Source organism: Bradyrhizobium sp. cir1 (assembly GCF_014198245.1).
Classification (GTDB): domain Bacteria; phylum Pseudomonadota; class Alphaproteobacteria; order Rhizobiales; family Xanthobacteraceae; genus Bradyrhizobium.
In genome coordinates, this window is the sequence record NZ_JACIHE010000029.1 from 1 (window position 1) to 56,085 (window position 56,085).

Sequence of the window (56,085 nt, forward strand, 5' to 3'; positions counted from 1 at the left end):
GGCGCTGCGCTAGCGCAGCGCCGCAGCGGACCGAACCATGAACGACTGTCACCTATCGATCCGGTCTATTGTGTTACCCATCCATCCGCTGGACATCACTGCGTCTTGGCCACCCGTGGCGGCTGGGGGGAGGTGATGAAGCTGGTGGCTTCCAGCATCGCGGGGCCGAGCGGCGTCGGCACTTTCAGCCAGAACGGAACCAGGATGCGCGTGCCGGCGACCGGGGCGAAGGCGATCTCGATGTTGCGCTGGGCGGCGAGGTATTTGATCACGGGGCGATCGGGGATGTAGCCGGCGACAGGCACGAAATAGAGCGCGCAGACCACGACCGGGCCACGATAGCCCTTCTCTGCCTTCACGGTCTCCATGCGCTTGAAATCGAGCTTGAGGTCGTAGCGCATGCGGCCGTCGAACACGGGGGCGGCGTTGTGGCAGGCCTCCGGCGTCACGGGATCGCCGGTGCCGGGCACGCGCAAGAGCGAAGCCGTCATCGGATCCCAGACGCCGCGGCGATGCGCATCGGTGACGACGATGCGGTCAGGATCGACCGGCGGCTCCGGCACGATGCCGAACTCCTTCACATTGCCCTTGTCGAGCGTGATGTGGATGTTTTCCGTCTTCTTCTGGGTGGTGGTGGAGGCTTGGTAGCCGGTCGCAACCAGCGCGCCGTTGACGACGCGCCCCTGGCTGGCGCCCGTGCCGGACCCGCCCGTGAACGACTTCAACAGCCCCGTGGTGCCGCCGGAGGCCGCAGCCGCGAACACGTCGTCCTGGATGTCGATGTTCCAGGCGCCCTTGCCGACGGGAATGCCCGACAGCGTCGCCTCATATTGCGCCTCGAGCTTGCCCTGCGCGGCCACGGGCTCCGCCCCCCACGCCAGGACGAGCCCGCAAAGGGCCGCGAAGGCCAGCCGGCCGGCCGCGCGCAGCCGGGGCAGGGAAAGGGTCAGGGTATTCACGAAGCCATCCAATGGGGGCCGTCAGGCCATGTTAGTTAAGCCAAAAATCGCTGCAAACAATCCGTTCGGGTGCAAAACACCGGGAACTCCACCGGATATCTCGGTCGCGAATACGCCGTTTATGTGATGGTAAGGCGTTTCAATCATTGCCGTTTTAGTGATCGGGGTGTGACGCGGCGGCGCACCTTACTCCGCTGCCTCTCCCTCCTCCGCTGTCATACCCCGCGAAGGCGGGGTATCCAGTACGCTGCGGCGCCTCTGTTCCAGCCGCGCCGCCGGTGGAATACTGGATCGCCCGCCTGCGCGGGCGATGACACCTGTTGTGGGGCATGCCGCGGGCCACGAAACCCCGCCCAAAACCTTGACGCCAGCCACCTTCCCCCCTATACGTCCGCCCGCTCCCTGCAAGGACGAAAGAATTTGCCCCTGTGGCGCCCCGAATGGCGGCCGCAACTCGTTTGGGGCTCGAACTTAAGGATTTGTGACATGTCTCGCCGCTGCGAACTGACGGCCAAGGGCCCCCTCGTCGGCCACAAGGTCAGCCACTCCAACATCAAGACCAAGCGCCGCTTCCTGCCGAACCTCGTCAACGTGACGTTCATCTCGGAAGCCCTGGAGCGCAACGTGCGCCTGCGCGTCTCCACCAACGCGGTCAAGAGCGTCGACCACAATGGCGGCCTCGATGCCTTCCTGCTCAAGGCCAACGCCGACGCCCTGTCGCCGCGCGCCCTCGAGCTGAAGCGCGCCATCCAGAAGAAGGTCGGCGACGCGCCGGCGAAGAAGGCCAGCTAAAAAGATTCCCTGTTAGGGCGGGGGCTAGGTCGCGTGGCGTAGGCTTAGCCAGTAGAGTTTTGCGTTGACGGCCGGATCGAAAGATCCGGCCGTTTTTGTTTTTAAGACCCGCTTCGACGAAAGAACAATCGTGCGGGAACTTGCAAGCGGGCAACCTGAGAAAATAACTATAGGTTGTGCAGAGGTGGGAGGCGTGAAGTCTTAGGCGATTGCTATCCAACAGGTTTTCAAGGTTGTTTTGAACTGATTGTCTGGACTTCTGATCGACCGTGATGCGCTACACGATCCTCAGAAAAGCGCGACCTCTGGAAGCCGGAAGCGATGAGACATCCGTCTGTCAGGCCTCCGGAGAATCTGCACGCGCGGCTTTGGCCGTTATCTCTCTGGGGAGAAATTTCAATGGCTGGAGCGTTTAGCTGTGTCAGATGATAGCAAGGGTGAAGACCGTCCGTCGGCACTTGTACAAGTGAAGGACCTTCTGGGTCTCTCAGGCGCTGCCAAGATTATAGCTGAAGGAGTTGTGCACGGCGTCGGCGCGTGGCTTAAGCCGACGTTGACCAAAAGGCAGGCCAAAGCCGACGTCGAAGCAATGAAGCTTTGGTCGAACGCATTGAAGGAAGATGGACTGTCCATCTCCGCTGCCGAACTCTCTCTCGGTGATCGCGCTTCCATTCGCGCATTGGCGGACGAGCAAAGGCATCAGTTAAACCGCGAGGCTATTGCCCTCTGCGCAGTCGAAGAGTTTCGGGCCAGCGCAGAGGAGTTGCGCTTGTCAAAGGGGCATCCCTTTGATCCGGATTGGCTGGATCGCTTCTGGTCATTTGCGGAGAATGTAAGCAACGACGATTTTAGATCAATTTGGGCGCGCATCCTCGTGCGACAGGGCGCGGGAAAAAGCTCGTATAGTTTCCGGACGCTTTACACATTGAGCATGTTGGCGCGTGACGAGGCGGAGGCGCTTTCAAGGCTGGCGCCCTTTGCAACTACGAGCCTTCTATCCGGTGGTGAGACAACAGCTATGTGGCTCACAGCGGCAGATCATCTTGATCGATTCGTCCAACAGAATATGACAGAGTCAACTGGCACGACCCTTTCTCAGATCAACCGTCAAGTACAGACGCTTGTAAAACCTGTTCGGCAAGAGGTCTTTGGCCCTGCTGGAATAATGGTTGATTCTGGTTGGGCGTATGAAGCGCGCGCCACCGTCACGGCAGGAACGGCCCATATAAAGATAGCAGGAGTACCCTACTCGATATCAGGATTCCCGTCGCCGTTACCGATCCTTTCGGACGACGGCGAGTGTGCGTTGCTGGGCTCTGGAATTAGCTTCAGTTCAGTCGGAGCTGAAATAATCGAATTGATTGCGGCTCAGCCGGACAGCCGATACGTTGAGTTGCTCACCAGTGCTTTTCGTCTCCACGGACTTAATCTCGCCAGAAGTCATTGAACGGTTGCAGCGCAGTTCCAGGGCACGGCGACAATGAGAGACAGCATCAACAGCTTCTCATCGCCATGCGCGATCGAATGAGCGCGGGGCCTCAGTCCCGCGCTCCAAAAGAAGAAGTCACTATGGGTGAAACGGTTCAGAACCGCCGATGCAAGCCCATCACCGCAAGCAGCTCAGGACTTTAGTCCTTGGGCCGAAAGTGAGCGCGCACATGCTCGGGCCGCCGATGGCGAACGCGAACGTAGGAACGCACCCAGTGCTTCTGGCGTTTACGCATCCGTAAACCTCCACACAGGTTTGTTTTGGAGGTCCGATTGAAAAGCTCGTACGAACATGCGAGTTTTAATTGCGCCCCGCGTCGTGCCGAGTCTGCAACCGGACCGGTTTTCGCGGTCGAGGCCTGCATCACGTGCAAGGTGATGCAGGCCTTTACGCTATCGGGGGCCGACCGCACACCCCTGACGCGGCTAACGTCATCCCATCAACAGTCTCCATCACCGTCCGTGCGCGCTGAATTGCGACGCACGTTAGAGCTGAAACCCATTTAAGTTACCGGATCGTTCCTCAAGGCCGTTTCGAATCAGCGTGAGCACATGAGGATCATTGAACATCCGGGGGGCGACTCGACGCAACGCACATCGTAGGCAACCGCCAACTTACAAACAGGGCGCCCCCTGTTAATTTTGGCGAATCTTCCTTGAAATTAGCAAAAACCGCCCACTGAGGCCCCGCTGTAACATCCGGGCGTTACCGGGTGTCGCCCAATGGGCAGCGCAGCATAGCCGTCCAAGGAAGCGCGTCAGTCCAGTAGCGCCTCGATCTCGGCGTGCGCTACGAAGAATTCAGGCAGCACCATTTTCAGATCAGCGACTGCGTTTGCATCGCTCAGGTCGATGTCGTCCGGGTCCGGCAACAGCGCGCCGACACGAACGGCGCGCTCCAGCAGCGCGAAGAACTCGGCGCGATGATCACTGGTCATGATCCAAATTCTCCCACGAGATGCCGAGCCCGTGTCCGTTGGCGTTCGGCTTCGGTGGCGCGGCATCGAGCTTGAGCTGTGCACCATCGTCTCCTCTCCGTCGCGTAATTCCGCTATACTCGCCGGGGTAGCATTTGCCGGAGGGGCCTAGGGAGCACGTACACAACACCGAGCCGAAAAACCTCGTCATCTGTTGTGACGGGACCGGCAACGAGATCTTGGAGAACATCTCCAACGTCCTGAAGCTCTATCGCTGCCTGCGCAAGTCGGACACAACGCAGCCGCGGTAGCCCGCCTCCCCCTATCCCCGAAAATCAATGCTCCGCAGCACGATGCCCGGCGGGGTGCCTTCGAACTCGCAGGCGCGGTATTTGCTGGCGGCGCAGGCTTCGATGCGGTCGCGCAGGCGGGTGAACTGGGCTTCGCGGTGCTCGGGGGCGACCTTCGGGCCGCGTTCGAGATCGTCCATCGCCGAAGTCGAGATCGCGCAACCGATCTCCCGCGAGCCGTCCTGCATGGAGAACAGCACGATCATCCGGTCGTATTCGAGGCCGATGTAGCGGCCGCTGGTGAGGGTCATGGGGGCGTCCTGTACACGGGTTGCTTCGTGACGCGATGAGTTCATCGTCGTCTTGGCGAACGCCAGGACCCATTACCCCGGTCAGTGTTGTCGAAGCACGCTGTGGCACAATGTTTCGCAACAACGCGCTTCGGTGGTTATGGGTCCTGGCCTTCGCCAGGACGACACGTATTTTCTACGCGGACACCGTCCTTTCCCATGCCCGCATCCTGCCGCACGCAGCCCGGGGCCGCCTTCAGCTCTCCCCGTTGAGCCGCGCGAAATCGTCGAACAACGCGGTCACCAGCGCGCGGTGGCGGGTATCCTCGACGGGCAGGCTCGCGGCATAGAGGTTGAGCAGATAGCGCGCCTTCACCGCGGCCTCGGGCCACGAGGCGGCGGGCACCGTCATCAGGCGATTTTCGAGATCGGCCTCGCGCTCGCGCAGCTGCCTGACATTGCTCTCGACCTCCGCCAGCGCGCGGCGCAGATCGGTCGCCTTCTGCGCGGCCATGCCGCGATGCTTGTCGAGATCGACGGTATGGTCAGTCATTGGCGACCCTCGCGTCGGAGGCGATCGCATCCGCAAGGTCGATCGCGCGGATCGACAGCATCTCGACCGAGCCGAGCACGCCTTCCACCGGCACGATGATCGACGTGCCGACGCGGCGCCAGGCCGAGAAGGTCTCAGCTTCGATCGTCTCCTCGTCGGCGATCACCTGATAGGCGCCCGCCGGCAGCACGCGCTCGATGCCGTGGATGCGGAACGGATGCTTGAACGTGACGGTTTCCCGCCGCGAACGGATGGTCATGCGCGCCTGCCTTGCTGCGAGAGCGGGCCCCAAACCGACGCCGGCGATGGCGACCATGCGCTTGTCGCGCCGCGATAGCCAGCATTATCGTCACCAGAGCCATTTCCGTTCCGATCAAATCGGAACGGGCTCTGGTTTTTGTTTTGACGCGTTTTCTTGACGCGAACTGGTACCCACTTCGCTCGAAAACGCTCTGGCTCGCGCGGCGTTTTAGTCCTCGCTATTGCCGTGCGGCAGGCGTAGGCTTGCTTGCATCACCGCGCCGGGAAATCAGTCGTCAGGGCACGAGTTCGTCGTGCCGCGCAGGAGCTTGCGATGCCGCGTTTTCGCGCCTCTGAGTGGATCGTTCCGCCTGACATCGTTCCGCTGTTCCTTCTGCTTCTCGTCTGCGCGGCGGCCGTGCTCAATGGGTAGAACCACGCGCGTGCCCTATCTCGTCAGCGGAACGAACGAATATGGCAGCGCCAATCTCGGCCGCGGCAGCGCCACCGTCGCGTTGCGGCTGGCCCGCAAGCTGCTGCGCGACGGCTACATGGACGTGCGCATCTGCACGCCGCGCGGGCGCGTGCTGCAAGCCGACGAACTCAGCGAGCTCGAACCACAGGAGAGCGACATGGCCAAGGGACAGCAACGCAGCAACCGCGAAGCCAAGAAACCGAAGAAGGACAAGGCCAAGGTGATCGCCGCGGCGCCAAGCCGCAAGGAGGCCGCCTGGCAGCCGGATTTCGGGCCGGGGAAGAAGAAGTAGGGGGCGGCTTACCTCGCCCCGCTTGCGGGGAGAGGTCGGAATTTGCGTAGCAAATTCCGGGTGAGGGGGAGCTTCCGCGAATCCATCTCTCGCTGTTTTCCCGGAGAAAGCCCCTCACCCCAACCCTCTCCCCGCGAAGAGCGGGGCGAGGGAGCGCACCTTCGCTGCGGCTTATGTTCTCGTCTCCGTCTCCTCTCCGTCGCGCTTTTCCGCTATACTCGCCCGGGTAGCATTTCCCGGAGGGGCATATTGTGGAGCACGCACACAACATTGAACCGAAAAACCTCGTCATTTGCTGTGACGGGACCGGCAACGAGATCTCGGAGAACATCTCCAACGTCCTGAAGCTGTATCGCTGCCTGCGCAAGACGGACAAGACGCAGCCGCGGCAGATGGTGTTCTACGATCCCGGGGTCGGCACGGTGACGGAGCCGACGACGTGGCACCGCTGGAAGGCCAACATCAATCTGGTGCTGGGGCTCGCCACCGGCTACGGGCTCGATGACAACGTGCTCTCGGCCTATTGCTTCCTGGTCGAGCATTATGCGCCGGGCGACAAGATCTACCTGTTCGGTTTTTCGCGCGGGGCTTACACGGTTCGGGTGCTGGCGGGGCTGATCCACAAGATCGGGCTGATCTCGCCGGAGCAGGCGAACCTCGCAGGTTCGGGCCTCGTCGCCTACAAGCAATATTCCGGCACCGGGCGCGGCAACGACATCGAGGACCTCAAGGACATCGCGATCGACGAGAGCGGGCCGCTGCCGAAGGACACGTTCGACCTCGCCGCGCAGTTCGCGCGCATCACCTCGACGCGCTGGCCGACCATCCACTTCATCGGCGTGTGGGACACGGTGGCGAGCGTGATCGTGCCGCGGCGCGATAATTTCTTTTTCGTGTTCAGCCTGGAGGAGCTCGCCTTCACGCGGCGCAATCCGAGCGTCAACATCTTCCGGCAGGCGATCGCGATCGACGAGCGGCGGCGCATGTTTCGCCTCAACAAATACTGGGAGCCGCAGGACTATTGGAGCAACCGCTACGTGCCGGACGAGAAGAAGGTGCCGCAGGACATTCTGCAGGTGTGGTTCGCCGGCGTGCATTGCGACGTCGGCGGCGGCTTTCCGGAGGCGGAAAGCGGGGAATCGAAATATCCGCTGATCTGGATGATCGCGGAGGCCGAGAAGGCCGGGCTGAAGTTCAACCCGCGCACCGTGAACCAGCTCGCCTGGGGCGTCCAGCGCAAGAACTCGCCGTTCAAATACGTCGAGCCGGCCTATACGGGGAAGACGGGCGAATTGCACGATTCGATGAATGCCGCCTGGCGGGTGCTGGAGTATCTGCCGAAGCGCGCGAAGTATAGGGAATGGCCGGAGCGGAAGGTCACTTTCGGCTTCTACATCCCCGATTGCGAGCCGCGCGTCATCCCCGAAGGCGCGCATGTGCATGAGAGCGTGCTGAAGCGGATGGCGGTGGAGCCGGGCTATCGGCCGGTGAACATGCCGAAGGATTACGTGACCGTGCCGATGCCGGTGCCGCCGGGGGTGGATGCGGCGGCGGGGGCCGGGGTGGAGGAGGGCGTGACGGGGTGAGGTGGCGGGGTGCTTACCCTCCCCTGGAGGGGGAGGGTCGGCGCACGTTGAGCGCAGCGAAATGTGCGACGGGGTGGGGTGATCTCTCCCCACGGGGACCGTTCGAGTGGAGAGATCACCCCACCCCGCTCGCGCTGCGCGCGACCGACCACGGGCGAGCTACGCTCGTCCCGGACCCCTCCAGGGGAGGGTGGGCACCCCGCTACCGCCGCTTTCTCCGGTCGCCGCCACTTTTCATTAAAATTCTCCCGCCGACCTTAGCCGGATCGCATCAACTCCTCTGCATCATCCTGCACAGAGCCCGCCGCGAGCCTTTTTTGGTTCGGCATGATCTTTTCGGAAAACCGCTTCACACTTTTCGAAGATCATGCCGACTGCGGAGTTGGAGGAGACGTGCCACAGCATCCGCGAAAATTTGCCCGCGTCAAACCGGCCGGGCTGGTGTCCCGCCAGGCCAAGATCATCACCGACCCGCGCGCGCCGGTGATCAACTGCACGCTGATCGACTATTCGCCGGGCGGCGCCTGCGTCGATCTCGGCGGCCAGGTGCAGATCCCCGACCGGTTCGAGCTGCTGCATGTGAACACGAAGAAGCGCTGCCGCATCGCGTGGAAGCGCGGCACGCGGGTGGGCGTGGTGTTTTAGGGCGTCGCTGCCTGCTTACCCTCCCCTGGAGGGGGAGGGTCGGCTCGCATCGCGTAGCGAGGCGAGACGGGGTGGGGTGACAGTCTCTCCACATCCAACACTGCCCGAGTGGAGAGATCACCCCACCCCGCTCGCGCTGCGCGCGATCGACCACGGGCGAGCTACGCTCGTCCCGGACCCCTCCAGGGGAGGGTAAGAAGAGCTACTTCCGCATCCGCGACTTTGCGCCGGCGACGATCTGCATGGCGACGCCGGCGGTCCAGCCGAACAGGACGAGCCAGGTCCAGGCCATGTGCGGATCGAGGCGGAGCACGATGACGGCGACGGAGGCGAGCGCGGTGAGCGTGGCGCAGAGCGTGCCGGCCGAGCTCAGCAATTCGGCGGCGTCGATCTCGCTGTGCGCCTCGTCGAAAGGCATCTGCGGCGTGTCGATGCCGAGATAGAAGCCGACGGCACCGAGCAGCATCATCAGCAGCAGGAAGCCCTGCGTGGTCAACGGCGCGATCGCCGATCCGACATAGGCGCCGACGAACAGCCCGCACGCGGCCCCCGCCATCGCGAGGCCCACGCGCTCGAACACATGGGCAGTATTACGAACACGAAACCGCATGGCCGGCCTCCACGAGGCGTTGAACGTGGAGAGGTTAGGCCAGTTTTGGGGGGCGTGGAAGGTGAGGAGGTTTACGGATACGTGAGGGGTAACTCCCTCTCCCCGTTCTTACGGGGAGAGGGTTGGGGTGAGGGGCTTCTCTCCGCGCATGAGATTTTCGCCGCACCTGTACCCCCTCACCCGGATTGCGCTTGCGCGCAATCCGACCTCTCCCCGCAAGCGGGGAGAGGTGAAGAGAGTCACCGCGCCCCGAACGTGGTCCTGCCGAACAGCGCCTTCTGCGTCGAGGGCTGCGAGCGCCAGTATTGCGGCGGGGCTTCGACTTCGCCGCCGAGCTCGGCGGCGGCGTGCCAGGCCCAGCGGGGGTCGTAGAGCATGCCGCGGGCGAGCGCGACCATGTCGGCCTTGCCGGATGCCACGATCTCCTCCGCGTGTTTTGCGTCGGTGATCAGGCCGACGGCGATGGTGGGCACTCCCGTCTCGCGGCGGATGGCTTCCGCAAACTGCACCTGATAGCCGGGGCCGAGCGGAATCTTCTGCAGCGGCGAGACGCCGCCCGAGGAGGCATCGATCCAGTCGATGCCGCGCGCCTTCAACGCTCTGGCGAATTCGATGGTCTGCGCCAGATCCCAGCCGCCCTCGACCCAGTCGGTCGACGACACCCGCATGCCGATCGGCTTGTCGTGCGGGAAGACGGCGCGCACGGCGTCGTAGATTTCCAGCGGGAAGCGCATGCGGTTCTCGAGCGAGCCGCCATACTCGTCCGTGCGCCGGTTCGAGATCGGCGACAGGAACTGATGCATGAGATAGCCGTGCGCGCCGTGCAGCTCGATGGCGTCGATACCGAGCCGGTCGGCGCGCTTCGCGCAGTCGACGAAGGCGTCGCGGATGCGCTTCAGGCCGCTCGCGTCCAGCGCGAGCGGGGCGGCCTCGCCCTCCTTGTGCGGCAGCGCGCTTGGGGCCACCGTCTGCCAGCCGCCCGCGCTGATCGGGATCAGCTGGCCGCCGTCCCAGGGCCGCGCGCTGCTGGCTTTGCGGCCGGCATGGGCGAGCTGCATGCCGATCGCGGTGGAGGAATGCTTGCGCACCGAGGCGAGGATCTGCTTCAGCGCGGCCTCGCAGGCGTCGCTGTAGAGCCCGAGGCAGCCCGGCGTGATGCGGCCGATCGCCTCGACATGGGTCGCCTCGATGCAGAACATCGACGCGCCCGACAGGCTGAGATTGTTGATGTGGGTGAAGTGCCAGTCGGTGGCGACGCCGTCGTCGGCCGAATACTGGCACATCGGCGACACCACGACGCGGTTCTTCAACGTCAGGCCGCGCAGCTTGATCGGGGAAAACAGGGCGCTCATGCGGGGAGTTCCGGGAGGATGGGAGGATCGTGGAGAGAGTTTAGTGGCCGGGCGGCGGATTGCCAGTTGCGCGCGGGAATGGCGGGTAGTGGCGGCACGCATTGCGACCGCGGCTTGGCGCGAGAGCGCGCCACACATTCTGCCGTCGTCCCGGACAAGCGTCAGCGCAGATCCGGGACGACAGTGGAGATCGGGGCGCGCTCCGGGACGACGGCGGCGAACTACTCCACCAGCGTGAATTGCAGCAGCAGGGTGCGCTGGAGCATGGAAAAATTGTCGTCGGAGACGAGGGTCAGCACGGTCTCGCCCTCGGCCGTGACGTGGGAGTCGATGCCTTCCATGTTGTCGATCTCCTGGCCGAGATCGGCCTTGAACAGCGCGGGGCCGTCGACCACCGCGCCAGGCGCGATGGATTTGAGGGGGATCGAACGGATGCGGATGTCGACGCCGGTGAACCAGGAGAATTTGCGTTCGAGGATCAGGAGCTCGCCGGAGGGCAACAGCACCGCGTCGCTGATGTCGAATTTCTCGGTGCGGCGGACGCTGAACTGGCCGGGCGTCGGACCGCCGATCAGGAACGCGACCAGATTGCCGTCGGCATCGAGCCCGCGCTCGGAGAACGCGATCAGGCCGCCGGCGAGCGGCTGGCCCTTCGGGACGAAGACCAGCGCTTCCAGCCCCTTGTTGTGCGGCAGCTTGCGCAAGGCTGGCGGCACCGGGATCGGCTCGCCGCGGGCGCGGATGCCGCCTTTGGCGAAATCATAGCGCAGGATCTGGTTGACGCGCTCGAGCCCGACATAAACCACATTGCCGTCGCGCGTCAGCGATTCCGAATCCCACCACATGCGCTTTTCGGTGATCGGCCGCCCCTCGGCGCCCAGCAGCGGCGCGGCCTCGACATCGTCGAGCCCGGTCATCTTGCCGCCGGAATAACGGATGCGGCCGGTGAACCAGCCCCCTTGATCCGAGATCGCGAGGAAGCGCTCGCCCTTGGCATCGAGCCGGATGCCGGACAGGCCGCCGAAGCCGCGAAAGGGCGAGGTCAGCACCAGGCCGCTGCGATATTCCAGCGAGCCGAAGCGCGTGCGCGAGCGGTCACGCGGCTCGAAATTCGGAATGGTGCGCGCATTGACTTCGAGGCTGACGGGCTCGGCGACGGCGTGCTCGACCTGGAGCGGGCGCGGGGGCGGCTCGGTCGTGACCTGAGCGTGCGCCAGCCGGGACAATGCGAGAGTGGAAAATCCCGCCGCCGCGTGGCCAAGAAAGCTGCGGCGGGATGATTGCGTGCTCACGAATGCAATTTGCGTCGCGGGCGACCGGCCGGCTGGGTTGGCGCTGTGTTGGTCTCGCTGAACAGCTCGGCGAGCTTTTCGGTGATGGCGCCGCCGAGTTCTTCCGCGTCGACGATCGTCACGGCGCGGCGATAATAGCGGGTGACGTCATGGCCGATGCCGATCGCGATCAGCTCGACCGGCGAGCGGGTCTCGATCTCCTCGATGATGTGGCGCAGGTGCCGCTCGAGATAGTTGCCGGGATTGACCGACAGCGTGGAATCGTCGACCGGCGCGCCGTCCGAGATCATCATCAGGATCTTGCGCTGCTCGGCCCTCGCCAGCAGGCGCTTGTGCGCCCAGTCCAGCGCCTCGCCGTCAATGTTCTCCTTCAGCAGACCCTCGCGCATCATCAGGCCGAGATTTTTTCGCGCACGGCGCCAGGGGGCGTCGGCGGATTTGTAGATGATGTGGCGGAGATCGTTGAGACGGCCGGGATTGGCCGGCTTGCCGGCGGCAAGCCACGCCTCGCGCGATTGCCCGCCCTTCCAGGCGCGCGTGGTGAAGCCCAAAATCTCGACCTTGACGCCGCAACGCTCCAGCGTGCGCGCCAAAATGTCGGCGCAGGTCGCCGCGACCGTGATCGGGCGTCCGCGCATCGAGCCGGAATTGTCGAGCAGCAGCGTCACCACGGTGTCGCGGAACGTCGCCTCCTTCTCGTGCATGAAGGACAGCGGGTGATAGGGATCGGTGACGACGCGCGACAGGCGCGCGGGGTCCAGGATGCCCTCTTCGAGGTCGAACTCCCAGGCGCGGTTCTGCTGCGCCATCAGGCGGCGCTGCAGCCGGTTGGCGAGGCGGGCGACGATGCCCTGAAGATGCGCGAGCTGCTTGTCGAGATAGGCGCGCAGGCGCTCCAGCTCGTCATGGTCGCAGAGGTCCTCGGCGGCGATCACCTCGTCGAACTTGGGCGCGAAGGCGTGATATTCCGGCCCTCGCGGCTCGTTCCTGCCGTGCGCGTTCGGACGCGTCGCCTCGCCCGGCGTCTCGTCGTCGCCGAGCTCGCCGTCGTCGAAGGTGTCGGAGGTCGAGGCCTGCGCGCTTTCCATCGCGCTCTCGCTCATCTCCTCCGACGTCGCCTGCGCCTGGTCGGCGCTCATCTCCTGCGCGGCATCGGAATCGGGTGAGCCTTCCGCGCCGGACTGGTCGTTGTCGCCGTCCTGGTTCTCGTCGTTGTCCTCATCGTCCTCGCTGTCGGCGTTGCGCTCGTCGCCGAGCTCGAGCGCCGACAACAGATCATGCACGGCGTCGCCGAATCTGGCCTGGTCCTCGACCACGCCGTCGAGCCGGTCGAGCCGCCTGCCGATCTTGTCTTCGAGGATCGGGCGCCAGAGATCGACCATCTTCTTCGCCGCCGTCGGCGGCGCCATGCCGGTCAGGCGCTCGCGCACCAGCATCGCCAGCGCGTCCGCCAGTGGCGCATCGGCGCGGTCGGTGATCTCGTCGAACTTGCCGCGGTGAAAATGGTCGTCGAGCATCGCGGTGAGATTCTTGGCAACGCCCGCCATGCGGCGCGCGCCGATCGCCTCGACCCTCGCCTGCTCCACCGCCTCGAACACGCCGCGCGCCTGCGGATTGCCGGGCATCAGCTTGCGATGAACTTTCGGGTCGTGACAGGCGATCTTGAGCGCGATGGAATCGGCGTGGCCGCGCACGATGGCGGCGTCACGCTTGGTCATTTTCCGCGCCGGCTCGGGCAGCCGCGCCTTGCCCGGCGCAAGACCCGGGCGCTCGGCGGCGAAGGAGACGTCGAGCTCGGGCGATTTCGCGATCGCCTTGAGGCAGGAGGCGACCGAGCGCTTGAACGGCTCGGTCGGCGCTTCCTTGCTGGTACGGAATTTGGAGTTGGAGGTGGTCATCTCGCCCTATCCGTCGCCGCGGCCTAGTGCGCAATTGCGCACGGGGGCCGGGGCCCATAACCACCGGCCGTCGTCAGAAAAAACTATCAGCGTCGCTTCACCGAAACATCACGCGGTATGGGCCCCGGCTTTCGCCGGGACGACACACCGAGAGAGATCAGCTGAGCGCCACGTTGACTGCCGATTCCGGCAGCTCCGCGTTGAAGCAGCGCTGGTAGAACTCGGCGACCAGGGGACGCTCGAGTTCGTCGCACTTGTTGAGGAAGGTGACACGGAAGGCGAAGCCGATATCGCCGAAAATGTCGGAATTTTCCGCCCAGGTGATCACCGTGCGCGGGCTCATCACCGTCGACAGGTCGCCATTGGCGAAGGCGTTGCGGGTGAGATCGGCAAGGCGCACCATCTTGTTGACGATGTCGCGGCCTTCCTGGGTGCGATAGTGCTTGGCCTTGGCCAGCACGATCTCCACTTCCTCGTCGTGGCTGAGATAGTTCAGCGTGGTGACGATCGACCAGCGGTCCATCTGGCCCTGGTTGATCTGCTGGGTGCCGTGATAGAGGCCCGAGGTGTCGCCGAGGCCAACCGTATTCGCCGTGGCAAAAAGCCGGAAGGCCGGATGCGGCTTGATCACCTTGTTCTGGTCGAGCAGGGTCAGGCGTCCCGAGACTTCGAGCACGCGCTGGATCACGAACATCACGTCGGGGCGGCCGGCGTCGTATTCGTCGAACACCAGCGCGACGTTGTTCTGCAGCGCCCAGGGCAGGATGCCGTCGCGGAATTCAGTGACCTGCTTGCCGTCGCGGACCACGATGGAGTCCTTGCCGACGAGATCGATACGGCTGATGTGGCTGTCGAGGTTGACGCGCACGCAGGGCCAGTTCAGGCGGGCCGCGACCTGCTCGATATGGGTGGATTTGCCGGTGCCGTGATAGCCGGTCACCATCACGCGGCGGTTGCGGGCGAAGCCGGCGAGGATGGCGAGCGTGGTGGCGCGGTCGAAGCGGTAATCGGAATCGACTTCGGGCACGTGAGGATCGACTTCGGAATAGGCCGGCACTTCGAGATCGCTGTCGATCCCGAACACCTGGCGGACCGACACCTTCATGTCGGGCAGACCGGAAACTTCCTCAACTTTTGACATGGCGGCGGTCGTCATCAATCCTCCGAGGCCCCGGGCGATCCTGAGACCAGTTATTGCACGTTGGCTGCGGCTGGGTGCATCTGCGAACCTATCAGAGACAAGGGACCGGCAGAAGCCCGCGCCTCAATCAAAGTTCCGTTGTCTTTTCATTTAGATAGGTCAGGAACGCAGTTTTGGGAGGGCTGCCTTGCGAATCACGCTCGAATTTCGAGCGGGGGTAACGGGCTGCCCACGCAAATGGCACTTTCGCCGCCTCCCCTTACTTATGTAGGGTCTGAACTTGAAAGCCCCAGCCCGCCACAGAGACGACGTGACTTCCTTCCTTGATCCCCTCATCGCGTTCGCTTCGGCCCATGCGTGGCTGGCCTATCTGACCCTGTTCCTGGCGGCGCTGCTGGAAGCCGTGCCGGTGGTGGGATCGGTCATCCCCGGCTCGACCATTATCCTGGCGCTGAGCGCCCTGGTTCCGGGCGGCGAGCTGCAACTGCCATGGGTGCTGGTGGCGGCGGCGCTCGGCGCCGTGCTCGGTGACGGCTCGGCCTACTGGATCGGCCACCGGCGGCAGCGCGGGATCCTCAACACCTGGCCGCTGACCAACTATCCGCGCGTGGTCGAGGAGAGCGAGAGCTTCTTCCACCGCTTCGGCACCTGGGCTGTCTTCTTCGCCCGCTTCGTGCCGCCGATCCGCGCCTTCGTGCCCGTGACCGCCGGCGCACTCGGGATGGCGCCCGCAAGATTCTATGCGGTGAACATCCCGGCGATCCTGGTCTGGGCCCCCGCCCATGTGCTGCCGGGCGTGCTGGCGGTGACGGCGCTGCACGAATATGCCGGGCTGCACCACCATGAGCATGTCGGCAAGCATATCTGGATTTTGACGGTGGTTGGAGTTGCGATCGTGGGGGGCATAGCGGTGTGGATCTATCGCCGGCGGAATGGCGGCGCTGTCGCGGAAGTAAAGCCGCGGGCGTAGAGGCGGCGACGCTATTTGCTCTTCTGCGCATTGAGTAGCACCCATAGCCTCGCGATCTTACCGCCTTCAATTTCGGCCACGTCCGCCCCCGTCACCGCGACCGGCCCGTCCTCGGGCCCTGCGCGCCAAGCCAGATGCGCCAGGCCATGATGCCCGACGGCGACGCCGTCGGGGATAAAACGGAACGTCGGCCCGAACTGCTTCAAAAGGTTTGCGGCAACGCGCGAAATTTCTGCCCGCCCCTGAACGATATCCGTCGGCTCGTACATGACGGGCTCCTCAACGAACAGTTCGGCGATGGCGGTTCGACGTTTGTCGTCGTCCCGCTCGTTGAAGACGCGCTCCAGATTTGAGCGCAGCAGATGGTCGAAATCGATGTTGTCGGTCGTCATCTTGCGGCCTTTCATAATCTCATCTTGTTGGGGGCGGCGTCGCGGAAACAAAGCCGCGGACACAGGGGCAATCAGACCAGACGCGCACCGCCATCGACATGCAGCGTCTCGCCGTTCATGAATTCGTTGCTCATCAAGAAGACCACGGCATTCCCGGCTTCCTGCGCAGTGCCAACACGGTGCAGCGGAAGCTTTTCTTTCAGCGCCGCCACGTAGGCATCACGGCCCTCGCCAAGCGTACGTGCGAGGAGCGGGGTGTCGATCGTCCCAGGCGACAAGGTATTCACGCGGCGTGGTGCCAGCTCCAGGGCAAGGCCGCGGGCGAAGGCCTCCATCGCAGCGGAGGCGGCCGCGAGCACGGACGTGCCATATGCGTTGGGTCGATCGGCCAAGGCTCCGGAAATGAACGTGACGGACCCGTCGGCAGCGAGCCGGTGCCCAAGGCTTCGCAACACATGCACGGCCGCCCAAATTCGCTCATCGAAGGCGCGGCGCAGGTAGGCGACATCTGCCTCCAACACTTTGCCTGCGACGAAGCTGCCCGCAAGCAGAACGAGATGGTCGACTTGCGGGATGTCGGCAAGGGCTGCGGCAATGGTCTCGGGCTTGGTCACGTCCGCAGCCCGCCAGCCGGCGAATCTGTTCTCCGCGGCAACTCGCTCGGCTCCGACGGGGTCGAAACCAATAACGATAACCTTGGCGCCCGCCGCTTTGGCCTGCTGCGCGGCAGCCAGGCCGATGCCGGATGTGCCGCCGAAGATGACGACGTTGCGATCTTTGAGGGTCTGGGGAGCAGGGTCGATCACGGGAGTCGGTCCTTTCAAGAGCGGGCGCGCAGCGCGCCGCCGATGAATGGAAACCTAGGCCAATGAGTTTTACTTGAAAATTGAGCCAATCTTCGGTTTTGTTATTCCATCATGGCACAAATCGCCCTCGATCGACTGACCGGTCTCATCGCGTTTGCCCGCTCCGGCTCCCTTGGCAGCTATTCAGCCGCCGCGCGTGCACTTGGTGTCTCGCCATCTGCGATCAGCAAGAGCGTGCAACGGCTGGAGCAGCACCTCGGCCTGCGCCTGTTCAGCCGTACGACGCGCTCGCTCACTCTGACGCCAGAGGGGCGGGACCTGCACGAGCGGACGCTGCGGCTTTTGCGCGAGGCGGACGCGATCGAGCAAGCGGCGGTGGCGGCGCGTTCCGAACCTGCGGGCACGCTGAGGATCGCCGCGCCGCTACCTATCGGCGTGAATATTCTCTCGCCGGCCCTGCCACGCTTTCGACAGCGCTATCCAAAGCTCATGATCGAGTTGCGGATCGGCGACCGCTACGTTGATCTGATCGAAGAGGGCATCGATGTCGCGATCCGCGTCGGCGATCTCGCGGACTCCCGGCTGATCTCGCGTCAGCTCGCGCCGCACCGCATCTGCGCTTTCGCTTCCCCCGACTATCTGGCCCGGCGCGGCACGCCGATCCATCCCGACGAACTGGCCAACCATGACTGTGTGAACTTTCGCTTCCAGAGTTCGGGCCAGACATTTCGCTGGCCCTTCCTCATCGGCGATCGCCTGGTCGAGATCATGCCCGACGCGGCCATCATCACCGATGTTAGCGAGGCTGTGGCCACCGTCATTGCGTCGGGCGGTGGCATCGGTGTTACCCCCACGTTCGTCGCAGCTCCTTATGTCAGACGCAACGAACTCGTACCCGTCCTGCAAGATTTCGTCGTCCCTAGAACCAACATCACCGCGTTATGGCCGGAAAGCCGTCGAGGCAATCCAAACGTGAAGGCCTTCGTCGCGTTCCTGGGTGAGGTTTTTCCGCCGGATCCGCCGTGGGACGACGTATTTGCCAAGGCCCCAAGATCGGGGGCCCCGAGACGGACGAAGCCTTGAGGTTCGCGACGGCATGAGCTCACGAATCGACTGTGCGTTCTTGCCATGAGGAGGCCTTGCCGGAGGCCGGCGCGGACCTCCGCTTCGAAGCGGCACAACAAACATCACAAGTGGGGTCTCGCGGACTTATGGGTGCCCCCCTTAGCCCTTCAGCGGCGTAGCGCCCGCCCTCCGCCCCGGCGCAGGTCCCACATAGCGCGCCCGCGGACGGATCAGCTTGCCGTGCTGTAGCTGCTCGCTGGCATGCGCGATCCAGCCGACGCTGCGGGCCATTGCGAACAGCGCAAGCTCGCTGCCTCCAGGCAGGCGTAGCGCGTGCACGAGCACCGCAAGCGCGTAGTCGATGTTGACGAGCTCGCCGGTCGCCTCCGCGATCCTTTCAGGCACTTCGCGCGTGAATTTTCGCGGTGCGCCGGCGCGAGAGAGCGCATTGAGCAGCGACTGCGCGCGCCGGTCGCCGCGCTTGTAGACGCCGTGGCCGAAGCCGGGAAAGCGTTCGCCGAGCGCGACGCGTTCGCGAACCATGGGCTCGACGTCGCGATCCACCAGCGTCTTGACGAGCTGCGATGCGAGCACGCCGGCACCGCCATGCTTCGGCCCCTTCAGTGCGGCGAGACCGGCGATGACGGAATCATAGAGATTGAGGCCGGTCGAGGCCGCGCAGCGCGCGGTGAAGGTGGAGGCGTTCAATTCATGCTCGGCGAGCAGAACCAGCGCGCGGCGGATCAGGTCGGGCGCGTGCTTGTTGTCGGGCGCCCAGGCCTTCGCGATCTGCTGATGCATCGGCTCGGCCGACGGCTCGGCGTTGAGCATGGTCGCGACCAGCAGGCGGACGATGCGCGCGCCGACCATGGCGCGGCCATCGGGGGCGCGGGTGAAGGCGCGGGGATCGGCGCTCGATGCGAGCGCCAGCACAGCGATGGCGCGATCGATCGGCGCGGCGCGGCGCGCGGCCTGCGCGATCAAGCGCATCTCCTCGGATATCGCGGGACAATTGTCCGGCGCGAAGGGATCGACGCCGGCGACGTCCCAGAGCAGCGTCGCGGTGTGCTCCAGCGTGTCGTTCTCGGCGAGATCGACGCAGTTCACACCGCGGTAGATCGCGCCCTCCTCGGTGATGGTCGAGATCTCCGTGTCCATCACCGGCAAATCGGCATCGAAGCTGCGCAGGCCCCGCGGCTCCGGCGACGGCACCCGGCGCTCCTTCAGAGCGCGGACGTCCTCGGCGCGGTAGCGGTTTTTTCGCGAATCTGAGGTCGGCTCGGAGCGGATCAGGCCGCGGCTGACATAGGCGTAGAGGGTGGCTGGCGAGATCGCGAGCTCGGCGGCGGCCTCCCGGGCGGAGAGGTAGAGGCCCTCGGAATTTTTCATATTGATTTATGTAATCAAGATTGATCAATCTGTCGAGAGGCCCGACTTTTCCCTGCGTGCAATGCAAAAGGGAGATTGGGCCATGAACATCCACCTCACCAAAAGCCAGATCGGGCTGGACGGCGTTCCCGCGGCCGAGACCGTGCTGAGCCATGTCGACGGCGAGCGCGGCGAGCTGATCATCGCCGGCGAGCATGTCGGCCGCCTCGCCGCCAAATCGAGTTTTGAGGGCGTCACCGCCCGGCTCTGGAACGGCGCCAGCAAGACCAGTTTGAGTGAAGCCAATGTGCGGGCGAGCCTGGGCGCGGCGCGCGAGCGCGCCTTCGCGCGGCTGGACGAGTTGCTGCCGGCAACGCGCGGCATGGGCATTGTCGACGGGTTTCGCGCAGCGGTCGCAGGGCTTCGCGCCGAGCACGGCCTCGAACATGAGGCGACCATTGTCGGCGCATTCCCGGTGATCGCCGGCGCGCTGGTGCGGCGCGCCAAGGGGCTCGAGCCGGTCGCGCCCGATCCGAACGTGAGCCACGCCGCCGACACGCTGCGCATGCTGCATGGGCGCTCGCCTGCTTCGCGCGAGGTCACAGCGCTGGACGCCTATCTCGTCACCGCCAGCGACCACGGCATGAACGCCTCGACCTTCACCGCGCGCGTGGTGGCCTCGACGCAGGCCGATCTGTTCGCGGCCGTCACCGCAGGCTATTGCGCGCTGACCGGTCCGCTGCATGGCGGCGCGCCGGAGCCGGTGCTGGAAATGCTGGACGCGATCGGCTCGCGCGAGCGCATCCAGCCGTGGGTGGATGCGGCGCTGGCGCGCGGCGAGCGGATGATGGGCTTTGGCCACCGCGTCTACCGCGTGCGCGATCCGCGCGCCGACGTGCTCAAGTCCGCGGTCGAGGCGCTGGCGTCCAACGGCACCGACCTGCCGTTTGCCGGCGAGGTCGAGGCCTATATCCGCAGCGCGCTGCGGAAGAAAAATCCGGACCGGCCGCTGGAGACCAATGTCGAGTTCTTCACCGCGATCCTGCTCGATGCGCTGGCGATCCCACGGCAGGCGTTCACGCCGATCTTCGCCGTGGCACGCAGCGCAGGCTGGACCGCGCATGCGCGCGAGCAGCAGCGCACGGGGCGGTTGATCCGGCCGAGCTCGTCCTATGTGGGGGCGATGCCGGAGGTGTAGGGAATGCGTAGCCCGGATGGAGCGGCGTTCTTCCCCTCTCCCCTTGCGGGAGAGGGAGGATCGCCGCGTAGCGGCGAGACGGGTGAGGGGTTGTCTCCGCGAGTGAAGCTCTTGCAGTGAATCCGCGGAAAGATACCCCTCATCCGGCGCTTCGCGCCACCTTCTCCCTCAAGGGGAGAAGGAAAGAACGCGAGCGGCGAGGCCCTACGCCTCCCGCACCACCGTCTTCAGATAATTATACGCCTTGATGATCTCGATCAGGCGATCTTCCGTCGAGCGGTCGCCGCCGTTGGCATCGGGGTGGTGCTGCTTGACCAGCGCCTTGTACTTGCTCTTGACGTCGGCGAGCGTGGCGTCGGGGCCGAGGCCCATGACCTGGAGCGCCTTGCGCTCGGCGTTCATCACCTTGCGCGTCTCGGCCTTGGGCTGGGCGTCATGGCCCTTCCGCCAGTTGGCGCGGCCGTTGATCTCGCTGAACATGCTGAACGGGTCGGACGCCATATCGATCTCGGCTTCCGCACCCTTCTTGCCGCCATTGGCGCCCATCTTCCAGGTCGGGCGGTGGCCGGTCAGCGCGTCCTTCTGGTAGCGCGCGACGGCGTCGGCATTCATGCCGGAGAAGAAATTGTAGTTCTGGTTGTACTCGCGCACGTGGTCCAGGCAGAAGTGCCAGTACTCGCGCTGGTTCTCGCGCCCCTTCGGCGCGCGGTGCGCACCCTTGTTGGCGCAGCCCGCCCACTCGCAGTTGGCCACGGTGTCGCGCGGCTTCAGCTCGGGCTGCTTGCCCCGCGGCTTCACGCGGATGGAATCGAAGAACTTTGATGAATCGATCGGCATGGCTGACTTTGACTACGCAATGCAAAAACCTTCAAGTCTTGACATTGCAATTAGCTGACCACCCGTAGCCGAAGTTTCACTTCGGCGTCTTTGAAGACGGCCGCCCATGGGCGGCCTACGGAGTTGACGGGGGTGCGATCGCGTCCCTTAATGGCAGTCATGGTTATGAAAGACATTATCAGCAACAAGTTGCAGGAAGCTTTCACCCCGGAAAGCCTGCAAGTCGCCGACGAGTCACATTTGCATGAGGGCCACGGCGGCCATCGGCCGAGCGGCGAAACGCACTTTCGTGTCTATATCGTGTCTGCTGCCTTCAAAGGGAAGACCCGGGTCGAGCGCCATCGCATGATAAATTCGGCGCTGGCCGCGGAACTTTCCGGCAGCGTGCACGCGCTCGCGATCCACGCGCAGGCGCCGGGGGAAGGTGGGCGCTAGCTCCGCTGTCATGCCCCGCGAAGGCGGGGCATCCAGTACTCCGCGGCAGCAGTTCGTGCACACAATTGCCGCCGCGGAGTACTGGATCGCCCGCCTGCGCGGGCGATGACACCTGTCATGACGGCTAAAACGACGTCCCGGCCCTTCTCGGCTTGGGTTCTTCCATCTCGGCCTCACGCGGCACCGGTGAAATACGGAGCGCCGTGATGCGGTTGCGCTCGCGGCGCAGGACGCGGAAACGGAAGCCGTGGAACGTAAAACTCTGGCCGCGATCGGGGATCGAGCGCGCCTCGTGGATGACGAGGCCGGCGACCGTGGTTGCCTCCTCATCGGGCAGGTGCCAGTCCATGGCGCGGTTGAGGTCGCGGATCGGCACCGACCCGTCGACCACGACCGAGCCGTCCGGCTGGGCGCGCACGCCGGCGACCACGACGTCGTGCTCGTCGGAGATGTCGCCGACGATCTCTTCCAGAATGTCCTCCAGCGTCACGAGACCTTCAACTTCGCCGTACTCGTCGACGACGAGCGCGAAATGGGTCTTGCGGCGGCGGAACGCCTTGAGCTGCTCGGCGAGCGGCCGCATCTCCGGCACGAACCAGGGCGGCAGCGCGATGGTGGAGACGTCGATGCGCGAGGTGTCGCCGTCGGAGGCGCGGATCGCGCGCAACAGATCCTTGGCGTGCAGCACGCCGATGATGTTCTCCGGCTTCTCGCGCCAGAGCGGAATGCGGGTGTATTCGGTCGCCAGCACCTCGCGCACCAGCTCGTCCGGCGGCATGTCGGCATTGATCATCATCATCTCGGTGCGATGGATCATGACGTCGGAGACCTGGAGTTCACGCAGGTCCAGCAGGCCGCCGAGCATGTCGCGGTCCTGCTTCTCGACCTTGCCCTCGTGGTGCAATAGGTCCACCGCGCCGCGCAGGCGCTCGGTCGGCGACAGGATCGCCTGGTGCTCGCCGGCGAGACCGAACAGGCGCATCAACAGGCGCACGATGACTTCGACGATCCTGAGCAGCGGCCCCAGCACATACATCGTCAGCCGCATCGGGCGCGCGACCGCGAGCGCGATGCGGTCGGGCGCGTTGATGGCGATGGTTTTCGGCAGCACCTCGGCGAAGATCACGACCAGGGCGGTCATCACGCCGGTCGCATAGAGCACGCCGACATCGCCGAACCAGGACGTGAAGATGCCGGTGGCGAGCGCGGACGCGCCGATATTGGCGATGTTGTTGCCGAGCAGCAGCGCGCCGATCAGGCGCTCGCGCATGTCGAGCAGCCGCGAGACGACGTCGGCGTCGCGATTACCCTGCTTGGAGAGCCGCAGCATGCTGGCGCGCGAGGCGCCGGTCAGCGCGGTCTCGCTCGCCGCGAAGAACGCCGAGACCAGCAGGCAGAGGACGACGATGGTGAATCCGAGCCAGTCCATGCACCACTCAACAGAATAAATAGGTCAGCCGCGCGTCAGGCCTTTTGCGCCAGCTTCTCTTTCAGGAAATCGCGCACCGGCGCCGGCTCGACGTCCTTCGCGATCACCGCGCGGCCCACGGCCTCCAGCAGGATGAAGGTGAGCTTGCCGCGCTTGACCTTCTTGTCCTGCGCCATCAGGGCCATCAGCGCGTCGGCATCAGTGAGCCCTTCCTGCGCGAATCCCGCGATATCCTGCAAGCGAGTCGGCAGGCCTGCTTCGATCAGATGCCGCTCGACGCGCGCCGCCTCAAGCTCGCCGATCATGCCGAGCTTCGCCGAGAACTGCGCCGCCAGCGTCATGCCGATGGCGACGCCCTCGCCATGGAACAGGCGGTCGGAGAAACCGGTCGCCGCTTCCAGCGCATGGCCAAAGGTGTGACCGAGATTGAGCAGCGCGCGCTCGCCGGTCTCGCGCTCGTCGCGCGAGACGACGCCGGCCTTGGCGCGGCAGGAGGTCGCGATCGCATGCTCGCGCGCCGAGCCGCCCTTGAAGATGTCGGAATGGTTCTTTTCCAGCCAGGTAAAGAAGGCTTCATCCCCGAGCACGCCGTATTTGGCCACCTCGGCATAGCCGGCGCGGAACTGGCGCGGCGACAGTGTGTCCAGCACGGCGGTGTCGGCGATCACAAGCACCGGCTGGTGGAAGGCGCCGAGCAAATTCTTGCCCTGCGGCGAGTTGATGCCGGTCTTGCCGCCGACGGAAGAATCGACCTGCGCCAGCAGCGAGGTCGGCACCTGCACGAAATCGACGCCGCGGCGCAGGATCGCCGCGGCAAAGCCGGCGAGATCGCCGACCACGCCGCCGCCGAGCGCGATGACGAGATCGTTGCGCTCGATCTTTGCGGCGATCAGGGCCTCGCTGACCTTTTCGAGACCGGCATAGGTCTTGGAGATCTCGCCTTCCTCGACGACGACGCGCGAGGTCGGAATGCCGCTCGCTGCGAGCGAGGCCTCGGTCGGCTCGAGCCAGTATTTTGCGACGGTGCGATCCGTCACGATCGCCGTGCGAACGCCGGGGCGCAAGGCTGCGACCCGTTCGCCGAGCGAGGCCAGCACGCCGCGGCCGATGACGATGTCATAGGCGCGATTCTCCAGCGCGACATCGACATTGACGGGATCGGAAAGTTTCAACGGCGCAGTCATCTTAACGCACTCGCAACGTCGGCAGGTGGTGGGGCAGACTGCTCGCCGCAGAGATGGGCGTGCAGCGTCTCGATGCACTCCTCGACGATCTTGTCGTGCGGCACGTCGCGCGAGGCAATGGTGAGGTCGGCCTTGCCATAGATCGGCTCGCGCTCGGTGAGCAGGCGCGTCACGGTTCCCTCGGGGTCGGCGGTCTGGAGCAGCGGACGGTCGGCGCGGCGGCGGACGCGGCGCATGATGACGTCGTGGTCCGCCCTGAGCCAGATCGAGACCGCCTTGGCGGCGATGCGGGTCCGCGTCTCCTCGCGCATGAAGGCGCCGCCGCCGGTCGCCAGCACCACCGGGCCGCCCTCAAGCAGGCGCGCGATCACCCTTGCCTCGCCGTCGCGGAAATGCGCCTCGCCGTGGCGCTCGAAAATCTCCGGTATGGTCATGCCGGCCGCCGCCTCGATCTCGGTGTCGGCATCGATGAAGGGCAGCTTGAGCCGCGCCGCCATGCGGCGGCCGATGGTGGATTTACCCACCCCCATCATGCCGACGAGCACGATCGAGCGCGCACCCAGCGCCGACAGGATGTCGGCCTCAGGCGAAGCGGGAATCGGCAACGCGGCGTCGGACATAAATATCGCTCTGGATCTCGCTCAAACTGCCGCCAAAGGCGGCATCCTCGGCCACCTATACGACCCCGCAGGGGCCCTCGCCAGAGGACTCTTGCCACGAAACGGCGAACATGTTGGATGATTTCATTGGTTAATTTGCCCGCCTGGACCTCAGGAACCTTTGCACGATGCCCAGCCTGTTCCGCTTCCTGACGGTCGTCGCCGTGATCGCCGGCATCGTCTATGGCGTGGTGTTCGTGCTGGCGAACTTCGTCAATCCCAAGCCGCGGGAAATGACCGTGACGATCCCGCCGGATAAGTTTCTCAAGAAATAGCAGCTAGGCTCCGGGGCATGCGTGCAAAGCCCTCAGACACAAAACTCACCGGCCTGTTCCTCGACATGCTCGCGGCGGAACAGGGCGCCGGCCCCAACACGCTCGACGCCTATCGCCGCGACCTCACCGATTTCTCCGAGTTTCTCGGCCGTGTCGGCCATACATTCGCGGACGCGGAAACGCAGACGCTGCGCGACTATCTCGCCGATCTCGACACGCGCGGCTTCAAATCCACCAGTGTCGCGCGGCGGCTGTCGGCGATGCGGCATCTCTACCGCTTCCTGCTGAACGAGCGCATCAGAACCGAAGATCCCGCGGCGATACTATCAGGCCCGAAGCGCGGCCGCGGCCTGCCAAAGGTGCTGTCGATCGCGGACGTCGACCGCATGCTCCGCCGCGCCAAGGAAATGAGCGAGGCGAAAGATGCTTCGCCCTCGAAGCGACTGCGGGCGTTGCGGCTCTATTGCCTGCTCGAGGTGCTCTATGCCACGGGCCTGCGCGTCTCCGAGCTGGTGGCGCTGCCGCGCTCGGCGGCCAAGCGCGACGCGCGCATGATCGTGGTGCGCGGCAAGGGCAACAAGGAACGGCTGGTGCCGCTCAACGACGCCTCGCGGCAGGCGATGGCGGATTATCTCAGCGCGACGGAGGCCGCGAAGACGGAGAAGAAGAAAGACAGCCTCGCCGCCTCGAAATGGCTATTTCCCTCCTTCGGCGAGAGCGGGCATCTGACGCGGCAGCACTTTGCCCGCGATTTGAAGGAGCTCGCGGTGGCCTCCGGCCTGCAGGCCCGGCTGGTCTCACCCCACGTGCTGCGCCACGCCTTCGCCAGCCATCTGCTGCACAACGGCGCGGACTTGCGCATCGTGCAGACGCTGCTGGGGCATACCGACATCTCCACGACCCAGATCTACACCCATGTGGTCGAGGAGCGGTTGAAGAGCCTGGTGCGCGACCTGCACCCACTGGCGGAGAAATGAGGTCTCGTAGCCCGGATGAGCGCAGCGACATCCGGGATTGCTGCCTGAGGCACGACCTGCCCCGGATATCGCTTCGCTCATCCGGGCTACGGGTTAAGGGCGAAACCGCCTTGACTTCGGCCACATCTCCGCAGAAAGAGCCGGGGCCTTTCGACTGATTTGGCTTCCTGCCACCAGCGCACAAGCCAACTCGTTGAAGAAGCTACACTTCTTTCCGCGACCCCAACCTCGCTTCGCTTCTAGAGCCCCGTCCCCCTATATTGAGTTGATGCAAGACCAGATGCGCAGCTATCTCGACTTCGAAAAGCCCGTCGCCGAGCTCGACTCCAAGGTCGACGAATTGCGCGCGCTCGCCGCCACCGGCACCGGCACCGACATCAGCGACGAGGTCGGACGGATCGAGGACAAGGCGGCGCAGGCGCTGGCCGACCTCTATACGAACCTGACGCCGTGGCAGAAGACGCTGGTCGCGCGGCATCCGCAGCGGCCGCATTTCAACGATTTCATCAAGGGCCTGATCACCGAATTCACCCCGCTCGCCGGCGACCGCAAGTTCGGCGAGGACGAGGCGCTGGTCGCCGGCTTCGGCCGCTTCCGCGGCGAGCCGATCTGCGTGATGGGCCAGGAAAAGGGCGATTCCACCGAGAGCCGCATCCGGCACAATTTCGGCATGGCGCGGCCCGAGGGCTATCGCAAATGCGTGCGGCTGATGGAGATGGCCGAGCGGTTCGGCCTGCCGGTGCTGTCGCTCGCCGATTCTGCCGGCGCCTATCCCGGCATCGGCGCCGAGGAGCGCGGCCAGGCCGAGGCGATCGCGCGCTCGACCGATGCGTGCCTCGCGCTAACCGTGCCGAACGTCGCCATCATCACCGGCGAGGGCATGTCGGGCGGCGCCATCGCCATCACCACCGCCAACAAGGTCTTGATGCTGGAGCATGCGATCTACAGCGTGATCTCGCCGGAAGCGGCCTCCTCCATCCTCTGGCGCGACGGCACCAAGGCGCAGGAAGCCGCCAACAACATGAAGATCACCGCCCAGGACATGCTCCGCTTCGGGGTGATCGATCAGATCCTGAAGGAGCCGGTCGGCGGCGCCCACCGCGACCCCGCCGCCATGATCGCCACCACCGGCGATGCCATCGCCAAGGCCTTCGACGAGCTCCGGGGCCTGGACGCGGATGCGATCCGCAAGCAGCGGCGGCAGAAATTCCTCGATATCGGCCGGAAACTGGGCTGATTCGCCATTTTGGGACGTCATTCCGGGGCGCCCGAAGGGCGAACTATGGTGCGCAATTGCGCACCTGAGAATCTCGAGATTCTCAGGGGCGCAATTGCGCCCCGTAGTTCGGTGCTTCGCACCGCCCCGGAATGACGGGTCCCAAGCCCCGGTAACCCCGCGTTAACCCTTTTTTTGCCCAAATCGGCGATCTGAGTCCTGATTGGGCCGGAAGGCCCAAGGAAAGTCTAAGTAAGGCCCAAAGTCGCGTCCATTTAGTCTCTGTTGACCATGCCACTGGGCCAACGCCCTCGTGATCCCCGCTCGGGTTGCGACCAGATGACCCAGAGGTTAGAATTTTAATCAATGGCTTCAGGGCATAAGCGCTGGAGCGTGGTCTGAACGAGCCCGTCACGGCGGGTCGGTTTTCCGGTCGGATCACGCGCCAAAAGATTGGGGTTCGCGCTCCTTGCCCGGCACGGTGTGGGGTCCATCTTGATTTCTCGTTCGCTTGCTCGCGCGCTCTTGGCTTCGGTTGCGCTGATGACGGCCGGTGTCCTGCTGGCCGGCTGCGATACCGACCAGGTCTCGCTCGCGACCAACGCCAAGGCCAATCAGCCGGTGCCGCCGAAGCTGCTCGCGGCGATGGTCGAGAAGGACATGGATCTGCAATCGCCGATCCTGGTCCGCCTGTTCAAGCAGGAGGCCGAGCTCGAGGTCTGGAAGCAGACCCGCAACGGCCAGTTCGCGCTGCTCAAGACCTATCCGATCTGCCGCTGGTCGGGTGACCTCGGCCCCAAGGTGCGCGAAGGCGACCGCCAGGCGCCGGAAGGATTCTACTCGATCAATCCGAGCCAGATGAATCCGCAATCCGCCTATTACCTCTCCTTCAATACGGGCTACCCGAACGCATTCGACAAGGCTTTGGGCCGCAGCGGCTCGCAGCTGATGGTGCATGGCGATTGTTCGTCCCGCGGCTGCTACGCGATGACCGACGAGCAGATCGCCGAGATCTATTCGCTCGGCCGCGAATCCTTCTTCGGCGGCCAGAAGGCGTTCCAGCTGCAGGCCTATCCGTTCAAGATGACGCCGGTGAACATGGCCAAGCACCGGAACAATCCGAACATGGCCTTCTGGAAGATGATCAAGGAAGGCTATGATCATTTCGAGGTGACGCGGCAGGAGCCGAAGGTCGATTTCTGCGAGAAGAAGTACGTATTCGACGCAACGAAGCCGGCCGACGCCAAGCGCGATCCGGTGTTCGACGCCTCGGCAAAATGCCCGGCCTATGTGATCCCCGAGGACGTCGCCAGCGCCGTGCGCGAGAAGCAGGCGAAGGACGAGGCCGAATACGCAAGGCTGGTCGCCAAGGGTACGCCGGTGGCGCGCATGAACACCGGCATCGACGGCGGCATGAACAAGATCTTCGCCGCGAAGATTCCGGAAGGCTCGACCGGTCTGTCGGAAGGCGCCGAAGGCACCACGCTGCAGATGCTGGCGATGGCGAAGGCGCCGGGCACGATCCCCGGCCACGTCAATCCGCCCAAGCCGAATCTCGACGCGGTCGCGGCCGCGCCGGCGCCGCAGGAAGAGCCGGTCACGGCCAGCAGCGCGCCCGCCGCCAACACCCGCGTCGCCGCGGCTGCTCCAGCTGAGAAATCCGGCGGCTTCTTCTCCAATCTCGGCCGCAAGATGGGCCTCGGGACCGCCGACACCACGGCGACGACCACGCCTCCGCCGCCGCAGGCCACCGCGTCCGTTGCACCGGCCGCTACCTCCACGACGCCGCCGACCGCTGCATCGCGGCTGAAGGCCGCTGTGACCCGGTTCGTACCCGGCCGCGACACGTCAAAGGACGCCGCGAAGGATGCGCCGAAGCCGGCGGTGGCTGTCGCCAAGCCGGCAGAGCCACAGAAGCCGCAGCCCGACACGCGCCTCGCCCAGACCCGCCCGGCGATGAAGCCGTCGGCGTCGGACGGCGCAAGCGACAGCACCCAGCTGGCCGGCGCCGCGCCGGTGGTGCAGTCGAACTCGTTCGACAGCCGCTTTGGGGCGATGAAGTAAGCGGGCGATCGACTTTCGCGCTGCACACTCAGCTGTCATCGCCCGCGAAGGCGGGCGATCCAGTATTCCAGAGACGTTTATGCTTGAACCGAGAGGCCGCGGCGTACTGGATGCCCCGCCTGCGCGGGGCATGACAGTTGAGAGGGGAGCGAGAGTAGCGCGCTTCACCCGCGCACCCTACGGCGCCAGATACCGCATCAGTTCCGGATTGCCCCGCACCTCACCCGCCGCACCCTGCAGCGCGACCCGGCCGCGGTCCAGGACGTAGGCGTAGTCGGCCACACGTAGCGCCAGGTCGAGGTGCTGCTCGACGATGATCACCGCGATCTCTTTCGCGAGCTCGATCAGGCGCTCGGTGATCTCCTCGATCACGCCGATCCAGACGCCTTCGGTCGGCTCGTCCAGTAACAACAGCTTTGGATCTCCCAGCATGGCGCGGCCGATGGCGAGCATCTTGCGCTCGCCGCCGGAGAGGGTGCCGGCGGGCTGGTCGAGGCGCTGGCCGAGCTTGGGGAAGATGGTCAGCACGCGGTCGACAGCGGCAGCATCCTTGTTCGCGAGCGAGCCGACCGCGAGATTGTCGCGCACCGACAGGCGCGCGAACACCGAATGCTCCTGCGGCACATAGCCGATGCCGGCGCGGACGCGCTCCTGGGTGGCGCGGCGGCTGATGTCGCGGCCGTCGAAGGCGACCTCGCCCTTCCACGCCGGCAACTCGCCGACGATGGTCTTCATCAGCGTGGTCTTGCCGGCGCCGTTGCGCCCGAGCACGGCGACGCCGCCGCGCCAGGGAATGCCGATTGTGACGTCGAACAGGACCTGGCTGCGGCCATAGCCGGCGTCGAGATGCTTGATGTCCAAAAATTCAGGCACGGCGCAGATAGATCTCCTGGACGGATTTGTTGGCCTGGATCTCCGACACCGTACCCGACGCCAGCACCTTGCCCTGGTCGAGCACGGTGAGGCGGTCGCAGATGTCGCGGATGAAATCGAGATCGTGCTCGACGATGACGAGCGAGCAATGTTTCTTGATCGGCTGCAGCAACTCGCCGGTGACGCGGCGCTCCTCCAGGCTCATGCCGCCGGTCGGCTCGTCGAGCAGCAGGAGTTTTGGCTTGCCCGCGAGCGCCATCGCGATCTCCAGCCATTGCTGCTGGCCATGCGAGAGCGCGGCGGCCGCATCGAAGGCGCGATCGGCGAGACGGAACTGCGTCAGCATGGTCATGACCTGGTCGTGCAGCGCACCGCGTGTGCGCGAGAACACCAGATCGAACAGCGAGGACTGCGCCTGCAGCGCCAGCAGGATGTTGTCGTAGAGCGTCAGCGTCGGCAGCACACTGGTGATCTGGAATTTCAGGCTCATGCCGGCCCGCGCCCGCTCGGTCGGCGTGAACGCGGTGATGTCGGTGTTGACGAACGACACCTTGCCTTGCGTCGGCACCTCAGCGCCGGCGATGCACTTCATCAGCGTGCTCTTGCCGGAGCCGTTCGGGCCGATCAGGCCGTGAAACTCGTTCTCGCCGACGGTGAGCGCGGCGCCGTCGAGCGCGGTGAGCTTGCCGAAGACCTTCTTGATGCCGGCGGCTTCAAGGAGCATTGCGCTTCTCCTTGAAGTTTTCCTTGACCTTGGCGCCGAAGCTGCCGACGCGTTCGCGCTCGCCGAGCACGAAGCTGATCAGGCCGAGCGGCCGGAACAGGATCACGAGCAGCAGCAGCAAGCCCAGGATGATCGGCCAGATATCGCGGTAATTGTCGGAGAGCCAGAAGCTGACGCCCTCGACGATCACGGTGCCGATGACGGCCCCGATCAGCGTGCCGGAGCCGCCGAACAGGACGTAGAGCACGACCTGGGTCGAGACCACGACACCGACCATGTTGGGCCAGACAAAACCTTCGTGGAACGCGTAGAGGCTGCCGGCAAGGCCGGCGATGGCGCCGCCGATGGCGAAGATGATGGCTTTCAGATGCTGCGCCTTGTAGCCGAAGAAGGCGATGCGCTGCTCGTTCTCGCGCAGGCCCGCGAGCGCGAGGCCGAATTGCGAGCGCACCAGGAAGCGGCAGAGCAGGTAGACGACGACGAGGATGCCGAGCACGAGATAATAGAAGGTCGGCCCTTCCGAGAACTCGTAGCCTCCAAGCGACATCGGCGCGATCGAGGGAATGCCGTTCTGGCCGCCGAGATAGTACCAGCCGCGCGCGAGACGATCGGCGGCGTAGGAGCCGGTGAGCGTGCCGAGCGAGACGAAGATCACGCTGGAGGGATGCCGGCCCAGCAGCAGGAAGCCGCCGAGCAGGAGCGCGAAGGTGAGGCCGATCAGCGTGCCCGCGGGCAGCACCACGAAGATGTTGGTGATGTCGAGGTCACGCGCGAGCAGCGCCACGCCATAACCGGCCGAGCCGAAGAACAAGGCCTGGCCGAAGCTCATGATGCCGGCATAGCCCCAGACCAGGTCGAACGACAGCGCGAACAGCGCGAGGATGATCACGCGCGTCGCGAACACCGTGAGATAGTCCTGCAGCACCAGCGGCGCGAGCAGCGCCGCGACCAGCACGACGCCCTCGACGATCGGCAGAACTTTTCGCCCCGCGACGACTTTTGCCGCCGTTCGGCTGCTACCCGTGGCAACGTGAGTCTCCCCGCCGATCTCGGCGGGGACCGCCTGCTTCACTGCGCCCATCGCTTTCGGCATTCTGCCTCAGCATTCCTTGGGATCGACGAGGCCGTTGCTGCGCGCGACGATCTCGTAGTTCCCACCCTTGGCGACCGCGGTGTACATCTTCATCTTGCAGTGCCGCTTGCCGGGCACCATTTCGGCCGGCCCGCCCGGGCCTTCGGCGATCTTGGCGTGGTCGAGCGCGGCGGCGACCGATTCGCGGTCGATCTTGCCGGCTTCCTTGACGGCGGCCTCCCACAGCTTCAGGCCGCGATAGGTGCCGGTGGCGGCGCTGCCGGCGGCGAACAGGAAGTTGCCCGGGAAATCCTTCTCATAGGCCGCCTGGATTTTTGCGTCGAACGGGTTCTCCTTGGTCAGCACCTTGAAGTAGTCGAGACAGCTCGCAAGGCCCTCGATCTCGCTCGCCTGGTTGATGTTGAGCGTGTTCTCGTCATAGTAGACGCAGGCCAGACGCCCGCCGTTCTTGAGGAAGCCGGCTTCATAAAGCTGCTTGAAGAACGGACCAACGCCCGGCGGAATGACGGTGTTGAAGACGACATCGACCTTGTTGGAGATGATGCGGTTGACGGTCGAGGAGAAGTCGACCTGGTCGAGCGGGTAGTATTCCTCGAACACGACCTCGCCGCCGCTCGCTTCGATCACCTTGCGGGCATAGACGTTGAGCGTGTGCGGCCAGACATAGTTGGCGCTCGGCAGCGCGAACTTCTTGCCGCCGTTCTTGATCAGCCAGGGAATGAACTCGTCGCACTGTTGCGCAGGCGTCGGGCCAGTGCAGAACAGATAGGGCGTGCACTCCTTGCCCTCGTAGAGCTGCGGATAGATGTAAAGCGTCTTGCCGCGCGCGACGATCGGATCCTTGATCGCGTTGCGCATCGAGGAGGTGATGCCGCCCAGCACCATGTCGACCTTGTCGCGCTGGATAAGTTTTCGCACATTGCCCACCGCGACGGATTCGTTCGAAGCGGTGTCCTCGATGTAGAGCTCGAGCGGACGGCCGAGCAGGCCGCCGGAATTGTTGATCTCCTTGATCACCATCTTGGCGACATTGGCGTCGGCATTGCCGGCGTAGGCGATCGGGCCGGTGAGATCGGTGGCAATGCCGACCTTGATCGGGCCTTCCGCCGCGTTGGCCCACTCGGCCGGGATCACCCAGCTGCCGACGCCGGTCGCGACGGCGCCGGTGGCAAAGGCGAAATTGGAAAGGAAGCGGCGGCGTGAAAGCTGAGGACGATCGAACATGTGACTAAACCCCTTTTCCAGCTATGAGGCCCTGCGGGCGGAATTTGATGAAGACAATGGCGAGCACGAAGACGAGGACGTCGGCGACAACAGGCGCCATCACCCATGGCAGCGCCGCGCTGAGCGTGCCGATGACACCGGCGCCCGCGACCGGTCCGATGAAGGAGCCGACCCCGCCGACCATGACCGCGACAAAACCCTGGATCAGGAAGCGCAGGCCGAGATCGGCAAACAGGCTGAACACCGGCACGATCAGCGCGCCGGCAAGGCCGGCAAGCGCCGCGCCGAATGCAAAGGTGGCGCCGTAGATCAGCGGCGTGGAAATGCCGGAGGCACGCGCCAGCGACGGGTTCTCCAGCGTCGCACGGACGCGCAAACCGAAGCTCGTGCGCGCTAGCAGCAGGTAGCAGCCGCCCATCACCAGCAGCGTGATGACGATGATGGTGAAGCGCCAGGCCGAGATGTGCATGGCGCCGATGTCGATCGAACCGCCGATCGGCTCAGGCACGGTGAGATAGAAGCCGCCGATCAGGCCGCGGACGGATTCGCGGATGATGAGGCCGAGCGCATAGGTGCCGAGCATGGCGACGATCGGCGCGGCATAGAAGCGGCGGATGATCAGCGCCTCCAGCACGAAGCCGAGCGCGCCGACCAGGAAAGGCGCCGCGACCATGCCGGCCCAGATCGGCAGGCCCTTGGCATAGGCGAGATAGGTGATGTAGGCCCCGAGCAGGACGAACTCTCCTTGCGCGAAGTTGAAGATGCCCATCATGCTGGCGATGATCCCGAGCCCCAGCACGATCAGGACGATGATCGCGCCGAAGCTCAGGATCTCGAACGCCGCGACGAACGCGTTAGCCATGCGGTGGATTCTTGTTTTGACGCGTTTTCTTCACGCGAACCGGTATCCACTTCGCTTGAAAACGCTTCTGTGTTCCGTCGGCCTGCATCAACACCTCGCTCACATCTTCTTCCAGTCGCCGATCTGCTCGAAGGCATGGGCGGCGCGATAGATGGTGGATTCCTCGAACATGCGGCCGACCAGCATCAGGCCGACCGGGAGGCCGTCGACCATGCCGCAGGGCAGCGACATCGCGGGGTGATGGGTGATGTCGAACGGCGCGGTGTTGCCGATCATCTCGAGCGCACGGGCAACATATTCCTCGCGGCTGGCATTGGGCTCCGGCAGCTTGGTCGCCTTCATCGGCGTCGTCGGCAGCAAAAGCAGATCGTAATCCCCGAACGCCTTGTCGTAGGCGGCGGTCAGCCGGCGGGAGATGTTGAGCGCCTTGCCGTAGAAGCGTGGACCGAAATTGTTGTTGATGTAGGTGCCGAGCATCATGAACAGCTTCGTGGTCTCGGACAGCGAATCGGCTTGCCGGCGCCAGCCGCGATGAAAGTCCATCAGCGAGGTCGAATAGAGATCGCCGCGGCTGAGGCCGTAGCCGTCGCCGAACATCATGGTCTGGGTCAGGCCTTCGGTGCCGATCGGGGTCCAGATCGCGCCGCCCAGGAGGTGCATCGGGATCGAGACGGTCTCTACTGTGGCGCCCAGATCCTTGAAGCGCTTGGCGGCCTCTCGCACGCTTTCATTCACCGCAGCCTCTGCGACCGGCTGCTCAAAACCTTCCTTGAGGATGCCGATCTTCATGCCCTTGACGCCCTGGCCGAGCGCCTTGGTGTACTCCTCGACCTTCGGAGCCTTGATGCGTGAATCGTAGCCGTCATCGCCGGCGAGCACTTCGAGCAGCAGCGCGTTGTCGGCAACCGTCGCGGTGATCGGGCCGGTATGGTCGACATAGATCTCGATCGGCATGATGCCGGTATAGGGCACGAGTCCCCATGTCGGCTTCATGCCGTAGACGCCGCAGAACGACGACGGCATGCGGATCGAGCCGCCCTGATCGCCGCCGATCGCCATGTCGACCTCGCCGAGCGAGACCACGACGCCCGAGCCTGACGACGAGCCGCCGGCCGAGTACCCCATCTTGTGCGGATTATGCACCGGCCCGTAGGAGCCGGTGTGACTGCCGCCGGACAGGCAGAAATGCTCGCAATGAACCTTGCCCTTGATCTCGGCGCCGGCATCCAGCATGCGCGTGACGATGGTGGCGTCGAAATCAGGCACATAGCCTTCCAGCGTCGACGAGCCGTTGGTCATGGGCACGCCGGCCAGCATGATGTTGTCCTTCAGCGCAATGGTCTTGCCCTTGAGCTTGCCGCTGGCGGCGCCCTTCACGGTCGACTTGCGATACCAGGCATTGCGCGGGTTCTCCTCGGCCGAGGGCCGGTAGCCCGGCGTGCGCGGATATTTCACCTCGGGCAATTCGTCCGGCATCGCGGCAACGAGATTGTAGGCTTCGATCGAGCCCTGCATCAGGCCGCGGAACGAGGCGACGTCGTCATCGGTGAGCGAAAGGCCGCATTGCTCGGCGACACTGCGAAGTTGGGCGGGCGTGGGAAGGACAACTGTCACGGCGCTCTCCTCTGAGGCTTCTTGATCCCTGGCATTGGACGGAAGCCTCTGGCTCGCGCCTGTGCGGCGCGGGCCAACCGGCTTCACGTCGATATTACAGACGGAAATATTTTCCTTTTCAAGTATTATTTCGCAAGTCCGCTGCGGCGTATCAGATGGCCGCCTGTCAGAGCGTCTTGATGATCCTGAAGTCGAGACCGTCGGCTTCAGCGAGGAACATCGGCATTTCGGCGCGACCATCGCGTAGCGTCACGGGGCCGCGGCCAGCTGTATAGACAGTGTTGCGCGCGGCCTTGAGCAGCGGACGAAAGGCCAGCGAGCCGGCGCGGTTGGCGACGGACTCCAGGAAGCGCAGCCCTTCATAGTTCGACTGACCGACGGAGCCGACTGGCGGCGCGTTGGCACCGAACATGGAATAATAGGCGCCGAGGAACTCGTCATTGGCGCGCGAGACCATGCCGTTGAAATAGCCGGAGGCGCAGAACAGGTTCTCGGTGTTGTCGGCGCCGATGCCGAGCAGCACGGTCTCGTCCATCGCACCCGCAAGCCGCAGCGTCGAGGTGGCAAGTCCCGCCTCGGCAAAGGCGCGGTTGAAGGTGATGCTGTCGGTGCCGATCAGCGAGATCAGCACAACATCCGGCTTGGCGGCGCGGATGCGTGCCAGATGCGGCTCGTGATTGTCCTCGCCGACGGGCACGAACTCCTCGCCGACGACTTGGCCACCGGCCTCCTTGATGTAGCGCTTCACCGCGCGATGCGACTGCCAGGGCCAGACGTAGTCGCTGCCGATCAGGTACCAGCGCGCCGCCTTCTTGACGTCCGCCAGCCAGTGGATGGCGGGGCGGCTCTGCCAGCGCGGCGTCTCGCCGATCGCCATCACGCCGGGCGTGCGCTCGCCGCCCTCATAGACCGGAGTGTAGATGTAGGGGATGCGGTTGCCGGTGACCTTGCGCAGCGCGACGCGGACCGCGCTGATATGCGAGCCCATGATGAGGTCGACCTCGTCGAAGGCGATCGCCTGCTCGGCGCGGCGCACCACCTCGTCGATCGGCCCGCCGGAATCGTAGATCGACAGTTCGAGCTCGCGGCCCAGAATGCCGCCGCGCTTGTTGATCTCGGCGACCGCCAGCATCGCGCTGTTGGTGGAGGTCGGGCCCCAGATCCCGGGCGAGCCGGTGAAGGTGAGAAAATTGCCGATGCGCAGCTTGTTGCGCGCACCACGGCGCTTCATGAAATGCGCGTCGACCGGAGACAGGTCGAAGTCAGCCGCCGACGACGACAGATTCCTGAACAGCAAGGACGGCGGCAACGCCGGACCGCCGTGAGCCGGGAAGTTTACCGTCGCGCGCACGCCAACTCCTGTCCGGTGCCAGACCTGAAAGCCCATTGAGCAGGCGGCCGCGGCTTCCGCCCTTTTGTTGGGCAATGATCCTATTTTGAAAATATTGAATATTCAAGAATTGAAGTGCATATAGATGCAGCATTGATTGCAAGACATTCACTCATTTGGGTCAAGACGAAGTCTTAGCCGTGGCAAAACCGTCGAAAGAAAACTCCCCGATCACCGAACATCTCGCTTATCTGCTCGCGCAAGCCAACCGGGAGATCAACCGGCAGCTGGAACTGCGCTTGAGCAAGGAAGGTGTTCCCGTCGAGCAATGGCGCATCCTGAAAGTTCTCTCCGATGGCAACGGCCATTCGATGGGCGAGCTTGCGGACGCGGTGCTGCTCAACCATCCGACGCTGACCAAGATGATCGACCGCATGGTCTCCGACACGCTGGTCTATCGCGTGCAGGACCCGAACGACCGCCGCAAGGTTTTGATGTTCATCTCCGACCGCGGCAAGGTGCTGTGCAAGAAGCTCAACTCGCTCGCGGTCGACCAGGAGGAGCACATCCTGGAGAGCTACGGCGACAAGTCGACGAGCGAGCTCAAGCGGCTGCTGGAGAGCTTGATCGACAGCTCGAATTGAGCTGCGTGAATATCAATTCCATCGTCGTCCTGGACAAGCGAAGCTCGCGGCTACGCGTAGCGTTGTCGCGAGCGGAGCGCAGATCCAGGACCCATTACCACCGCATTTGGTTTGACGAAGACTCGCGGTCGCCAGCTTCGCGCGACAACTCCGCCTTGGGGTAATGGGTCCTGGCTTTCGCCAGGACGACGATGTGGGGATAACCTGCACCGCACACTCAGTGTCATCGCCCGATTTAATCGGGCGATCCAGTATTCCAGAGACAGTCGTTGTTGAACCGCGAAGCCGCAGCGTACTGGGTCGCCCGGTCCCGGCTACGCCAAGGCTTCGCCGGGCCCTTCAGTGTTGGGCCGGCGAAGCGTCAGCGACGACAGTGGAGAGTGAGGCGCCGACGTCGGGCCTCACACGCGCACTGCAGCGAAGCCTAGCCGCTAAGCATACTTCCCGTGGCAATGCTTGTACTTCTTGCCTGAGCCGCACGGGCAGTCCTCGTTGCGGCCGACCTTGCCCCAGCTCGCGGGGTTCTTGGGATCGCGCAGTGCCGCGTCGGTGGCCTGAGCCCCGAGCGTGACACTGGCGAGCGCCATCTCGTCCTCGCCGGTATTCGGGTCGAACTTGTGCGCTTCCATTGCGGGCAGCATCGGGGCTTCCTGCTCTGGCGGGACGATCTCGACGCGCATCAGCTGCGCGGTGACGGCCTCGCGCAGATGAGCGCTCATCTCCTGGAAGAGGTTGAAGGCCTCGGTCTTGTACTCCTGCAAGGGATCGCGCTGGCCGTAGCCGCGCAGGCCGATGACCTGGCGCAGATGGTCGAGCATGATCAAATGCTCGCGCCAGAGATGGTCGAGCGTCTGCAGCAGAATGGTCTTCTCGACGTAACGCATCACGTCGGGACCCCATTGCGCGACCTTGGCCGCCATGTGCTCGTCAGCCTTGGTCTCGATGCGCGTGAGCAGCTCCTCGTCGGCGATGCCCTCTTCCTTGGCCCAGTCGTCGACCGGCAGGTCGAGATCGAGCACGCGCTTCAACTCGTCCTTCAGGCCGGCGACGTCCCACTGCTCGGCATAGGCATGCTCGGGCACGTGCTTGGCGACGAGGTCGTCGATGAAGGCGTGGCGCATGTCGGTGACGGTCTCGGCGACGCTGTCGTCCTTCATCAGGTCGACGCGCTGGTCGAAGATCACCTTGCGCTGGTCGTTCTGGACGTTGTCGAACTTGAGCAGGTTCTTGCGGATGTCGAAGTTGCGGGCTTCGACCTTCTGCTGCGCCTTTTCGAGCGCCTTGTTGATCCAGGGATGGATGATGGCCTCGCCCTCTTGCAGGCCGAGACGCTGGAGCATGCTGTCGAGGCGATCCGAGCCGAAGATGCGCATCAGATCGTCTTCCAGCGACAGGAAGAATTTTGAGCGGCCGGGGTCGCCCTGACGGCCGGAACGGCCGCGCAGCTGGTTGTCGATGCGGCGGGATTCGTGGCGCTCGGAGCCGATGATGTAGAGGCCGCCCGGCTTCTTCACGGTCTTGGCGGGCTTACTGCCCTTAGCCGGCTCGATCTCGACGGTCTCCTCGGCCTTCAGCACGATGTCGCGGAAATGGGCGATGTCGGCCTTGATCTGCTCGATCTTCTTCGCCTTCTCGGCCTCGTCGGTGATGCTGGCCGTCTCCTGCTGGAGACGCATCTCCAGCGAGCCGCCGAGCTTGATGTCGGTACCGCGGCCGGCCATGTTGGTCGCGATCGTGATCGCACCGGGCACGCCGGCTTCCGCCACGATATAGGCTTCCTGCTCGTGGAAGCGCGCGTTCAGCACCGCGAACAGCTTTGACGGTTTGCCGGCGCGGGCGGCGGCATAGAGCTTGTCGAGCGCATTCTCCTTGCCGAAATCGATCTGCTTGTAACCGTTCTGCTTCAGGAACTCGGCGAGCACTTCCGACTTCTCGATCGAGGCGGTGCCGACCAGCACCGGCTGCAGCCGCGCATTGGCGCGCTCGATCTCGGCGAGGATGGCGGCGTATTTTTCCTTCTGGGTGCGATAGACCTCGTCGTCCTCGTCGAGGCGCGCGATCGCCAGATTGGTCGGGATCTCCACGACCTCGAGCTTGTAGATGTCGAACAGTTCGTCCGCTTCGGTCGCGGCCGTACCGGTCATGCCCGCCAGCTTCTCGTACATGCGGAAGTAGTTCTGGAAGGTGATCGAGGCCAGCGTCTGGTTCTCGGGCTGGACCTGGACGTGCTCCTTGGCTTCCAGCGCCTGGTGCAGGCCCTCCGAATAGCGCCGGCCCGGCATCATGCGTCCGGTGAACTCGTCGATGATGACGACCTCGTCGTCGCGGACGATGTAGTCCTTGTCGCGGGTGAACAGCGTGTGCGCGCGCAGCGCCTGGTTGATGTGGTGCACGACGGAGACGTTCTCGACGTCGTAGAGCGACTCGCCCTTGAGCTGGCCGGCATCGCGCAGCAGCGTCTCGATCTTCTCCATGCCGGCTTCGGTCAGCGTCACCGTGCGCTGCTTCTCGTCGACCTCGTAGTCGGTCTTGTCGAGCTTGGGCAGGAAGCCGTCGATGGTGTTGTAGAAGTCGGAGCGGTCGTCGAGCGGTCCGGAGATGATCAGTGGGGTGCGCGCTTCGTCGATCAGGATGGAGTCGACCTCGTCGACGATGGCGAAGAAGTGCGGCCGCTGGACCATGTCCTCGAGCCGGTACTTCATGTTGTCGCGCAGATAATCGAAGCCGTATTCGTTGTTGGTGCCGTAGGTGATGTCGCAGGCATAGGCGGCCTTGCGCTCGGCATCGTCGAGACCGTGCACGATCACGCCGGTGGTCATGCCGAGGAAGCCGTAGATCTGGCCCATCCAGCCGGAGTCGCGGCGGGCGAGGTAGTCGTTGACGGTGACGACGTGGACGCCCTTGCCGGCGAGCGCGTTGAGGTAGACCGCGAGGGTCGCGACCAGCGTCTTGCCTTCGCCGGTCTTCATCTCGGCGATGTCGCCCTCGTGCAGCACCATGCCGCCGATCAGCTGGACGTCGAAATGGCGCTGGCCGAGCGTGCGCTTGGCGGCCTCGCGCACCGTGGCGAAGGCGGGCACCAAGAGGTCATCGAGGGTCTTGCCCTCGGCAAGCTGCTTCCTGAAGTCGGCGGTGCGGGCCTTGAGCTCGTCGTCGGAGAGCTTGATGAGCTCGGGCTCCAGCGCGTTGATCGCGTTGACGCGGGACTGGTATCCCTTCACCCGCCGGTCGTTGGCGGAGCCGAAAAACTTGCGGGCGAGCGCGCCGATCATGCCTAGTTCCTGTGTTCGCGATTTAACCGCGTTGCAGCCAAGAAGTTGTCACCCGTCTGCCTATCAACTCACCGTGACGCCTGATGGCGCCAGAGCCCGGACTGCGGGGGTCATCCGCCATATGGGTGGGAATTGGGCAAGTCTGGGTTCAACGGCCAAAAACGCAGCAAAATAAACGCCATCGCCATGGACGCGATCGGGCACAGATATGGCCCGGTCAGGGCCTTGTCAACGGCGGGTGCCTTGCCGCTAATTCATCATTTTGACAGACTTTTCGCGTTGCCAAGCCCCCCTGATTGGGCGAGTGTCCGCCCCGCTCGAGCAGCCCCCTGCTTCAACAAAAGGATTTTCCATGACCACCTCGTTCCCGGCAACCACCGGCCAGCGCTTCCGCCATGCCTCCGCCCTGGCCGGCTGCCTTGCTCTGGCGCTGACCCTGGCGTTCGCCGGGCCGCTCCGGGCTGCCGACGATCCGGTGCTCGCCAAGGTCAACGGCGCTGAAATCAAGAAGAGCGACGTCGCCATGGCCGAGGAGGAACTCGGGCCGAGCCTCGCCCAGATGGACCCGGCGACCAAGGACGAGAACGTCCTGTCGTTCCTGATCGACATGAAAATCGTGTCCAAGGCCGCCGAGGACAAGAAGGTTGCCGACAGCGAGGAGTTCAAGAAGCGCCTGGCGTTCGCCCGCAACCGCCTGCTGATGGACAGCCTGCTTGCCAATGAGGGCAAGGCCGCCACCACCCCGGACGCGATGAAGAAGGTCTATGAGGAGGCCTCCAAGCAGATCACCGGCGAACAGGAGGTGCGCGCCCGCCACATCCTGGTCGAGACCGAGGACGAGGCCAAGGCGGTGAAGGCCGAGCTCGACAAGGGCGCCGATTTCGCCGAGCTCGCCAAGAAGAAGTCCAAGGATCCGGGCTCTGCCGACGGCGGTGACCTCGGCTTCTTCACCAAGGAGCAGATGGTGCCGGAATTCTCGGCCGTGGCGTTCGCGCTCGAGCCGGGCAAGATCTCCGACCCCGTGAAGTCGCAGTTCGGCTGGCACATCATCAAGGTCGAGGAAAAGCGCAGCCGCAAGGCGCCGGACTTCGAGCAGGTCAAGGCCCAGATCGAGAACTACGTCACCCGCAAGGCCCAGGCCGACTACGTCGCCAAGCTGCGCGCCGAAGCCAAGGTCGAGCGGCTGGACCAGCCGGCGGCGGACGCCAAGCCGGCTGACGCGGCCAAGCCCTCCGACAGCAAGATGGCGCCGCCGGCGAAGAAGTAAGAATTCGCTGTCACTTCTCGGACGCCAATAGTATCTAACGTCACAATGGCCGGGCCTAAAGTGCGAAGCACGTCTTCGCACTTGATGGCCCGGCCATCTGCATATCCAGACCCACCAAGGCGCCCCCACGATGTCCTCAGCCGTCTCCCCGCTCGCCCCGAAACACGTTCCCGACATGCCCGTGATCGCGGGCATCCGCCTTGCGACGGCCGAGGCCGGCATCCGCTACAAGAACCGCACCGACGTGCTGCTCGCGGTGATGGACAAGGGCACCGCGGTGGCCGGCGTCTTCACCAAGTCGAAATGCCCGTCGGCGCCGGTCGAATGGTGCCGCGCCAAGCTGAAGGGCGGCAAGGCGCGTGCGCTGGTGGTCAATTCCGGCAACGCCAACGCCTTCACCGGCAAGACCGGCCGCGCCTCCACCGCGCTGACCGCGAAGATCGCGGCCAAGGCCGTCGGCTGCAGCGAGGGCGAAATCTTCCTGGCCTCGACCGGCGTAATCGGGGAGCCGCTGGACGCGACCAAGTTCGACGGCGTGCTGGGCCGTCTGGCCGAGACCGCCGAGCCGGGCGACTATCTCGCCGCGGCCAAGGCGATCATGACCACCGACACCTTCCCGAAGGTCGCGACCGCGACCGTCAAGCTCGGCAAGGCCAAGGTCACCATCAACGGCATGGCCAAGGGCGCCGGCATGATCGCACCCGATATGGCGACGATGCTGTCCTTCATCTTCACCGACGCGCCGATCGCGCCCGCCGCGCTGCAGGCCCTGCTCAAGAGCGGCGTCGAGGACACCTTTAACGCGGTGACGATCGATGGCGACACCTCGACGTCGGACACGCTCTTGGCGTTCGCGACCGGCGCCGCGGCGGAGCACGGCGCGCCAAAAATCAGCCGCGCCAGCGATCCGCGCCTGAAGGCCTTCGTCAAGGCATTCAACCAGGTGCTCGCCAATCTCGCCGAGCAGGTCGCCCGCGACGGCGAAGGCGCGCGCAAGCTGGTCGAGATCACCGTCGAGGGCGCCAGGACCAAGGCCTCGGCGCGCAAGATCGCGATGTCGATCGCGAACTCGCCGCTGGTGAAGACCGCGATCGCCGGCGAGGACGCCAATTGGGGCCGCGTGGTGATGGCCGTCGGCAAGGCCGGCGAGCCGGCCGATCGCGACAAGCTCTCGATCTCCTTCAACGGCATCCGCGTCGCCAAGAGCGGCGCGCGCGATCCGTCTTATGACGAGGCCCAGGTGTCGGAGGCGATGAAGGCGCCGGAGATCGCGATTCTGGTCTCGCTCGGCCTCGGCAAGGGCCGCGACCGCGTCATGACCTGCGACCTCACCAAGGAATATGTGGCGATCAACGGGGATTACAGGTCGTAGCTGAATGGCCGATCTCAAACTGACATTGGTGGTAGCCTGCGCGCTAGTCGACGCCGACAAGCGCGTCCTGATCGCGCAGCGCCCCGAGGGCAAGGCGCTGGCCGGTCTCTGGGAATTCCCCGGCGGCAAGCTCGAGCCGGGCGAACGGCCGGAGCAGAGCCTGATCCGCGAGCTCCATGAGGAGCTCGGCATTACCGTTGCCGAGCCGTGCCTGGCACCGCTGACCTTCGCCAGCTACGACTATGAGACCTTCCACCTGTTGATGCCGCTCTACATCTGCCGGCGCTGGGAGGGGATGGTCACCGCACGCGAAGGCCAGAACCTCGCCTGGGTCCGCGCCAACAAGCTGCGCGACTACCCGATGCCGCCCGCGGACATTCCGCTGATCCCGCATTTGATTGATTTGCTGATGTGACGATGCCCTTGCATCGTCATTCCGGGGCGCGCGAGAGCGCGAACTATGGAGCGCAATTGCGCTCCTGAGAATCTCGAGATTCCGGGTTCGCGCTATCGCGCGCCCCGGAATGACAGCGGTGCTAGGATTCCGTCTCCCCCGCCTTCTTCACCGCCTCCGCCAAGCTCGCTTTCGCCGACCCCGGCTTGAGCGGCTGCTGCTGGCTCGCATGCGGCGCCCAGCCCGAGAGCCAGACGATGTCGAACGTCGCACGGATGCGGCCGTCGGCATCGGCAAAGCGCTCCGCGTAGATTTCGGCCATCCGCAACAGCGTCGCGCGGCGCGTCGGTGTACGCCGCCGTTCGATCAGCACGTTGGCCGCACCCATGCGGCGAAGATCCTGCATCAGCGCGAACGCATTGCCATAGCGCACCACGACGCGGTCGACATCGGTCACCGGCAGCGCAAAGCCAGCCCGCTGCAGCAGCGCGCCGATGTCGCGGAGGTCCGCGAACGGCGCGACGCGCGGCGACACACCGCCCTCGCATTCAGCTTCCGCCGCGGCAAACGCCTGCCGTAGCTCGGTCAGGCTGTCGCCGCCGATCATCGCGGCAAGCAGCAAGCCATCCGGTTTGAGCGCACGGCGGATTTGCGCCAGCACGCCGGGCAGATCGTTGACGAACTGCAGCGCCAGCGCCGAGACGACGAGGTCGAGGCTTTCGGGTGCGAAGGGCAGTTTTTCCGCGCCGGCCGCGTCGAGCGCGATCCGTTCGATGGAGGGAAGCCGTGTACGTAGGGCCGCGAGACCTTCGCCGGGCGTCCAGAGATCGGCAGGCGCGTGAAACTCCCGCGTCACCGCTGCCAACCGGTCGGACATGTCCTCGGCGACCCGATCGAGCAGGAAGCTCGCGGCACCTTGCACCCGCGCACGCTGCTGCCGCGCATGCAGCAAGGCACGATCAAACAGGGCGGGCGGGGATTGCGGGTTCTGGGCCATGCCGCTGGTTACGCCGATCTCCACGGTTCTGGCAATCCGCTGCGTGCAGCGCTAGCCTCTTCTCATGGAAGCCGACACTGCCCCTTCCCGTTCCACCTCTGCACCGCTGCGAGCCGCATGGGCCGCGGGCCGCCATGCGCTGGCGCATGCGGCACGGCTCGCCCTCGACATCGCGCTGCCGACGCTGTGCGTGTCCTGCCGCGAGCCGGTCGATGGCGAGGGCGTCTGTGCGGCGTGCTGGGCGCGGCTGTCGTTCATCGAACGGCCCTATTGCCCGCGGCTCGGCATTCCCTTCGTCTATGATCCCGGTCCCGACATGCTGTCGATGGAGGCGATCGCGAGCCCGCCGGCCTACCAGCGGGCGCGCGCGGCGGTGCGCTATGACGATGTCGCGCGCACGCTGGTGCATGCGCTGAAGTATCAGGACCGCACCGATCTGGCGCCGGCCATGGGGCGCTGGATGGCGCGCGCAGGCAGCGAGCTGCTGACGGGCGCCGACATGCTGGTGCCGGTGCCCCTGCATTGGCGGCGTGCCTGGCGCCGCCGCTACAACCAGTCCGGAGCGCTGGCACGCATCATCGAACGGCAGAGCGGGGTCAAGGTGCGAGGCGACGTGCTGCGGCGGGTCCGTGCCACCGAGCAGCAGATCGGCCTGTCGCGGGCCCAGCGCGCCACCAATGTGCAGGGCGCATTCCAGGTATCTCCCGACCGTCAGGCCGAAGTCCAGGGCCGGCGCATCGTCCTGATCGACGACGTCCTGACCTCAGGTGCGACATTGGATGCCTGCGCGCGCGCCCTGCTGCGCGCCAAGGCAACCCAGGTCGACGTGCTGGTGTTCGCCCGGGTTGTGGAGGTCAGGTGAAGTCCCATATAATTCAATGAATTCATGACATGAAAGCGCCAGACGAGATGACTGTTGCTGTCGAAATCTACACCAGGCCGGGCTGCGGCTATTGTTCCGCCGCCAAGTCGCTGCTGACCCGCAAGAAAGCGACCTTCACCGAGTTCGACGTCGCCAAGAACCCGTCCTGGCGCCAGGAGATGTACGGCCGCGTCGGCGAGGGCTCGACCTTCCCGCAGATCTGGATCGGCGGCGCCCATGTCGGCGGCTGCGACGACCTCTACGCGCTCGACCGCGAAGGCAAGCTCGACGGCCTGCTCGAAAGCGTGAAGGCGGTGTCATGAGCGACAACAGGACCTTCACCGCCGCCATGGTGCAGATGCGCACCGGCCTGATGCCGGAGCCCAGCCTCGCGCAAGCCACCAGGTTGATCCGGCAGGCCGCGGCGGGCGGCGCCGATTACGTGCAGACGCCCGAAGTCAGCAACATGATGCAGCTGAACCGCAAGGCGCTGTTCGAGCATCTGCAGAGCGAAGAGGATGACGCCTCGCTGAAGGCGTACCGCGCGCTGGCGGCGGAGCTGAAAATCCACATCCATGTCGGCTCGCTGGCACTGCGCTTCTCCGAAGAGAAAGCGGTGAACCGCTCCTTCCTGATCGGGCCCGAGGGCGACGTGCTCGCGAGCTACGATAAGATCCACATGTTCGACATCGAGCTGCCGGACGGCGAGAGCTATCGCGAATCCGCCAATTACCAGCCGGGCGAGACCGCCGTGATCTCCGACCTGCCCTGGGGCCGGGTCGGGCTGACGATCTGCTACGACGTGCGCTTCCCCGCGCTGTACCGCGCGCTGGCCGAGAGCGGCGCCTACTTCATCACCGTGCCCTCCGCCTTTACCCGCAAGACCGGCGAAGCGCATTGGCACGTGCTGCTGCGCTCACGCGCGATCGAGACCGGGTGCTTCATCTTTGCCGCGGCGCAGGCAGGCACCCACGAGAACAAGCGCGAGACCTATGGTCACTCGCTGATCATCGATCCCTGGGGCGAGATCCTCGCAGAAGGCGACGTCGAGCCCGGCATCATCATGGCAAAGATCGACCCGGCCAAGGTCGAGACCGCGCGCCGCGCGGTTCCGTCGCTCCAGCACGGCCGCCGCTTCGGTGTCGCCGACCCCAAGGCCGGGCCGGATCATCTGCACCTCGTACGGGGATCGGCATGATCCGCTACGCGCTCCACTGCGACCGCAATCACGCCTTCGAAAGTTGGTTCCAGAGCTCGTCGGCCTATGATTCGCAGGTGAAGCGCAAGCTCGTAACCTGCCCGATCTGCGGCTCGGCAAAGGTCGAGAAGGCGATCATGGCGCCGCGCATCGTCGGCAAGAAGGGCCGCGGGCGCGCGACGCCGCCGCCGGAGGCCGCGGCCGCGACCGCGCCCGAGGCTGCGTCGTCAGGACCGACCTCGCTGCTGATGGCGCAGGAGCGCGAGCTGCGCGCCAAGCTGAAAGAACTGCGCGATCACATCGTCAAGAACGCCGACAATGTCGGCGAGCGTTTTCCGAACGAAGCCCGCGCAATGCATTACGGCGACAAGGAGCACCGCCCGATCTACGGCGAGGCTTCGCCGGAAGAGGCGAAGTCGCTGATCGACGAAGGCATCGAGGTCTCTCCGCTGCCGACGCTGCCGGAAGATAGGAATTAGGCTCCCACCAGCACCGCCACGCCGATCACGATCAGCGCGATACCAAGGACCTCGCGCGGCGCGATCGGCTGCTTGAACGAGTAGTAGGCCACGCCTTGCGCGAACAGCACCTCGATCAGCGCGAGCGTGCGGACATTGGCGGCCGCCGTCAGCGCGAAGGCCAGGAACCAGAACTGCGAGGCGAAGGCGCCCGTGAAGCCCGCGAGCATCGATGGCCGCCATAGTCCGAGGATTCCCCGCAATATGTCCGGCGCGCGCCAGAGCAGGTAGATCGTCAGCACCAGCGTCTGCACGAACAGGCCGAGCACCAGCGTGAAGGACGAGGCCGTCACGAACGACACGTTCGGCACGGTGATGATGGCGCCACGAAAGCCGACCGCGGAGAGCGCGAACGCCGCCGCGGCGACGAGACCGGTGATGGTCGGCTTCAGCTCGACAAAGCCCTTCTCGCCGCCGGGCCGGAGCGCGGTGATGACGACACCGACGGTCGCGATCACGATCGCCAGCACCTTCAACCAGGTCAGATGATCGCCGAGGAAGACGAAGCCGAAGATCGCGGTCTGGATCGCCTCGGTCTTGAGGTAGGCCGTGGTCACCACGAAGGAGCGGTCGTTCATCGCGAGCAGCATCAAGCCGGTCGCGACGATCTGGCTGAGCGCCCCGAGCAGCAACCACGGCCAGAACACGGCCGGCGGCATGCCGATGTGATCGCCGGTCGCGACCAGCACCGCGCCGAGGAACAGCAGCGAGAACGGGAAGCCGAACAGGAAGCGGATATTGGTCGCGCCCCAGGTCCCCAGCGGCTTCGTCAGCGACCGCTGCATCGCATTGCGCACGACCTGGCCGAGCGCAGCAATGACGGTGAAGGGAATCCAGAGGCTGGTGACGGTGAGCATGGGGGTGGGTTGGGCAGGAAAGAATTCGCGACCAACGTGCAAGCTGCAACCCGCGCGGTCAACCGGGGGGATGTCATGGGAGCGATGCTCTCGCTACAAACACCGCCGTCGTCCTGGACAAGCGAAGCGCAGATCCAGGACCCATTACCCCAGAGAGTAGCTTGGCGAAGACTGGCAGCGGAGCCCTACAAGCTGCGTCCCCTCACACCATTCCCTCCGCCACCACCATGTAGTTCACGTCCATATCCGACGAGAGGGTCCATTTGTCCGCGAAGGGTGAGTAGACGACGCCGGTCTGCTCGGTGATGACGAGGCGGTTGTCGAGGAGATATTTGGTCAGTTCGTCGGGCGTGACGAACTTGTTCCACTCATGCGTGCCGCGCGGCAGCCAGCGCAGGACGTATTCGGCGCCGACGATGGCGAGCGCGAAGCTCTTCCAGTTCCGGTTCAGCGTCGAGACCACCATCAACCCGTTCGGCTTCAGCATTGAGGCGCAGCGCTTCAGGAACATGCCGACGTCGGTGACGTGCTCGACCACCTCCATCGCCAACACGATGTCGAAGCGCTCGCGCGGGTCGATCTCCTCCACCGTGGTGCAGCGATAGTCGATCGATAGATGGCTCTTGTCGGCATGCAGCTTCGCCGCTGCGATGTTGCTCACCGAGGGATCGACGCCGATGACCTGCGCGCCCAGCCGCGCCAGCGGCTCGCAGAGCAGGCCGGCGCCGCAGCCGATGTCGAGCACGCGCAGGCCGCCGAGGCAGTTGAGGCTGCGCACGTTGCGCTCGAACTTGCGGCAGGCGGCGTCGCGGATATAGCCGAGCCGCAGCGGGTTGATCCGGTGCAGCGGCGCCATCTTGCCCTTGGGGTCCCACCACTCCGCCGAGAGCTTCGAAAATTTCGCGATCTCGGCGGCATCGACGGTCGAGCCCGGCTGGGCGGTGGCGGTTGAAGTATTTTGCTGCATGCTCATGGTTACGCGCGGTCCTACCGCGTGGTGATCGAACTACGGAAGGCGAGCGGCGAGGCGATGGTCTTGATCGTCTCGATCCCCTCGCCGACGCCGCGAATCGTCACGTCGCCGTAGTTGAGAATACGTCCAAGGATGGTCTGATCGACATCGACGCTCTCGACCTTGTCCAGCGCCATCTCGAAGGTGCGGCGTTTGATGAAGCCGGTCTTGTGCACGACCCGCAAGTTGGTGACGTCCGTCTCGGTGGTGAAGCGATGGAACCAGCCCTTGAGGGTCCAATACAACGCCGCCAGAGCCACGAGGCCCGCAGCGACGAGGCAAAGCAAAACAAGCCCCTCGGCGGTGGCCTGCCGGGACAGGAGGAACAGGACCAGCGCCACGATCCAGGCCACAATCGCCGGGAAATAGAAGATCCAGTGCGCATTGGTCGAATACAGCACCCGCTCGCCCGGCTGCAGGATCTCGTCGATATAGCGCGCCATGATCTCGGTTAACCCACTCCCCGCCATGCCCCCGCAGGAACCCGCTTGCCCCCGGCCCCGCCGCTCTGTATACGCGCGGTCGGTGTCCGCAGGCACCCGTCAGGTGCGGGTCACCATACTGATCCTTATGAGGGAATGCACGCGTCGTCATGAGCCGCCTCGTGATGAAATTCGGCGGCACATCCGTCGCCAACATCGAACGCATCCGCAACGTCGCACGCCATGTGAAGCGTGAGGTCGACGCCGGCCATGAGGTGGCCGTGGTCGTCTCGGCGATGTCGGGCAAGACCAACGAGCTGGTGGCCTGGTGCACCGAGGCCTCGCCGATGCACGATGCGCGCGAATACGACGCCGTCGTCGCCTCGGGCGAGCAAGTCACGTCCGGCCTGCTTGCCATCGTGCTGCAGGGCATGGGCATCCAGGCCCGCTCCTGGCAGGGCTGGCAGATCCCGATCAAGACCAGCGACGCCCATGCCTCGGCCCGGATCGAGGACATCGACGGCAGCGAGATCATCAAGCGCTTCCAGGAGCGCAAGGAGGTCGCCGTCATCGCCGGCTTCCAGGGCATCAACCCCGAGACGGGCCGCATCACCACGCTCGGCCGCGGCGGCTCGGACACCTCGGCCGTGGCGGTCGCCGCAGCCGTCAAGGCGGACCGCTGCGACATCTATACCGACGTCGATGGCGTCTACACCACCGACCCGCGAATCGTGCCGAAAGCCAAAAGGCTTGATAAGATCGCATTCGAGGACATGCTGGAACTGGCCTCGCAGGGCGCAAAAGTGCTCCAGGTCCGCTCGGTGGAACTCGGCATGGTCCACAACATGCCGATCTTCGTCCGCTCGAGCTTCGACAAGCCCGAGGATATCGACCCGCATGCCAACCAGCCGCCCGGCACGCTGATCTGCGGCGAGGAGGAGATCATGGAGAACCACGTCGTCACCGGTATCGCCTTTTCGAAGGACGAGGCCCAGATCTCGGTGCGCCAGATCGAAGACAAGCCGGGCGTTGCGGCCTCGATCTTCGGCCCGCTGGCGGAAGCCAACATCAACGTCGACATGATCGTGCAGAACGTCTCCGAGGACGGCAAGACCACCGACCTCACCTTCACGGTGCCGGCCGCCGACTACACCCGCGCCAAGGACACGATTACCGCTGCCAAGGCCAAGATCGGCTATGCCCGGCTCGATACCGCCACCGACGTCGCAAAGATCTCGGTGATCGGCAGCGGCATGCGCAGCCACGCCGGTGTCGCCGCCCAGGCGTTCTCGGCCCTCGCGGGGCGGAATATCAACATCCGTGCCATTACAACCTCCGAGATCAAATTCTCGGTATTGATCGACACCGCCTATACCGAGCTGGCGGTGCGCACCCTGCATACGCTCTACGGCCTCGATCAGACCTAAAGCGCGACCCGTCGTCGCGCTTCAGATTGTCGTTTGAGCATGGTCTTTCCGGAAAACCGCTTCGCACTTTTCCGGACCATGCTTAGGCTAATTTTCTCTTAGCGGTCGCAGCAAACGCGAAGGTGTACACACCTTCGCGTTTGGCAGGCGTTTTGCTTGGCAAAACAAGCCCCAATTCGCTATACGCGGACAGGGTGGGCTGCCGGAAACTGTGCCCCAGTTCAGGCGGTGCTGATTCGGCTCCGGCAACCGCCCGGGGCCGGCGCCGGACGAGCAAATTTGTTGTTTTTCTGGATTTCGGGCGAGCCGCCGCGGGCCCTTTCGGCCCTGGCAGACGGAGGAGATTGACGGTACATGCGGAGCGCGTCGGGAGGTCCCCGCGTCTTGTTGAGACGGCTCCGCGAAACCATGGCGGAGCAGGTCTCGGCCCAGGAGCGGCTGGACAAGATCGTGGTGCTGATCGCCGCCAACATGGTGGCCGAGGTGTGCTCGGTCTACGTGCTGCGCGTCGACAACACGCTCGAGCTCTATGCCACCGAAGGTCTCAACCGCGAGGCTGTGCACCATACCGTGCTCAGCGCCCATGAGGGCCTGGTCGGCCTCGTCGCCAGCGAGGCGACGCCGCTCAACCTCAGCGATGCGCAGAGCCACCCGGCCTTCTCGTTCCGTCCCGAGACCGGCGAAGAAATCTACCACTCCTTCCTCGGCGTGCCGATCCTGCGCGCGGGCAATACGCTCGGCGTGCTGGTGGTGCAGAACCGCGCCAAGCGCAACTATGTCGAAGAGGAACTCGAGGCGCTGCAGACCACCGCGATGGTGCTGGCCGAGCTGATCGCCTCCGGCGAGCTGTCGGCGCTGGCCCAGCCAGGGCTGGAGCCGGCCGCGCGCCATTCGGCGCAGAAGGTCGGCGCGATCCTGTCGGAAGGCATCGCGCTCGGCCATGTCGTGCTGCACGAGCCGCGCGTCGTCATCAAGGACTACATCGCCGAGGACCTGCCGAAGGAAATCAAGCGGCTGGACACCGCGCTCGCCAAGCTGCGCGCCGATCTCGACCGCATGCTGGAGCGCGGCGACGTCGCCGAGGGCGGCGAGCACCGCGAGGTGCTGGAAGCCTACCGCATGTTCGCCAACGACCAGGGCTGGTCGCACAAGCTGCACGAGGCGGTCGCCACCGGCCTCACCGCGGAAGCCGCGGTCGAGCGCGTGCAATCCGACACCCGCGCGCGCATGCTGCGCTCGACCGATCCCTATTTGCGCGACCGGCTGCACGACCTGGAAGATCTCGGCTATCGCCTGATGCGGCAGCTGGTCGGCCAGGACCACGCGCCGTCGCGCGAGCAATTGCCCGACAATGCCATCGTCATCGCCCGCGCGATGGGTCCCGCGGCGCTGCTCGACTACGACCGCAAGCGCCTGCGCGGCATCGTGCTGGAGGAAGGCACCGCCAATTCCCATGTCTCGATCGTGGCACGCGCGCTCGGAATTCCAGCGGTCGGCGAGGTGCCGAACGCACCCGGCATCGCCGATCCCGGCGACGCCATCATCGTCGACGGCACGTCCGGCTCGATCTATGTGCGTCCCTCGCAGGAGATCGAGGCCGCCTTCGCCGAGCGCGTGCGCTTCCGCGCCCGCCGCCAGGCACAGTACCTCGCGCTGCGCGACCGGCCCTGCGTCACCAAAGACGGCCAGAAGGTCGAGCTGATGATCAACGCAGGGTTGGCGATCGACCTGCCGCATATCGAGGATACCGGCAGCGCCGGCATCGGCCTGTTCCGCACCGAGCTGCAGTTCATGGTCGGCCAGAGCCTGCCACGCACCAGCGACCAGCTCGCGCTCTATCGCACCGTGCTGGATGCCGCGGGCCCCAAGCCCGTCACCTTCCGCACCCTCGACATCGGCGGCGACAAGGCGCTGCCCTACATGGAAGCGGTGATCGAGGAAAATCCCGCGCTCGGCTGGCGCGCGATCCGGCTCGGGCTGGACCGTCCGGGCCTGTTGCGCGGCCAGATCCGCGCGCTCTTGCGCGCCGGCGGCGGCCGCGCGCTGCGCATCATGTTCCCGATGATCTCGGAGGTCGCCGAATTCGATTCGGCCAAGGCGCTGGTCGAGCGCGAGCTGACATATCTGCGCCAGCACGGCCACACGCTGCCTGAAAGAATCGACATCGGCACCATGGTCGAGGTGCCCGCCCTGCTCTACCAGCTCGACGAGCTGCTGAAGAAGGTCGACTTCATCTCGGTCGGCTCCAACGATTTGTTCCAGTTCCTGTTCGCGGTCGACCGCGGCAACGCCAAGGTCTCCGAGCGCTTCGACACCATGTCGGCACCGATCCTGCGCGCGCTGCGCGACATCGCGCGCAAGGCGCAAGCAGCGCAGAAATCGCTCTCGCTCTGCGGCGAGATGGCCTCCAAGCCGATCGGGGCACTGGCGCTGATCGCGCTCGGCTATCGCTCGCTGTCGCTCTCGGCGACCGCGCTCGGCCCGGTCAAGGCAATGGTGCTCGATCTCGACGCAAAGAAGGCCGAAGCGATGCTCAACCCTCTGCTGGATGCGCCTGCGGGCAGCGTCTCGATCCGGCAGAAGCTGACGGAATTTGCCGAGGCCGAGGGCCTTGCGTTGTAGCGGGCCTGTCGCCCGCTCCCCGCCGCCCTCGCCTCCTTCCGCCCTTTGAGACTGAACCGATGTCGCCACTCCCCGAAGCCAAACTGGACGTGCTCCTTGCACATCATGCCTCTCTCGAGGCCGAATCGCTCGGACAGCTGGCCTCCGAGCGCTATGTGCAGATCACGCGCGAACTGGCCGAGATCACCCCGCTGATCGAGGCGGTCAAGGCCTACCGGTCCGCCGTCAAGGAGCTCGCCGATACCGAGGCGCTGATCGCCGATCCCGCGACGGATGCCGAGATGCGGGGCATGGCAGAGGCCGAGCGCGACGAGCTCACGCCAAGGATCGAGGAGCTGGTCCAGAAGATCCGCGTCGCGCTGTTGCCCAAGGACGCCATGGACGACCGCAACGTGGTGCTGGAAATCCGCGCCGGCACCGGCGGCGATGAGGCCTCGCTGTTCGCCGGCGACCTGTTCCGGATGTACGAGCGCTTCGCTGCCCTGCAGGGCTGGAAGGTCGAGGTGATCTCGGCGAGCGAAGGCACCGTCGGCGGCTACAAGGAAATCATCGCCGAGGTGCAGGGCCGCGGCGCGTTCTCGAAGCTGAAATTCGAATCCGGCGTGCACCGCGTGCAGCGCGTGCCCGACACCGAGACGCAAGGGCGCATCCACACCTCGGCCGCGACGGTGGCGGTATTGCCGGAGGTCGAGGATGTCGACGTCGACATCAAGAACGACGACTTGAGGATCGAGACCATGCGCGCGCAAGGTGCCGGCGGCCAGCACGTCAACAAGACCGAATCGGCGATCCGCATCACCCACATCCCGACCGGCATCGTGGTGATGATGCAGGACAGCCGCTCGCAGCACAAGAACCGCGCCTCGGCCATGAACATCCTGCGCTCGCGCATCTACGACGCCGAGCGCCAGCGCGTCGACGCCGCGCGCTCCGCCGAGCGCAAGGAGAAGGTCGGCACCGGCGATCGCTCCGAGCGCATCCGCACCTATAATTTCCCGCAAGGGCGCGTCACCGACCACCGCATCAACCTGACGCTCTACAAGCTGCCGCAGGTGATCGCCGGCGAAGCGCTGGGAGAACTGATCGACGCGCTGACCACCGAGCACCAGGCCGCGCAGCTCGCCGCGCAAGGCGTGGCGGCGTGACGGACGCGTGAGCAGCCCCTTCACCGGCCAATCCGTCGAGCGCGCGCGCCGCGCGCTGGCGGCGCAATTGCGGTCCGCACAGCTCGACGAAGCCGAACTCGACGCCCGCATCCTGATCAGTGCGGTGCTCGGCCTCGATCTCACCGGCCTCGTTGCACAGGCGGCACGGCTGGTCACGAACGCCGAGGCGTTGCAGCTCGCGCAATATGCAGAGCGCCGGATCGCGGGCGAGCCGGTGGCGCGCATTCTCGGCACGCGCGAATTCTGGGGCCTGCCGTTTCGCCTTTCGGAGGCGACCCTGGTCCCGCGGCCCGACACCGAGACGGTGGTCGAGCGCGCGCTCGAGCTTTTTCGCGAGCAGAAGATCCACCGGCCCCGCATCGCCGACATCGGCACTGGCTCAGGCGCGATCCTGCTCGCGCTGCTGCACGAGATTCCCGATGCCTTCGGCGTCGGCACCGATCTCAGCCTCACCGCGCTCGGCACCGCGCGGGGCAATGCCGCAGCCCTCGGCCTTGGCAACCGTTCCGCCTTCATCGCCTGCTCCTATCTGGCGGCGCTGTCAGGTCCGTTCGACCTCATCGTGTCGAACCCGCCCTATATTCCCTCGGCCGAGATTCCGAAATTGAGCATCGAGGTGCGCGAGCACGATCCGCATCTG

General features: G+C 65.0%; 54 protein-coding genes and 1 pseudogene (1 of these 55 only partly in view). 26 read left to right on the forward strand and 29 right to left on the reverse strand.

Annotated elements, in window-relative coordinates; translation table 11 throughout:
- Nucleotides 1–95: 95 nt before the first annotated feature.
- The gene (locus tag GGD63_RS34650) at nt 96–959 is read right to left on the reverse strand and encodes a DUF3108 domain-containing protein (RefSeq protein ID WP_409334111.1); all 864 of its coding nucleotides are present in this window, start codon (nt 957–959) and stop codon (nt 96–98) included.
- A gap of 486 nt (nt 960–1,445) precedes the next feature.
- Between GGD63_RS34650 and rpmB the strand changes: the two genes are divergently transcribed.
- Nucleotides 1,446–1,751, forward strand: a complete 306-nt coding sequence (gene rpmB / locus GGD63_RS34655; protein ID WP_080140584.1) for a 50S ribosomal protein L28 — start codon at nt 1,446–1,448, stop codon at nt 1,749–1,751.
- Nucleotides 1,752–2,169: 418 nt separating this feature from the next.
- Nucleotides 2,170–3,198 (forward strand): DUF2806 domain-containing protein, encoded by a 1,029-nt coding sequence (locus GGD63_RS34660; protein WP_183248980.1) that lies wholly within the window; start codon nt 2,170–2,172, stop codon nt 3,196–3,198.
- Nucleotides 3,199–3,997: 799 nt separating this feature from the next.
- Here the strand turns inward: GGD63_RS34660 and GGD63_RS34665 are convergent.
- Nucleotides 3,998–4,177, reverse strand: a complete 180-nt coding sequence (locus tag GGD63_RS34665) for a hypothetical protein (protein ID WP_183248982.1) — start codon at nt 4,175–4,177, stop codon at nt 3,998–4,000.
- A gap of 134 nt (nt 4,178–4,311) precedes the next feature.
- On the opposite strand from GGD63_RS34665, the pseudogene GGD63_RS34670 reads away from it, so the two are divergent.
- A pseudogene (locus GGD63_RS34670) lies at nt 4,312–4,464 on the forward strand (phospholipase effector Tle1 domain-containing protein); the annotation flags it as partial.
- A 14-nt stretch (nt 4,465–4,478) separates the two neighbouring features.
- Here the strand turns inward: GGD63_RS34670 and GGD63_RS34675 are convergent.
- The 3 genes from GGD63_RS34675 to GGD63_RS34685 form a co-directional block, all read right to left on the reverse strand.
- Nucleotides 4,479–4,757 carry a DUF1488 domain-containing protein gene (locus GGD63_RS34675; RefSeq protein ID WP_183248984.1) on the reverse strand — a complete coding sequence of 93 codons (279 nt, stop codon included), beginning with the start codon at nt 4,755–4,757 and terminating at the stop codon, nt 4,479–4,481.
- Nucleotides 4,758–4,992: 235 nt separating this feature from the next.
- On the reverse strand, nt 4,993–5,289 hold the full coding sequence (locus GGD63_RS34680; RefSeq protein ID WP_183248986.1) for a hypothetical protein: 297 nt from the start codon (nt 5,287–5,289) through the stop codon (nt 4,993–4,995).
- Nucleotides 5,282–5,548 (reverse strand): hypothetical protein, encoded by a 267-nt coding sequence (locus GGD63_RS34685; RefSeq protein ID WP_183248987.1) that lies wholly within the window; start codon nt 5,546–5,548, stop codon nt 5,282–5,284. Before GGD63_RS34685 ends, GGD63_RS34680 begins: the two co-directional genes overlap by 8 nt.
- A gap of 406 nt (nt 5,549–5,954) precedes the next feature.
- Between GGD63_RS34685 and GGD63_RS34690 the strand changes: the two genes are divergently transcribed.
- The 3 genes from GGD63_RS34690 (at nt 5,955) to GGD63_RS34700 (ending at nt 8,527) form a co-directional block, all read left to right on the forward strand.
- Nucleotides 5,955–6,296: a hypothetical protein gene (locus GGD63_RS34690; protein ID WP_183249116.1), complete on the forward strand. Its 342-nt coding sequence runs from the start codon at nt 5,955–5,957 to the stop codon at nt 6,294–6,296.
- Nucleotides 6,297–6,547: 251 nt separating this feature from the next.
- The gene (locus GGD63_RS34695) at nt 6,548–7,882 is read left to right on the forward strand and encodes a DUF2235 domain-containing protein (RefSeq protein ID WP_183248989.1); all 1,335 of its coding nucleotides are present in this window, start codon (nt 6,548–6,550) and stop codon (nt 7,880–7,882) included.
- A gap of 393 nt (nt 7,883–8,275) precedes the next feature.
- The gene (locus GGD63_RS34700; protein WP_183248991.1) at nt 8,276–8,527 is read left to right on the forward strand and encodes a PilZ domain-containing protein; all 252 of its coding nucleotides are present in this window, start codon (nt 8,276–8,278) and stop codon (nt 8,525–8,527) included.
- Between the two features lie 202 nt (nt 8,528–8,729).
- On the opposite strand, the gene GGD63_RS34705 is transcribed toward GGD63_RS34700, so the two are convergent.
- The 5 genes from GGD63_RS34705 to cobS form a co-directional block, all read right to left on the reverse strand.
- Nucleotides 8,730–9,137, reverse strand: a complete 408-nt coding sequence (locus tag GGD63_RS34705) for a hypothetical protein (protein ID WP_183248994.1) — start codon at nt 9,135–9,137, stop codon at nt 8,730–8,732.
- A 239-nt stretch (nt 9,138–9,376) separates the two neighbouring features.
- Nucleotides 9,377–10,489 (reverse strand): NADH:flavin oxidoreductase/NADH oxidase, encoded by a 1,113-nt coding sequence (locus GGD63_RS34710; RefSeq protein WP_183248996.1) that lies wholly within the window; start codon nt 10,487–10,489, stop codon nt 9,377–9,379.
- A gap of 221 nt (nt 10,490–10,710) precedes the next feature.
- A complete protein-coding gene (locus GGD63_RS34715; RefSeq protein ID WP_183248998.1) occupies nt 10,711–11,781 on the reverse strand; it encodes an esterase-like activity of phytase family protein in 1,071 nt (356 codons plus the stop codon).
- Nucleotides 11,778–13,679 carry a cobaltochelatase subunit CobT gene (gene cobT / locus GGD63_RS34720; RefSeq protein ID WP_183249000.1) on the reverse strand — a complete coding sequence of 634 codons (1,902 nt, stop codon included), beginning with the start codon at nt 13,677–13,679 and terminating at the stop codon, nt 11,778–11,780. Before cobT ends, GGD63_RS34715 begins: the two co-directional genes overlap by 4 nt.
- Before the next feature lie 157 nt (nt 13,680–13,836).
- Entirely contained in the window at nt 13,837–14,835 is a 999-nt protein-coding gene (gene cobS / locus GGD63_RS34725) for a cobaltochelatase subunit CobS (protein WP_018643488.1), read from the reverse strand.
- Between the two features lie 295 nt (nt 14,836–15,130).
- On the opposite strand from cobS, the gene GGD63_RS34730 reads away from it, so the two are divergent.
- Complete coding sequence (locus GGD63_RS34730; RefSeq protein ID WP_183249002.1) at nt 15,131–15,790, forward strand: DedA family protein; 660 nt, start codon at nt 15,131–15,133, stop codon at nt 15,788–15,790.
- Nucleotides 15,791–15,801: 11 nt separating this feature from the next.
- Here the strand turns inward: GGD63_RS34730 and GGD63_RS34735 are convergent, their stop codons facing one another.
- A complete protein-coding gene (locus GGD63_RS34735) occupies nt 15,802–16,197 on the reverse strand; it encodes a nuclear transport factor 2 family protein (RefSeq protein ID WP_246785776.1) in 396 nt (131 codons plus the stop codon).
- A 56-nt stretch (nt 16,198–16,253) separates the two neighbouring features.
- Nucleotides 16,254–16,988 carry an SDR family oxidoreductase gene (locus GGD63_RS34740; protein WP_183249004.1) on the reverse strand — a complete coding sequence of 245 codons (735 nt, stop codon included), beginning with the start codon at nt 16,986–16,988 and terminating at the stop codon, nt 16,254–16,256.
- Between the two features lie 111 nt (nt 16,989–17,099).
- Here GGD63_RS34740 and GGD63_RS34745 point away from each other — a divergent pair, with 111 nt between their 5' ends.
- A complete protein-coding gene (locus tag GGD63_RS34745; RefSeq protein ID WP_183249006.1) occupies nt 17,100–18,071 on the forward strand; it encodes a LysR family transcriptional regulator in 972 nt (323 codons plus the stop codon).
- A gap of 141 nt (nt 18,072–18,212) precedes the next feature.
- Here GGD63_RS34745 and GGD63_RS34750 read toward each other — a convergent pair whose 3' ends face one another.
- Nucleotides 18,213–19,442, reverse strand: coding sequence for a citrate synthase family protein (locus GGD63_RS34750; RefSeq protein ID WP_183249008.1), 1,230 nt, complete (start codon nt 19,440–19,442; stop codon nt 18,213–18,215).
- 82 nt (nt 19,443–19,524) lie between these two features.
- On the opposite strand from GGD63_RS34750, the gene GGD63_RS34755 reads away from it, so the two are divergent.
- Nucleotides 19,525–20,619 (forward strand): citrate synthase/methylcitrate synthase, encoded by a 1,095-nt coding sequence (locus tag GGD63_RS34755; RefSeq protein ID WP_183249009.1) that lies wholly within the window; start codon nt 19,525–19,527, stop codon nt 20,617–20,619.
- A gap of 204 nt (nt 20,620–20,823) precedes the next feature.
- Here the strand turns inward: GGD63_RS34755 and GGD63_RS34760 are convergent, their stop codons facing one another.
- Complete coding sequence (locus GGD63_RS34760; RefSeq protein WP_183249011.1) at nt 20,824–21,456, reverse strand: J domain-containing protein; 633 nt, start codon at nt 21,454–21,456, stop codon at nt 20,824–20,826.
- Between the two features lie 159 nt (nt 21,457–21,615).
- On the opposite strand from GGD63_RS34760, the gene GGD63_RS34765 reads away from it, so the two are divergent.
- Nucleotides 21,616–21,891 (forward strand): BolA family transcriptional regulator, encoded by a 276-nt coding sequence (locus tag GGD63_RS34765; protein ID WP_246785781.1) that lies wholly within the window; start codon nt 21,616–21,618, stop codon nt 21,889–21,891.
- Nucleotides 21,892–22,015: 124 nt separating this feature from the next.
- Here GGD63_RS34765 and GGD63_RS34770 read toward each other — a convergent pair whose 3' ends face one another.
- Genes GGD63_RS34770 through GGD63_RS34780 form a run of 3 tightly spaced genes read right to left on the reverse strand, consistent with a single transcriptional unit; the run spans nt 22,016 to nt 25,124 of the window.
- Nucleotides 22,016–23,320 carry an HlyC/CorC family transporter gene (locus tag GGD63_RS34770; RefSeq protein WP_183249015.1) on the reverse strand — a complete coding sequence of 435 codons (1,305 nt, stop codon included), beginning with the start codon at nt 23,318–23,320 and terminating at the stop codon, nt 22,016–22,018.
- A 35-nt stretch (nt 23,321–23,355) separates the two neighbouring features.
- A complete protein-coding gene (gene aroB, locus GGD63_RS34775; protein WP_183249017.1) occupies nt 23,356–24,504 on the reverse strand; it encodes a 3-dehydroquinate synthase in 1,149 nt (382 codons plus the stop codon).
- The gene (locus GGD63_RS34780) at nt 24,501–25,124 is read right to left on the reverse strand and encodes a shikimate kinase (RefSeq protein WP_183249019.1); all 624 of its coding nucleotides are present in this window, start codon (nt 25,122–25,124) and stop codon (nt 24,501–24,503) included. The genes aroB and GGD63_RS34780 overlap by 4 nt, the downstream gene beginning before the upstream one ends.
- Nucleotides 25,125–25,291: 167 nt before the next feature.
- Here GGD63_RS34780 and GGD63_RS34785 point away from each other — a divergent pair, with 167 nt between their 5' ends.
- The 4 genes from GGD63_RS34785 to GGD63_RS34800 all read left to right on the forward strand — a co-directional run bounded on the left by GGD63_RS34785 (nt 25,292) and on the right by GGD63_RS34800 (nt 29,695).
- On the forward strand, nt 25,292–25,438 hold the full coding sequence (locus tag GGD63_RS34785; protein WP_183249021.1) for a histidine kinase: 147 nt from the start codon (nt 25,292–25,294) through the stop codon (nt 25,436–25,438).
- Nucleotides 25,439–25,455: 17 nt separating this feature from the next.
- Nucleotides 25,456–26,415: a site-specific tyrosine recombinase XerD gene (xerD, locus tag GGD63_RS34790; RefSeq protein ID WP_183249023.1), complete on the forward strand. Its 960-nt coding sequence runs from the start codon at nt 25,456–25,458 to the stop codon at nt 26,413–26,415.
- 268 nt (nt 26,416–26,683) lie between these two features.
- Nucleotides 26,684–27,652, forward strand: coding sequence for an acetyl-CoA carboxylase carboxyltransferase subunit alpha (locus GGD63_RS34795; protein ID WP_183249025.1), 969 nt, complete (start codon nt 26,684–26,686; stop codon nt 27,650–27,652).
- Between the two features lie 522 nt (nt 27,653–28,174).
- Nucleotides 28,175–29,695: a murein L,D-transpeptidase family protein gene (locus GGD63_RS34800; protein WP_210316092.1), complete on the forward strand. Its 1,521-nt coding sequence runs from the start codon at nt 28,175–28,177 to the stop codon at nt 29,693–29,695.
- Nucleotides 29,696–29,872: 177 nt separating this feature from the next.
- Here GGD63_RS34800 and GGD63_RS34805 read toward each other — a convergent pair whose 3' ends face one another.
- The 7 genes from GGD63_RS34805 to GGD63_RS34835 form a co-directional block, all read right to left on the reverse strand.
- The gene (locus GGD63_RS34805) at nt 29,873–30,568 is read right to left on the reverse strand and encodes an ABC transporter ATP-binding protein (RefSeq protein ID WP_183249030.1); all 696 of its coding nucleotides are present in this window, start codon (nt 30,566–30,568) and stop codon (nt 29,873–29,875) included.
- Nucleotides 30,561–31,292, reverse strand: coding sequence for an ABC transporter ATP-binding protein (locus tag GGD63_RS34810; protein WP_026312070.1), 732 nt, complete (start codon nt 31,290–31,292; stop codon nt 30,561–30,563). Before GGD63_RS34810 ends, GGD63_RS34805 begins: the two co-directional genes overlap by 8 nt.
- Complete coding sequence (locus GGD63_RS34815) at nt 31,282–32,385, reverse strand: branched-chain amino acid ABC transporter permease (protein ID WP_183249031.1); 1,104 nt, start codon at nt 32,383–32,385, stop codon at nt 31,282–31,284. Before GGD63_RS34815 ends, GGD63_RS34810 begins: the two co-directional genes overlap by 11 nt.
- A 6-nt stretch (nt 32,386–32,391) precedes the next feature.
- Nucleotides 32,392–33,609, reverse strand: coding sequence for a substrate-binding protein (locus tag GGD63_RS34820; protein WP_183249033.1), 1,218 nt, complete (start codon nt 33,607–33,609; stop codon nt 32,392–32,394).
- A 4-nt stretch (nt 33,610–33,613) separates the two neighbouring features.
- Nucleotides 33,614–34,471: a branched-chain amino acid ABC transporter permease gene (locus tag GGD63_RS34825; RefSeq protein WP_183249035.1), complete on the reverse strand. Its 858-nt coding sequence runs from the start codon at nt 34,469–34,471 to the stop codon at nt 33,614–33,616.
- Between the two features lie 99 nt (nt 34,472–34,570).
- Complete coding sequence (locus tag GGD63_RS34830; protein ID WP_183249037.1) at nt 34,571–36,085, reverse strand: amidase; 1,515 nt, start codon at nt 36,083–36,085, stop codon at nt 34,571–34,573.
- 166 nt (nt 36,086–36,251) lie between these two features.
- Entirely contained in the window at nt 36,252–37,436 is a 1,185-nt protein-coding gene (locus GGD63_RS34835) for a substrate-binding domain-containing protein (RefSeq protein WP_183249039.1), read from the reverse strand.
- A gap of 179 nt (nt 37,437–37,615) precedes the next feature.
- Here GGD63_RS34835 and GGD63_RS34840 point away from each other — a divergent pair, with 179 nt between their 5' ends.
- Nucleotides 37,616–38,059 (forward strand): MarR family winged helix-turn-helix transcriptional regulator, encoded by a 444-nt coding sequence (locus GGD63_RS34840; RefSeq protein ID WP_025576502.1) that lies wholly within the window; start codon nt 37,616–37,618, stop codon nt 38,057–38,059.
- Between the two features lie 431 nt (nt 38,060–38,490).
- Here GGD63_RS34840 and secA read toward each other — a convergent pair whose 3' ends face one another.
- Entirely contained in the window at nt 38,491–41,331 is a 2,841-nt protein-coding gene (gene secA / locus GGD63_RS34845) for a preprotein translocase subunit SecA (RefSeq protein ID WP_183249041.1), read from the reverse strand.
- 352 nt (nt 41,332–41,683) lie between these two features.
- Between secA and GGD63_RS34850 the strand changes: the two genes are divergently transcribed.
- The 3 genes from GGD63_RS34850 to mutT all read left to right on the forward strand — a co-directional run bounded on the left by GGD63_RS34850 (nt 41,684) and on the right by mutT (nt 44,385).
- Nucleotides 41,684–42,598 carry a peptidylprolyl isomerase gene (locus tag GGD63_RS34850; RefSeq protein ID WP_183249043.1) on the forward strand — a complete coding sequence of 305 codons (915 nt, stop codon included), beginning with the start codon at nt 41,684–41,686 and terminating at the stop codon, nt 42,596–42,598.
- 130 nt (nt 42,599–42,728) lie between these two features.
- Nucleotides 42,729–43,970: a bifunctional glutamate N-acetyltransferase/amino-acid acetyltransferase ArgJ gene (gene argJ / locus GGD63_RS34855; protein WP_183249045.1), complete on the forward strand. Its 1,242-nt coding sequence runs from the start codon at nt 42,729–42,731 to the stop codon at nt 43,968–43,970.
- A gap of 4 nt (nt 43,971–43,974) precedes the next feature.
- Nucleotides 43,975–44,385 carry an 8-oxo-dGTP diphosphatase MutT gene (mutT, locus tag GGD63_RS34860; RefSeq protein WP_183249047.1) on the forward strand — a complete coding sequence of 137 codons (411 nt, stop codon included), beginning with the start codon at nt 43,975–43,977 and terminating at the stop codon, nt 44,383–44,385.
- A gap of 121 nt (nt 44,386–44,506) precedes the next feature.
- On the opposite strand, the gene GGD63_RS34865 is transcribed toward mutT, so the two are convergent.
- Complete coding sequence (locus GGD63_RS34865; RefSeq protein WP_183249106.1) at nt 44,507–45,361, reverse strand: methyltransferase domain-containing protein; 855 nt, start codon at nt 45,359–45,361, stop codon at nt 44,507–44,509.
- Nucleotides 45,362–45,425: 64 nt separating this feature from the next.
- Between GGD63_RS34865 and GGD63_RS34870 the strand changes: the two genes are divergently transcribed.
- From GGD63_RS34870 to GGD63_RS34885, 4 genes are read left to right on the forward strand one after another with little or no spacing between them, the layout of a single operon-like run.
- Nucleotides 45,426–46,223, forward strand: coding sequence for a ComF family protein (locus GGD63_RS34870; RefSeq protein WP_183249049.1), 798 nt, complete (start codon nt 45,426–45,428; stop codon nt 46,221–46,223).
- A 47-nt stretch (nt 46,224–46,270) separates the two neighbouring features.
- Entirely contained in the window at nt 46,271–46,546 is a 276-nt protein-coding gene (grxC, locus tag GGD63_RS34875; RefSeq protein WP_183249109.1) for a glutaredoxin 3, read from the forward strand.
- On the forward strand, nt 46,543–47,421 hold the full coding sequence (locus GGD63_RS34880) for a carbon-nitrogen hydrolase family protein (protein ID WP_183249051.1): 879 nt from the start codon (nt 46,543–46,545) through the stop codon (nt 47,419–47,421). The genes grxC and GGD63_RS34880 overlap by 4 nt, the downstream gene beginning before the upstream one ends.
- Nucleotides 47,418–47,900, forward strand: coding sequence for a DUF1178 family protein (locus tag GGD63_RS34885; protein ID WP_183249054.1), 483 nt, complete (start codon nt 47,418–47,420; stop codon nt 47,898–47,900). Before GGD63_RS34880 ends, GGD63_RS34885 begins: the two co-directional genes overlap by 4 nt.
- Here GGD63_RS34885 and GGD63_RS34890 read toward each other — a convergent pair.
- The 3 genes from GGD63_RS34890 to GGD63_RS34900 all read right to left on the reverse strand — a co-directional run bounded on the left by GGD63_RS34890 (nt 47,897) and on the right by GGD63_RS34900 (nt 50,251).
- A complete protein-coding gene (locus GGD63_RS34890; protein WP_183249056.1) occupies nt 47,897–48,796 on the reverse strand; it encodes an EamA family transporter in 900 nt (299 codons plus the stop codon). The two genes, GGD63_RS34885 and GGD63_RS34890, sit on opposite strands and share 4 nt — an antisense overlap.
- Nucleotides 48,797–48,998: 202 nt before the next feature.
- Entirely contained in the window at nt 48,999–49,769 is a 771-nt protein-coding gene (gene ubiG, locus GGD63_RS34895) for a bifunctional 2-polyprenyl-6-hydroxyphenol methylase/3-demethylubiquinol 3-O-methyltransferase UbiG (protein WP_183249058.1), read from the reverse strand.
- Nucleotides 49,770–49,783: 14 nt separating this feature from the next.
- Complete coding sequence (locus GGD63_RS34900; protein WP_183249060.1) at nt 49,784–50,251, reverse strand: PH domain-containing protein; 468 nt, start codon at nt 50,249–50,251, stop codon at nt 49,784–49,786.
- Nucleotides 50,252–50,400: 149 nt separating this feature from the next.
- On the opposite strand from GGD63_RS34900, the gene GGD63_RS34905 reads away from it, so the two are divergent.
- The 4 genes from GGD63_RS34905 to prmC form a co-directional block, all read left to right on the forward strand.
- Nucleotides 50,401–51,657 carry an aspartate kinase gene (locus GGD63_RS34905; protein ID WP_183249062.1) on the forward strand — a complete coding sequence of 419 codons (1,257 nt, stop codon included), beginning with the start codon at nt 50,401–50,403 and terminating at the stop codon, nt 51,655–51,657.
- A gap of 354 nt (nt 51,658–52,011) precedes the next feature.
- Nucleotides 52,012–54,279 carry a phosphoenolpyruvate--protein phosphotransferase gene (gene ptsP, locus GGD63_RS34910; protein WP_183249064.1) on the forward strand — a complete coding sequence of 756 codons (2,268 nt, stop codon included), beginning with the start codon at nt 52,012–52,014 and terminating at the stop codon, nt 54,277–54,279.
- Between the two features lie 59 nt (nt 54,280–54,338).
- Entirely contained in the window at nt 54,339–55,424 is a 1,086-nt protein-coding gene (gene prfA, locus GGD63_RS34915) for a peptide chain release factor 1 (protein ID WP_183249066.1), read from the forward strand.
- Between the two features lie 7 nt (nt 55,425–55,431).
- Nucleotides 55,432–56,085: the 5' portion of a peptide chain release factor N(5)-glutamine methyltransferase gene (gene prmC, locus GGD63_RS34920; protein WP_183249068.1), read on the forward strand. Its footprint extends 225 nt past the window's final position; only the first 654 of its 879 coding nucleotides appear in the window; its start codon is at nt 55,432–55,434; the stop codon falls past the right edge of the window.

Bases quoted from the DNA above. Each gene is read 5' to 3' on its own strand.
- GGD63_RS34795 (WP_183249025.1), top strand. From the start codon at position 26,684: ATGCAAGACCAGATGCGCAGCTATCTCGACTTCGAAAAGCCCGTCGCC.
- cobT (WP_183249000.1), bottom strand. From the start codon at position 13,679: ATGACCACCTCCAACTCCAAATTCCGTACCAGCAAGGAAGCGCCGACC.
- GGD63_RS34850 (WP_183249043.1), top strand. From the start codon at position 41,684: ATGACCACCTCGTTCCCGGCAACCACCGGCCAGCGCTTCCGCCATGCC.
- ubiG (WP_183249058.1), bottom strand. From the start codon at position 49,769: ATGAGCATGCAGCAAAATACTTCAACCGCCACCGCCCAGCCGGGCTCG.
- aroB (WP_183249017.1), bottom strand. From the start codon at position 24,504: ATGACTGCGCCGTTGAAACTTTCCGATCCCGTCAATGTCGATGTCGCG.
- ptsP (WP_183249064.1), top strand. From the start codon at position 52,012: ATGCGGAGCGCGTCGGGAGGTCCCCGCGTCTTGTTGAGACGGCTCCGC.
- GGD63_RS34760 (WP_183249011.1), bottom strand. From the start codon at position 21,456: ATGCCGATCGATTCATCAAAGTTCTTCGATTCCATCCGCGTGAAGCCG.
- GGD63_RS34900 (WP_183249060.1), bottom strand. From the start codon at position 50,251: ATGGCGCGCTATATCGACGAGATCCTGCAGCCGGGCGAGCGGGTGCTG.
- cobS (WP_018643488.1), bottom strand. From the start codon at position 14,835: ATGACGACCGCCGCCATGTCAAAAGTTGAGGAAGTTTCCGGTCTGCCC.
- GGD63_RS34710 (WP_183248996.1), bottom strand. From the start codon at position 10,489: ATGAGCGCCCTGTTTTCCCCGATCAAGCTGCGCGGCCTGACGTTGAAG.
- GGD63_RS34755 (WP_183249009.1), top strand. From the start codon at position 19,525: ATGAACATCCACCTCACCAAAAGCCAGATCGGGCTGGACGGCGTTCCC.
- GGD63_RS34780 (WP_183249019.1), bottom strand. From the start codon at position 25,124: ATGTCCGACGCCGCGTTGCCGATTCCCGCTTCGCCTGAGGCCGACATC.
- GGD63_RS34810 (WP_026312070.1), bottom strand. From the start codon at position 31,292: ATGCTCCTTGAAGCCGCCGGCATCAAGAAGGTCTTCGGCAAGCTCACC.
- GGD63_RS34685 (WP_183248987.1), bottom strand. From the start codon at position 5,548: ATGACCATCCGTTCGCGGCGGGAAACCGTCACGTTCAAGCATCCGTTC.
- GGD63_RS34905 (WP_183249062.1), top strand. From the start codon at position 50,401: ATGAGCCGCCTCGTGATGAAATTCGGCGGCACATCCGTCGCCAACATC.
- GGD63_RS34890 (WP_183249056.1), bottom strand. From the start codon at position 48,796: ATGCTCACCGTCACCAGCCTCTGGATTCCCTTCACCGTCATTGCTGCG.
- prfA (WP_183249066.1), top strand. From the start codon at position 54,339: ATGTCGCCACTCCCCGAAGCCAAACTGGACGTGCTCCTTGCACATCAT.
- rpmB (WP_080140584.1), top strand. From the start codon at position 1,446: ATGTCTCGCCGCTGCGAACTGACGGCCAAGGGCCCCCTCGTCGGCCAC.
- GGD63_RS34680 (WP_183248986.1), bottom strand. From the start codon at position 5,289: ATGACTGACCATACCGTCGATCTCGACAAGCATCGCGGCATGGCCGCG.
- GGD63_RS34820 (WP_183249033.1), bottom strand. From the start codon at position 33,609: ATGTTCGATCGTCCTCAGCTTTCACGCCGCCGCTTCCTTTCCAATTTC.
- mutT (WP_183249047.1), top strand. From the start codon at position 43,975: ATGGCCGATCTCAAACTGACATTGGTGGTAGCCTGCGCGCTAGTCGAC.
- GGD63_RS34885 (WP_183249054.1), top strand. From the start codon at position 47,418: ATGATCCGCTACGCGCTCCACTGCGACCGCAATCACGCCTTCGAAAGT.
- GGD63_RS34880 (WP_183249051.1), top strand. From the start codon at position 46,543: ATGAGCGACAACAGGACCTTCACCGCCGCCATGGTGCAGATGCGCACC.
- GGD63_RS34815 (WP_183249031.1), bottom strand. From the start codon at position 32,385: ATGCCGAAAGCGATGGGCGCAGTGAAGCAGGCGGTCCCCGCCGAGATC.
- GGD63_RS34870 (WP_183249049.1), top strand. From the start codon at position 45,426: ATGGAAGCCGACACTGCCCCTTCCCGTTCCACCTCTGCACCGCTGCGA.
- GGD63_RS34785 (WP_183249021.1), top strand. From the start codon at position 25,292: ATGCCCAGCCTGTTCCGCTTCCTGACGGTCGTCGCCGTGATCGCCGGC.
- argJ (WP_183249045.1), top strand. From the start codon at position 42,729: ATGTCCTCAGCCGTCTCCCCGCTCGCCCCGAAACACGTTCCCGACATG.
- GGD63_RS34735 (WP_246785776.1), bottom strand. From the start codon at position 16,197: ATGAAAGGCCGCAAGATGACGACCGACAACATCGATTTCGACCATCTG.
- GGD63_RS34765 (WP_246785781.1), top strand. From the start codon at position 21,616: ATGGTTATGAAAGACATTATCAGCAACAAGTTGCAGGAAGCTTTCACC.
- GGD63_RS34705 (WP_183248994.1), bottom strand. From the start codon at position 9,137: ATGCGGTTTCGTGTTCGTAATACTGCCCATGTGTTCGAGCGCGTGGGC.
- GGD63_RS34745 (WP_183249006.1), top strand. From the start codon at position 17,100: ATGGCACAAATCGCCCTCGATCGACTGACCGGTCTCATCGCGTTTGCC.
- GGD63_RS34690 (WP_183249116.1), top strand. From the start codon at position 5,955: ATGGGTAGAACCACGCGCGTGCCCTATCTCGTCAGCGGAACGAACGAA.
- GGD63_RS34865 (WP_183249106.1), bottom strand. From the start codon at position 45,361: ATGGCCCAGAACCCGCAATCCCCGCCCGCCCTGTTTGATCGTGCCTTG.
- GGD63_RS34675 (WP_183248984.1), bottom strand. From the start codon at position 4,757: ATGACCCTCACCAGCGGCCGCTACATCGGCCTCGAATACGACCGGATG.
- GGD63_RS34750 (WP_183249008.1), bottom strand. From the start codon at position 19,442: ATGAAAAATTCCGAGGGCCTCTACCTCTCCGCCCGGGAGGCCGCCGCC.
- GGD63_RS34800 (WP_210316092.1), top strand. From the start codon at position 28,175: ATGACGGCCGGTGTCCTGCTGGCCGGCTGCGATACCGACCAGGTCTCG.
- GGD63_RS34770 (WP_183249015.1), bottom strand. From the start codon at position 23,320: ATGGACTGGCTCGGATTCACCATCGTCGTCCTCTGCCTGCTGGTCTCG.
- GGD63_RS34825 (WP_183249035.1), bottom strand. From the start codon at position 34,471: ATGGCTAACGCGTTCGTCGCGGCGTTCGAGATCCTGAGCTTCGGCGCG.
- xerD (WP_183249023.1), top strand. From the start codon at position 25,456: ATGCGTGCAAAGCCCTCAGACACAAAACTCACCGGCCTGTTCCTCGAC.
- secA (WP_183249041.1), bottom strand. From the start codon at position 41,331: ATGATCGGCGCGCTCGCCCGCAAGTTTTTCGGCTCCGCCAACGACCGG.
- grxC (WP_183249109.1), top strand. From the start codon at position 46,271: ATGACTGTTGCTGTCGAAATCTACACCAGGCCGGGCTGCGGCTATTGT.
- GGD63_RS34665 (WP_183248982.1), bottom strand. From the start codon at position 4,177: ATGACCAGTGATCATCGCGCCGAGTTCTTCGCGCTGCTGGAGCGCGCC.